Consider the following 57,671-nt stretch of genomic DNA (forward strand, 5'->3'; position numbering starts at 1 on the left):
CGGAAGTTAAGCCCTCCAGAGCCGATGGTACTCCGCGGGAAACCGCGTGGGAGAGTAGGTCGCTGCCGGATTCTTTTTGAAAGCCCCTGACGCCGAAAGGCGCCAGGGGCTTTGTCTTTGCGGGCTTGTGTCACGGGCCGCCGCACCTGGCTTGAGCGCTGATACGTGCTCGCCGGGGCTCCTGCTGCCTCCGCTCCTGGAGCGATTTCGCCCGGCGTGCGCGGAGTCCTGCGCTCGCGGTAGGCGATGCCGGGGCGACGCGGGAAGGCGGGTGGGTCAGTTTTGGGGTGAGAAGACGCCAAGCTCTCGGATTCGTTGGGGAATCGCGTCGTCGTGGATGTTTGACCGCCGTTCCCACTGGATCTAGAGTCACTGCTCCCCCCGGTTTGCGCACCGCCTGCCGCGGTCCGTACTCGCCGGCGCCGGGCAGCCCCGCGAGATGAAGAAGCCGACCTTCTTTGGGAAGTACCTGCTCCTCGAGCGCGTCAACGTCGGCGGTATGGCCGAGGTCTTCATCGCGAAGGCTTTTGGCGTCGAAGGCTTCGAGCGCATCCTGGCCATCAAGAAGATCCTTCCGACGATGGCGGAGGATGACGAGTTCATCACGATGTTCATCGACGAGGCGCGGATCAGCGTTCAGCTGAACCACGCCAACATCGTGCACATCCACGAGCTCGGGAAGCACGAGGACACGTACTTCATCGCCATGGAGTACGTGGCGGGCCGTGACGTCCGCACGCTCCTGGAACGCTATCGTCGCCGCAAGGAGATCATGCCCACCGCACAGGCGGTGTTCATCGTCTCCAAGATGTGTGAGGGCCTGGACTACGCGCACCGCAAGAAGGACGCGCGCGGCCAGGACCTGCACATCATCCACCGCGACGTGTCTCCGCAGAACATCCTCGTCTCGTACGAAGGCGAGGTGAAGATCATCGACTTTGGCATCGCCAAGGCCGCCAACCGTTCGCAGAAGACGCAGGCCGGCATCCTCAAGGGGAAGTTCGGCTACATGAGCCCGGAGCAGGTCCGGGGCATGCCCATCGACCGGCGCAGCGACATCTTCGCGGTCGGCGTGCTGCTCTACGAAATGCTCACGGGCGAGAAGCTCTTCGTGGGCGAGTCCGACTTCTCCACGCTGGAGAAGGTGCGCAACGCGGACATCCCGTTGCCGCGCGAGTTCAACCCGAACATCTCCGCGGGTCTGGAGAAGGTCGTCCTCAAGGCGCTCGCGCGCGAGCCCGAGGACCGCTACCAGTGGGCTTCGGACCTCCAGGAGGACCTGATGCGCTTCCTCCTCGCGGGGGACGCCATCTACTCGTCGAAGCACCTGTCCGGTTTCATGAAGGAGGCCTTCGCCGAGGACATGCTCCGCGAGGCGGAGAAGATGGAGCGCTACGCCTCCGTCGAGCGCCCGGATCAGATCGAGCACTCGGGTGTGACGCTACCTCCTCCGGTGGCAGCGCCCCCCCGTGCGACCGCGCAAAAGAGGTCGCCGGCGCCGTCGGCCACCGGTTCTCCCGTGGGCCGCGCCTCCACTGCGCCCGCACAGCCCGCGCCTGGCTACATCCCGCCGCCCAGCGCTGAAGAGCTGGCGGAGATGGACGGCGCCGCGGACAAGACGCAGATCGTCGACTCCACGCACACGTTCCGCGCCCCGGAGACGCGGATCGCGGACAGCAGCGTCGTTGTGGACGACAGCATCACCGGCCGCTCGGAGAATCCCATCGACCGGGCCGGGCACCACACGAGCGCCTCTCCCTACGCTCAGGACGAAGGAAGAGGCGGCAAGGGCAAGAGCGGCCCCAAGTCCCAGGTCATCATCGGGGACGAGGGCGGAGAGGCCTACGCGGGCGCGACCATGATTGGTCCGGCTCCGACGGCGCCGCCTTCGCGCTCCCGCGGTGGCTCGGCGGCCCCGGTGCTGGATCCCGAGGAAGAGGAGACCACGGGCAACATCACCCTCCCGGTGGGCTCCCGCCACAATGGCCTGCGCGCCCAGGCGGCCGAGGAGGACCCGGAAGGCGCCTACGACGACCAGGGCGACGAGTACGAGGGCGACGGTCAGGACGACTACGGCGACGAAGGGCAGGACGGCGAAGAGCCGCCCTACGACGACGAGGCCGACGGTCCGGCGACCATCCCCCAGAAGGCTTCCAAGATGGCGAAGCCGGCCCCGGCCGCCAAGGTCGAGAAGGCCAAGGCGCCCGCTGGACCGAAGAAGCCTCTGCCCAAGCCCGCCATCATCGGCATGGCCGCGGGCGCGGCCCTGCTCCTCCTGGTCGCGGTGATCTTCGTGGTCCGTGGTTCGTCCACGGGCTCCGTGAACTTCGTCGCGCCGGTGGGCGCCACCGTCCTCGTGGACGGTGAGCCCGTGAACGCCAACCAGGTCATCGAGCTGTCCGCGGGCATCCACAGCGTGACCGCCTCGGCGCCGGGCTATCAGCCCGTGACGCAGCAGATCGAGGTCACCGCGGGTCAGGCGGCGGCCCCCATCCTCCTCAGCCTGAGGTCGGATGCGCCGACTCCGAAGCCTCAGGAACCCAAGCCCCCGGAGCCTCCGCCCACGGCGCCGCCGGTGGTGGTGGACAACACGCCTCCGCCCACGACGCCGGAGACGCCCCCGGAGAAGCCCGTCGAGCCTCCCGCTCCGACGACGTTCACCGCCCTGTTCGAAGGACAGGAGGGCGCGGAGATCTCCGTCGACGGCAAGTCCCTGGGCAAGCTGCCCGGCGCGAAGCTCGGCGACCTGGAGATGGGCAAGAAGTACACGTTCACGGCGAAGCGCTCGGGCTTCAAGCCGTTCTCTGGCGACTTCACGTCTAGCGGGAACACCGAGGTTCGTGTCGCCGTGGACATGGTGGAGGAAGCACCGCCGCCCGAGCCGAAGCCGAAGCCCACGCCTCCAGAGCCGAAGCCCAAGCCCCCGCCCGTGGCCGTGGCACCGACCCCGAAGCCTCCTCCGGAGCCCAAGCCGAAGCCCGCTGCTGCCGCGATGGGCAAGTTCGCCTGCAGTACGTCGCCGGCGGGCGCTCAAATCTGGGTGGATGGGAAGAACACGGGTCGCGTGAGCCCCGTACCGCTGGGCAATCCGCTGCAGCTGCCGGTGGGCAAGCGGAAGGTCGTCTTCAAGCTCAATGGCAAGTCGACCAAGCCCCAGGTCGTGGTCATCGATACGGAGAACGTGGCCAAGCTCATCAACGTCCCGGTGAATTGAACGGACGCACTGCGCCATGGGGCATCTTGTGCCCCTGGCGATTGTTGAGCCGGGATGTCAGGGGGCAGGCTATGACGCCTCGCCCACGACGCTCCTTACGTTGAGGTGATGTGTTCATGAGCATGACGTCCACTCGAGGCAAGCCCGACGCTGGCCCCGCGCAGCAGCCTTTCACCTATCCCCTTCGCCAGGAGTTCGTGGAGCCCGACTGGCGGCGCATCCCGGGCTACAAGGACGTCACCGCGGCGGAGTGGGAGAGCTCGGTGTGGCAGCGCAAGCACACCGTGAAGAACCTGCGCGAGCTGCGGGCGACGCTCGGGGCGCTGCTGCCGGACGACCTGGCCGCGAGCATGGAGTTGGACCAGAAGGAGCGGGCGACGATGTCCATCCTCGTCCCGCCCCAGATGCTCAACACCATGAACCTGGAGGACCTGTGGAACGACCCGGTCCGCAAGTACATGTTGCCGGCGCTCGCCGACCGCCGCACGGACTGGCCGAACCACCCGCGCGCCAGCCGTGACAGCCTCCACGAGGCGGACATGTGGGTCGTCGAGGGTTTGACGCACCGCTATCCGACGAAGGTGCTGGCGGAGATGCTGCCCACGTGCCCGCAGTACTGCGGCCACTGCACGCGCATGGACCTGGTGGGCAACGACGTCCCGCAGGTGTCCAAGCACAAGTTCGCGACGGGGCAGAAGGAGCGCTACGAGCAGATGCTGGACTACCTGCGCCGCACGCCCACCGTGCGCGACGTGGTGGTGTCCGGCGGCGACATCGCGAACCTGCCCATCCAGGCGCTGGAGCCGTTCGTCAGCGCGCTGATGGACATCCCGAACATCCGCGACATCCGGCTGGCGTCCAAGGGCCTCATGGCGCTGCCGCAGCACTTCCTCCAGGACAGCGTCCTGGCCGGTCTGGACCGCCTGGCGAAGAAGGCCGTGGAGCGCGGCGTGGACCTGGCGCTGCACACGCACGTGAACCACGCGCAGCAGCTCACGCCGCTGGTGGGCAAGGCGGTGCGCAAGCTGCTCGACATGGGCTTCCGCGACGTGCGCAACCAGGGCGTGCTCTTGCGCGGCGTGAACGACAGCCCGAAGGCGCTGCTGGACCTGTGCTTCACGCTGCTCGACCACGCGAAGATCCTGCCGTACTACTTCTACATGTGCGACATGATCCCCAACAGCGAGCACTGGCGGCTGTCGGTGGCGCAGGCACAGAAGCTCCAGCACGATATCATGGGCTACATGCCGGGCTTCGCCACGCCGCGCATTGTCTGCGACGTGCCGTTCGTGGGGAAGCGGTGGATCCACCAGGTGGCGGAGTACGACCGCGAGCGCGGCATCTCCTACTGGACCAAGAACTACCGCACGAGCGTGGAAGCGAACGACGCCGACGCCCTTGATCGGAAGTACGAGTACTACGATCCCATCGACACGCTGCCGGAGTCCGGCCAGGCGTGGTGGCAGGATCAGCCCAAGGCGGCGTGATGGATTCCTCCGCGGGCGCCACGGCGCCCCTGTCGTCCCCCCGTCCCTCGCTCAGTGCCGAGGGGCGGGCCCGGTTGTTTCCCTCCGCGACCGACGCGGAGTGGACGGACTGGCGCTGGCAGCAGCGTCACTCGGTGCGGAACCTGGAGCAGCTGGAGCGCTACGTGCGCCTGACCCCGGAGGAGCGCGCTGGGGTGCAGGAGACGTCCTCGCTGTTCCGGATGGGCATCAGCCCCTACTACCTGTCTCTCATCGACCCGGAGCACGCGTTGTGTCCGGTGCGCATGCAGTCCATTCCGGTGCGCGCGGAGGCCCGGGTGCGGCCCGGCGAGCTGGAGGATCCGCTCGGCGAGGACAAGACGCGCCCCGAGGAGTGCATCGTCCACAAGTATCCGGACCGGGTGCTGTTCCTGGCCCTGGATACGTGCTCGGTCTACTGCCGCCACTGCACGCGGCGGCGCATCACCAAGGGCGGTGAGGCGGAGCTCACCAAGGACCAGATGCGCCGGGGCATCGACTACGTGCGCAACCACCCCGAGGTGCGCGACGTGCTCATCTCCGGCGGAGACCCGTTCCTGCTGAGCGAGGAGCGGCTGGAGTCGCTGCTCGCGCCGCTGAGCGAGATTCCGCACGTGGAGATGATCCGCATCGGGACGCGGGTGCCGGTGGTGCTGCCCATGCGCGTCACGGACTCGCTGGCGCGCCTGCTGCGCCGCTACGCGCCCGTCTACGTCATCACCCACTTCAACCACCCCAAGGAAGTGACGCCGGAAGCGCGTGAGGCGTGCGAGCGGCTGGTGGACCATGGCGTGCCGGTGGAGAACCAGGCGGTGCTGATGCGGCAGCTCAACTCGGATGCGCGCATCATCAAGGAGCTGTCGCACGTGCTTCTGCGCAGCCGCGTGCGCCCGTACTACCTGCACCAGATGGACGTCGCGGAGGGCTGCGAGCACCTGCGCACGCCCATCGCCAAGGGGCTGGAGATCCTCCAGCAGCTTCGCGGACACACCAGCGGGCTCGCGGTGCCGCACCTCGCGGTGGACCTGCCGGGTGGGGGAGGGAAGGTCACCCTCCAGCCCGACTACGTCATCGATCGCGGCGAGCGGGAGACCCTGTTCCGCAACTACAAGGGGCAGACGTACGCGTACCCGGAGCCGGAGGAGACCGACTGCTCCTGCCCGTACGACGACGTGTGGCAGGCGCGGTCGCGGGAGTGGGGCTTCCGAGGTCGCTGACGGCCCCGGAGGATGCCGGGCGCCGTGGGGCTACTTGCGGCGCTTGGAGGACTTCCGGCTCATGCCCTTCGTCGTGCCGGCGGTGTCGCCAATCTCCACGGTTGGCGCACCCGCTGAGCTGTCCAGGCTGCCGTCGACGTCGACGGAGGGCTCCGCGCCGTCCGCGGACTCCAGCTCCACGGGGTCCGAGTCGCTGAAGCCCTGCTGGATGTGGACCTCGCCGTCGCCCTTGCGCTTCTTCGCCTCGGCTTCCTTCTCTGCCTTGGCCTTGTCGTCGAGCCGCTTGGCCTCGTTGGCGACGCGCTGGTTGTCCTCGGGCGTCATCCGGGCCGTGAAGGTGGCGAACTCCTTCGCGGAGACGCCGTGCTTCTCCATGACCTTGGCGCCTTCCTTCTGCTGGGCGCGGATGGACTGGCCTCGCTCGGCGTTGCTCATCTCCGACGGCTTCCGGTTGCCGAACTCCTCGTTCACCTTCGCTTGAGCCGCGGCCTCATCGCGCTGGATGGCCGCCACCTTCTCCGGCGTCAGGCCTTCCTCCTCCGCGAGGGCAGGGGTCGCCAGCAGGAGCGACGAGGCAGCGAGCATCAACGAGAGACGGGTGGTCATGGGGAGGCTCCTCAATCCGACCCATCATAGGCACGGAGTCAGAGCCAGCGCATGGCCGCTTCTTCAGGGCGACTGACACCGCGTGCAGCCGTCGTTCGCGCCCGCGCACTGCTCGCGGGCCCTGGCGCATCGCGGCGGGAGGTCGTCCCGGTCCGCCTGCTGCTCCACGAGGCCGCAGAGCTGTTCCGCCGTGGCGCACGTCCGCGTGGAGACGTCGCACTGCTCGGCGCAGGTCAGGTCGTCACCCTGCTCGCGGGCGCGGAGCTCGTCGAGGCGGGCCTCGATGCCGTCGATGGCCGCGTCGTCGTCCCCGGCCACCCGCGTGTCCACGTGCTTCGCGCAGCCTGCCAGCGCGATTGCCGCGATGAGGAGGGCCAGCCATGACCGGGTCGCTCGCATGGTCCCACCCATACGCGCCCGCTCGTGGCCGCGTCCAGTCAGCGGCGTTCGGGGGAGCGCATGCGGCGCTCGGGGCGGGGCTCCGGTTCCGGGGGACGGCTCCAGTAGAGCCAGGCCGTCAGGGCCAGGAGCGCGGCCACGGCCAGTCTCCGCAGCCATTCCTCCCGCGCCCGTCTGGGTGAGTCCGCGTCGGCCTGGGCGGCCTTGTCCAGCGCGGCTTCCACTTCGGGCCCCAGTGCATGCATCCGCCGGCACAGCCAGGCCACGGGCGCGAGCGGCACCGGCACGGGCGCGGTGTCCTTCTCCACTGCCATGGCCAGCATCCGCTCCCAGGCGGTGGCTTCCTCCGGGCTCTCCGGGGACCTCGCGGGCTGGCCCAGTTGATGGGCCAGGGCCACCGCCGAACGGAGCAGCAGCACCGAGAAGGCGTCGCTCGAAATCCCGTACCAGGTCGCGCACTCTCCCTGGGGGCGGCGCTCCACGAGCCGGCGGACCAGCACGGCGGCCGTGCGGGGCTCCAGCGCGCGGAGGGCCTCGGAGAGGGCCTTGGGGGACAGGCGGGCGACGTCGGGGACGGAGGCAGTCACTGGACTCCATTCTGCGGCATCCGCCTGGGGTTTTCGCGGGCTCCTACCAGGGACAGGTCCTGGCTTCCGGCCGATTTCTTGAGGCGGATCGCTCCGCCCCTAGACTGTTGGACCATGTTGCAACGTGTGGCACTACTGCTGCTCCTGCTCGCGTCGTCGCGGGCGTTCGCCGTGGAGACGATGCGCATTGCCATGGACGACCCCGGCGACGAGGTCCGCGTGAGCGGCCGGGGCCTGGGCTTCGGCCCCGATGCCGAGGACGGCACCTTTGTCGCCATCACGGCGGGACAGGCCACCGTGCGCCGCCGCAACGGCAAGCTGGAGGTCAACGGGGCTCCGTTCATCGGGGACGCCATCCGCTTCCGTGGCGGACTGGAGGCCACCGACGCGGGCGGCCCCGGCAACGAACCCCTGAAGGCGGGCAGCGCGCAGGTTCGCGGCGACGTCGTCGTGCGCCTCTTCAAGAACAGCCTCCAGCTCATCAACGTCATCCCCCTGGAGGACTACCTCGCGGCGGTGCTCGGCAGCGAGATGCCCGTGTCCTTCCCCCTGGAGGCCCTCAAGGCCCAGGCCGTGGCCGCGCGGACGTACGCGCTGCAGAAGAAGCTGGACGCGTATGGCGCCGCCTTCCACATGGGCAGCAGCGTGCTCCACCAGGTGTACGGCGGCGTCAACCGCGAGGACGCCAAGACGCGCGCCGCCGTGGAGGCCACCCGGGGCGAGGTGCTCACATACGACCTGGCCCCCATCGAGGCGTACTTCCATGCCTCCTGCGGCGGGCGCACCGAGTCCGGTCAGGACGCACTCCAGCGGAACCTGCCGTACCTGCAGCCCGTTGACTGCCCCTGCGGCAAGCTGCCCGCCAGCCGCTGGACCGCGACCCTCTCCGAGGCGGAGCTGCGCGGCGCGCTGAAGGCCCCTCCGGGCGGCATGCGCGTCACCGGCCGCACGCCCACGCACCGGGTGACCCGCGTGACGCTGGCGGAGGGCACCGTGGTGGACGGCGTGCAGTTCCGCCGCAAGCTGGGCTACACGCGCCTCAAGAGCCTGGACTTCGACGTGGAAGCCTCCGGCAAGAACTACGTGTTCACCGGACGTGGCTTCGGCCACGGGGCGGGGCTGTGCCAGTGGGGCGCCAAGGCCCTCGCCGACCAGGGCAAGCCGTACCGGGAAATCCTTTCCCACTACTACCCGGGCGCCGAGTTCCAGCAGCTCTACTGACGCCCTCGCCGGTTCCGTGAGGGCGCGGGGGCTGCTACAAGCGCCAACCCCGTGTCGTCCCTCCTCTCCGACTACGATTTCGAGCTCCCCGAGGCGCAGATCGCCCAGGCCCCGCTGCCCAACAGGGACGCGTCGCGCCTGATGGTCGTCAGCCGCGCCACCGGCGCCTGGAGCCACCAGCACTTCACCGGCCTCGCGGACCTGCTGCGTGAAGGCGACCTGCTCGTCCTCAACGACGCGCGCGTCATCCCCGCGCGCCTGTTGGGCCAGAAGAGCGGCACAGGCGGCCGCGTGGAGCTGCTGGTCGTCCGCCCCGCCGCCACGGCCACGCTCACCTCCGCCGCGCTCGGGGGCGCGCCTGAATCGCTCGAGTGGGTCTGCCTGGGCCAGGCGTCCAAGGGGCTCAAGCCCGGCCAGTCCGTCACCTTCGCCGGGGGCCTGTCCGCCGAAGTCCTGGAGGCCCTGGGGGGAGGGGAGTACCGGGTGCGCTTCCACGCGGCGCCGGGCGCCTCGCTCGCCAGCCTCCTGGACGCGGCGGGCCGGCTGCCCCTGCCTCCGTACATCACCCGCGAGCCCGAGGCCGCGGACGCCGAGCGCTACCAGACCGTGTACGCCCGCGCGTCCGGCGCCGTGGCCGCGCCCACCGCCGGCCTGCACTTCACCGAGGACGTCTTCGCGAAGCTCGCGGCGAAGGGCGTGCAGCGCGCGGAGGTGACGCTCGACGTGGGGCCCGGCACCTTCCTCCCTGTGCGTGAGGAGGTGCTGGACAAGCACCACATGCACCCGGAGCGCTTCACCGTGCCGGAGGCCACCGCCGCCGCCGTGAACGCCGCGAAGGCGGAGGGGCGCCGCGTGGTCGCCGTGGGCACCACCGTGGTGCGCACGCTGGAGTCCGCCACCGACCCCGACACGGGCCGGCTGCGCAGTGGCCCGGGCGAGACGGCGATGTTCATCCGGCCCGGCTATGTCTTCCGCCAGGTGGACGTGCTCCTCACGAACTTCCACCTGCCGCGCTCCACGCTGGTGATGCTGGTGAGCGCGCTCCTGGGCCGCGAGCGCACGCTCGCCGCGTACCAGGAGGCCGTGCGCGCGGGCTACCGGTTCTTCAGTTACGGCGATGCCATGTTGGTGAAGGAGTGAGTGCCGTGGTCGACGAGCAGCGCAAGGAGAAGGGCGATACCCGCGTGCCCCCGGGGCTGGTGCGCTTCGAGCTGTTGCACGAGGACGCCAGCGGCACCAAGGCGCGCCGCGGCCGGCTGAACACGCCGCATGGCCCCATCGAGACGCCCATCTTCATGCCCGTGGGCACCGTGGGCAGCGTCAAGGGCGTGGGTCCGGACGACCTGAAGACCCTGGATGCGCAGATCATCCTGGGCAACACCTACCACCTGATGCTGCGCCCCACGGACGCGCTCGTCGGGGAGATGGGCGGCCTGCACCGCTTCATCTCCTGGGACCGGCCCATGCTCACCGACAGCGGCGGCTTCCAGGTGTTCAGCCTGTCGGAGAAGCGGAAGATCACCGAGGAGGGCGCCGCCTTCCAGTCGCACCTGGACGGCTCCCGGCACTTCCTGACGCCGGAGCGCTCCATCGAAATCCAGGAGACGCTGGGCGCGGACGTCATCATGGCGTTCGACGAGTGCCCTCCGTCCACCGAGGACCGCGCCTACCTGGAGAAGTCCCTGGCTCGCACCACGCGCTGGCTGCACCGATGCGTGAAGGCGTGGGGCCGCGAGCGCTCGTCGCTGTTCGGCATCGTACAGGGCGGCCTCCATGACGACCTGCGCAAGCGCCACGCGGAGGAGGTGTGCGCGGTGGACCTGCCCGGCTACGCGCTGGGCGGCTACTCCGTGGGCGAGGCGCCGGAAGCCATGCACGCGGGCGTGGCCTACTCGGCGCCGCTCTTGCCCCGGGACAAGCCGCGCTACCTGATGGGCGTGGGCACGCCGCTGGACCTGGTGACGTGCGTGGAGCACGGCGTGGACATGTTCGACTGCGTGCTGCCCACACGGTGCGCTCGCAACGGCCTGCTCTTCACCTCGGAGGGCAAGCTGGTCATCCGCAACGCGGCCTACGCCAAGGACCCCCGTCCGGTGGACCCGGCGTGCTCCTGCTACACCTGCCGCACGTTCAGCCGGTCCTACCTGCGGCACCTGTTCGCGGCGGGAGAAATCCTGGCGATGCGGCTCAACACGCTGCACAACCTCCACTACTTCCTGGACCTGATGGCCCAGGTGCGCCGGGCCATCGCGGAGGACCGCTTCGCCGCGTTCGCCCGGGACTTCCGGGCCAAGGCCGTGGCGCAGGAGGCCGAACGCAAAAGCGGTCGGTGAGCGGGCAACGGGTTTGCCGTGCTTCCGGCGTTCACTTGCTCACATGGGGCGCCCTTGCTAAGAGGCCACCCTTTCGGATGTTTTGACCCCACCCGTACGCCGGGTCGGGGCCGCGTTTCCGAGTCCTTCCTTCCAAACGACGAGGCAGTACGTGGCTGACAGTTTCCTGATTCTCGCGCAGGCCGGGGCCGGTGGTTCTCCCCTGGGGACCTTCGGCTTCCTCGCCGTTCTGGTGGCCATCATGTACTTCGTGATGATCCGTCCCCAGCAGAAGCAGCTCAAGGAGCACCGCAATCTGCTCGCGGGGCTGAAGAAGGGGGATGACGTCGTGACGTCCGGCGGCATCCTCGGACGCATCCACCAGGTGGACGACTCCACCGTGACGCTGGAGATCGCCAGCGGAGTGCGCGTGCGCGTGCTCAAGACGGCTGTCAGTGCGAAGGGAACCGTTCCGGTGGCGGGCGCCCCGGCGGCTGCCCCCGCTGAGAAGAAGGAGGAGAAGTAATGGACCGCGGCTGGTGGTGGAAGTTCGGAATGATCGTCGCGGTGACGCTGGGGACGATCTGGTTCCTCGTCCCGACGTACTACTCGCTGGTGGTCCTGGACCGCAACGAGCGCAACAACATCGCCGTGCTGGAGCAGCGGCTGCCCGCGTGGGCGCCCCCCGCCAAGTACCGCCTCAACCTGGGGCTGGACCTGCAGGGCGGCATCCACATGGTGATGCGGGTGGACACCAAGACGGCCCTGCAGAAGCGCACCGAGCGCCGCGGGACGCAGATCGCCACCTACGTCAACGACAAGAAGCTGGGTGAGGTGACGGCGGACACGGACCCGGAGCGGCTGCAGCTGGTGCTGACCGCGAAGGACCCGGCGACCATGGACGCCATCCAGAAGGAGGTCCTGGCCACCTTCACCGACTTCACCGTGGAGTCCCGCAACGGCGGCACGCTGGTGCTCAAGCCGGACGAGGGCCAGGTGAACCGCTTCCGCGACGAGGCCGTGGACCAGGCGATGCTCGTCATCCGCCGCCGCATCGACAAGTGGGGCGTGGCGGAAGTGGACGTGCGCAAGCTGGGCACGGACTCCATCCAGATCTCGCTGCCCGGCCGCAGCAACCCGGAGCAGGCCAAGGAGCTGGTGGGCACCACCGCGCAGCTGGAGTTCCGGATGGTGGACGACACCAACCCGCAGGTGTTCGCGCAGATGTACCAGCAGCACCCGCCCCCGGCGGAGAGCAACATCACCCTGGTGGAGGACGAGGGCTTCCCGCAGCTGTCCTCGCCCAACCGCGAGGCGCTGCTGGCGTACGCGAAGGACAAGACGCCGGAAGGCCGCGACGTCGTCACCGAGTGCGTGGCGAGCCCGGTGAAGAAGAACGACTGCATCGCGTACCGCAGCTACCTGCTGGACAAGAACGTTCCGCTCACGGGTGAGAGCCTGGCGGGCGCGGACGCGTCCGTCAGCCAGATGAACGAGCCGGAGGTGAACATCGCGTTCGACCCGGCCGGTTCGCGCGAGTTCGAGAAGCTGACCGAGGCCGCCGTGGGCCGCCGGATGGCCATCGTGCTGGACGACAACGTGCACACCGCGCCGCGCATCAACGAGAAGATCGGCGGCGGCCGCGCGCGCATCACCATGGGCCGCGCCAGCGGGCGCAGCTTCGAGGAGTGGCTGGGCGAGGCGCAGACGCTGGCGCTGGTGCTCAAGGCCGGCGCGCTGCCCGCGCCGGTGACGGTGGGCGAAATCCGTCAGGTGGGCGCGACGCTGGGTGACGAGCTCATCAAGAAGGGCAGCCTGGCCGCGCTGGTGGGCCTGGCGCTGGTCGTCGTCTTCATGGCGGTCTACTACCGCAAGTCCGGCCTCATCGCGGACGTGGCGCTCCTGCTCAACGGCCTGCTCATCCTGGCAGGGCTCGCGTTCTTCAACGCCACGCTGACCTTGCCGGGCATCGCGGGCTTCGTGCTCACGCTGGGCATCGCGGTGGACGCGAACGTGCTCATCAACGAGCGCATCCGTGAGGAGCTGTCCCACGGCAAGTCCGCGCGCGCGGCGGTGGACCAGGGCTACGACCGCGCCTTCTGGACCATCTTCGACGCGCACGTGACGACGCTCATCGCGGGCTTCATCCTGTTCTTCACGGGAACGGGTCCGGTCCGCGGCTTCGCCACCACGCTCATCGTGGGCCTGCTGGCGTCGCTGTTCACGTCCATCGTCGTGACGCGCGTCATCACGACCTACTTCGTCCACGGCCGCAACGCGCAGTCGGTGTCCGTCTAACGGGCCTCCAGCGCCTTCGGGAAATCCGCCATGCAGATTCTCAAGCACAAGACGAACATCGACTTCATCAGCAAGCGCAAGCCGGCGCTCTTCATCTCCACCCTCATCAACCTGGCCATCATCGTCGGCATCGCCGCGGTGGGGTTCAACTTCGGCGTGGACTTCGCCGGCGGCACGGTGGTGGAGCTGAAGTACAACACACCCACCACGGCCCAGCAGGTCCGTGAGAAGGCCCAGGCCGGCGGTCTGCACGACGTCAGCGTCCAGGGCGTGGGCGCGGCCGAGGAGAACTCCTTCCTCCTGCGCATGGGCGGCGTCACGCAGCTCACGGAGGAGAACGCCGAGCACGCGAAGACGGCCATCCAGGGCCTGGGCGAGACGCGCAGCGTCTACGCCGACATGGCCAACGGCATCGTGAACTTCCGCTCCGCGCAGCCCATGTCCGCGGACGCGGTGAAGAAGGCCGTCGAGGCGGCGGGCATCGGCGTGCAGGAGGTGCGTGACCTGGGCGCGAACCAGGGCGGCAACGGCTACGACTACCAGGTCGTCGCGAGCGGCATGGCGGACAAGGTGTTCGCCGCGCTGAGCGCGGGCTCCGACAAGCCCGACTTCGAGCAGCGCCGCGTGGACTACGTGGGGCCGCAGGTGGGCAAGCAGCTGCGCAACCGCGGCATCATGGCGCTGGTGTACTCGATGGTCGCCATCCTCATCTACGTGGCGTTCCGCTTCGACTTCAAGTTCGGCCCGGGCGCGCTGCTCGCCATGCTCCACGACGTCATCATGGTGGCGGGCTACTACCTGGTGAGCCAGCGCGAGTTCAACCTCACGTCCATCGCCGCGCTGCTCACCATCGTGGGCTACTCGGTGAACGACACCATCGTCATCTACGACCGCATCCGCGAGGACATGGTGAAGTACAAGGGCAAGCCGCTGCCGGAGATCATCAACATCGCCGTCAACGACACGCTGGGCCGCACCATCCTCACCTCCGGCGTGACGGCGCTGTCACTCATCGGTCTGCTCATCTTCGGCGTGGGCGAAATCTTCGACTTCGCCATGGCGATGCTGGTGGGCATCCTCGTGGGCACGTACTCGTCCGTGTACATCGCCAGCCCGCTGGTCATCTGGCTGGACGAGCGCGCGCACGCCCGCGAGGGTCACGGCGGCGGCGCCAAGCAGGAGCCGAAGACGGCCTGAGTTGTTGGCTGGCCTTGAAGTGACGAGGGCCCTCCTTCCCATGTGGAAGCGAGGGCCCTTCGCTTTTCTAGAAGCGCGCGCCCAGCGTCAGCGACGCGTCCATCAGGCCTCCGCCGTTGTCGTCCGTCGAGGTGACGTTCGCGAAGTCCTGGTCGATGAGCAGGCGGTAGGTGCCTCGCACGCCGGCGGTGAGGCCTCCGGTGTTGAACTCCAGGCCCACCGCGAGCGGCACCTCCTCCATCAAGTCGCTGTTGTAGAGCCCCGCGCCCGCGCCGCGCACGTCCACGTAGGACAGGCCCAGGCCCACGCCCGCGAAGGGGCGCACCGCGGTGAGGAAGGGCGGCGACACCTTCACCAGCGCGCTGCCGCCGTTGCGCACCAGCGAGGGCGCGTCGAAGAGGCGGCTGTCACTCACCTTGTTCTGCGAGCCCTCGTAGCCGACTTCAAAGCCGAGGAAGGTGGTGGGCTGGAGGTTGAGCGTCAGGCCCCACAGCGGGCCGGTGCTGGCCAGGTCGCCCAGGTCGCCCGTGTAGTCGCCAATGCCGCCGCGCAGGAAGACGTTCACGTCTCCCTGCTTCTTCTGCGCGAGCGCGGGCCCCGCGCACAACACGACGGCCATCAGGGCCCCGCCCTGGAGAAACCTGCGAAGCATGCGGACCTCCCTGTCCACGGGTGTGCACTCAAGCTGGGCACCGCGTACCCGCCGTGCAGGTTGAGAGCAGGAAGGCAGCCGAGCGCGTGTCTGAACAGGCGTGCAGGAGGGTGGTGTGAGTGGGCGGGTTGGACTGCCTTGGTCGGACGTCTGAGGTACTGTCCTTCACCATGCGGTGGTTGCTTCCAGATGTCGTCGAGCAGGAGGTGGGTTCGCTCGCGGGTGAGCTGTCGCTGCACCCGTTGGCGGCGAGGGTGTTGCTCCACCGTGGCTACCGCACGCCGGAGGCGGCGTCGGCCTTCCTGTCGGACCGGCTGGCGGACCTGCCGGACCCGTTCCGGATGAAGGGCATGGGCCCCGCGGTGGAGCGCGTGCTGCGCGCGGTGCGGCTCAAGGAGAAGGTGACGCTCTACGGGGACTACGACGTGGACGGCGTGTCCTCCACGTCGCTCATGTACCTGTTCCTCAAGGAGCTGGGCGCCACTCCCGCCACGTACATCCCGCACCGGCTGGACGAGGGCTACGGCCTCAACCTGGGCGCGGTGGAGCGCATCGCGCAGGACGGCACGCGCCTCTTGGTGACGCTGGACTGCGGCATCACCTCCGTGGCGGAGATTGCCCGCGCGAAGGAGCTGGGCCTGGAGGTCGTGGTGGTGGATCACCACACGGTGCCGCCCACGTTGCCGCCCGCCACCGCGGTGCTCAACCCGCACCAGCCCGGCTGCGAGTACCCCACCAAGGTGCTGTGCGCCGCGGGTGTGGCCTTCAACCTCTGCATGGGGCTGCGCAAGCGGCTGCGCGACGACGGCTTCTTCGCCACGCGCAAGGAGCCCAACCTCAAGGCGCTGATGGACCTGGTGGCGCTGGCCACCGTGGCGGACGTGGTGCCGCTCACGGGCGCCAACCGCATCCTCGTGGCGCATGGCCTCCAGGAGCTGTCCCAGGGCCGCCGCCCCGGCATCCGCGCGCTGAAGGAGGTGGCCGGCCTGGAGCCGGACGCCACCGTCACCGCGGGGCAGGTGGGCTTCCGCCTGGGGCCCCGCATCAACGCCGCGGGCCGCCTGCATGACGCGTCGCTGGGCCTGCAGCTGCTCTGCGCGGACTCCGTGGAGACGGCGCGCTCGCTGGCGCAGGTGTTGGATCGCGCGAACGCGGAGCGGCAGGGCATCGAGAGCGGCATCCTCACGCAGGCGCTGGCGCAGGCGGAGGAGCACAAGGACTCGCGCGGGCTGGTGCTCTACGACGAGGGCTGGCACCCGGGCGTCATCGGCATCGTCGCGTCGCGCGTGGTGGAGCGCTACCACCGGCCCACGGTGATGGTGGGCGTGAAGGACGGGGTGGGGAAGGGCTCGGCGCGCAGCATCGAGGCGTTCCACCTGTACGACGCGCTCACCGGGTGCTCGGACCTGCTCATGCGCTACGGCGGGCACAAGCACGCCGCGGGCCTCACCATCGACGCGAAGCAGCTGCCCGCCTTCCGCGAGGCCTTCGCGAGGATTGCCCTCCAGCGCCTGACTCCGGAGGACATGATTCCGCGCTGCCGCGTGGACGCGGTGGTGAACCCGGCCGACCTGGACGCGACGGCGGTGGAGTCGCTGCAGAAGCTGGGGCCCTTCGGTCAGGGCAACCCGGAGCCGGTGCTGGTGCTGCGCGGCCAGCAGGCCCGGCCTCGCGTGCTGCCCGCGAAGTCCGGGGCGCCCGGCGCGGGGCACCTGAAGCTGGCGCTCGTGGATGCCCCGGAGCTGGATGCCATTGGCTTCGGCATGGCGGACCGCGTGTCGCTGGTGGAGGGGCCGGTGGACCTGGCCTTCCAGGCCGGCTTCGATACCTTCCGCGGCCAGCGCAAGCTGTCCCTGCGCCTCAAGGACGTGCGTCAGGCCGCCTGACGCTGTCCCAAGGCTTGGGCCCGCGCTACGCGAGCCCCCAGCGCACCCGGCCCGGCGACATCAGCGCGCCGGCCCGCGCCAGCTCGTTGAGGCGGAAGCGCTCCGCCTGACGCTCGAAGGCGGTGCGGCAGCCCTCCGAGCAGAAGAAGTACCGGCGCTTCTTGTACTCCGACGAGGGATGGCCCTCCGGGGCCTCCAGGTGCCTGCCGCACACCGGATCCCAGTGCCTGCTGCTGCCCTGCCCGTGTTCTTGTTCGCCGTTCATCTTCCACCTCCAGCCCGACGCCCCCGACTCCCCGAACTGGCGCGAATGTAAGCAGGGGGCATGCCAGTGGTCCATCTCCTTGGAAGACCAAGCAAGGGGACGTGTCCGGGACGCGGAGGAGGGGAAAAAGTTCAGCCCCCGCCGCCGCTTCCCGGGTGGGAAGGGCGCGGGGGCCGAAGGGACGAACCGGAGCGGGGCTTCAGAAGCCGACGCCGGCGCTGCCACCCAGGAAGAAGTCGTTGGCGTAGCCGCGCCGCAGGCCCGTGGCCTCAATGCGGAACATGAATCGCGCACTGCGGCCAGGGCGGCCACGGATACCCAAGCCGTACTGGAGGACGGGCTTGAGGCCGTTCACCTTGGTCTCGTCCTCACCCACGGTGATGCTGGTGTTCTGGTAGGCGAGTCCGCCGCCAGCCTGAACGAAGAATCCGAAGTCCGACTCTCCGAAGCGGAACACCCAAGCAGGCGCGAGCGTGAAGTAGTGAAGCCGCGTGTCCCCCTTGATGAAATCGGTGCCGTCACTGAGGCTGCCGTATATCCAGCGCAGGTCGGCAATGAAGCCTTGCCTCCACGTCTCATTCTCTGTCTTGAGCGCGCGGCCGAACTCATACGTGGCGCGTACGCCCAGGGCTGGCCGGTTGTCGGAGAAGTCGCCTCGGGCGCTGTCCACCATCAACAGGCCCCCGACCAGTTCCACCGCGACGCCCAGGCTGGGGTCGTCCAGGCGGGCCATGCTCTCGAAGCCATCGTCGTTCTCGCGCTCGGAGGCCTCGCGGAACTCGTCCGTTTCGTCCACCAGCCTGCGGCGGCGATCGTAGGCGTCGTCGTCGTCCTTCTGGGCCTTCTCCTGGGCGCGTTCGGCTTCCTGCTCCGGATAGGCGTAGGGGTCGTCGTCATCCGCGCTCTGGGCGAACGCGACAGGGGTGAAGAGCAGGCTGCCGGCGAGGCAGGCCTTGAGCCAGGTGTTCAAGGGAGCGGGCCTCACTGGAAGATGTTGGGGCAGGTGGTGCCGCCCGCGGCGCTGGCCGGGCAGAGGCTGGGGCCGATGAGGAGCTCGCGCGGGATCTGCAGGTGGTCCATGAACTCGTTGCAGACGGCCTTGCGCAGCTCCAGGTCGGAGATGTGCGAGATGATGGCCATGGCGGGGACGGCCAGCGAGAACAGGGTCTGATCCCCGAGCACCTGCTGGGTGTACTGGTAGATGCCCGGCTTCGCGGGGTCCGTGTCGTAGTACGCGGAGACGATGTCGCGCTGCAGCTGGGCCTCCTGGCCGGTGGAGCGGCCCGCCTGGTAGAGCGCGGTCGCCAGCAGCGTGCCCACCTGGTACTCGGCGCCGTCGCTGGTGAAGCTGGCCACGTCCTGATCCCGCACGCGGAGGTACAAGGTCGCGCTCATGCAGCGGTCCCCGCGCGACAGGTCGCGCGCGTCCGTCACCCCGGCGAAGGGGCCGCCGTCGAAGGAGGTCGCCATGAAGCGGGGGTCACACCCGCTGACGCTGCGGCAGGTGGCGCCGTAGGCGTGGTAGTCCGCCAGGCCCTCGTCGAAGACCTTGAGCACGTTGGCGCCCTGGCTGGGCGCCTCCGAGGACCAGTGGGACAGCGCCACGGGCAGGGACTGGCCGGCGTACGCCAGGCGGTTGAACACCAGGTGCGAATATTCGTGCGCCATCACCGCCGCGTTGAGGGGCAGGGGCGCGCGCTGGATCTGATCGAACGGCAGCACCATGAAGGACTGGAGCACCGGGTAGAAGATGGCGTTGTCGCGCGCCGGCTCCTTGCTCGACTGCGCCTGGATGAACTCCGGGAAGTAGTAGAGCGTCGGCGCGGGCTCGAAGGACGCGACCTTCACGTTGGCGACGGTGCGGAAGTACTCGTTGGCGCGCTCGAGGTTGTAATACGAGGTCACCATGTTCCAGGAGTGGAAGTCCGCGGGCCAGAGGACGTCCTCGCCCGTCTTCTCGTCCTTCTGGGTGATGTAGCTGGCCTTCACGTCGTAGCCGGTATTCTTGAGCAGCACTTCCGCGACCGTGTCCGCCGTGGCGTTCTGGAGCGCGGGGTCGTCCACGTCGATGACGATGCGCGCGCCGCCCTGGAGGTCACCGACGGTGCCCTTCAGGCCGACGACGTCCTCGATGGTGGTGAGTTCGACCTGCGTGGGGACGTACTGGCCATTGCTGGAGCGGGACAGGACGGAGACCTTGACGGGGGCCTCGCTGTCCGGAGCGCAGCCCGCGGCCAGGGTCAGCCCGACGGCGGCGGTGATGACTGTTCGGAGCATGACGCCCGTTCTACTCCGGACCGCTCAGAACGTGTATTCCCCTCCGAGTGTGAGCAGTCCGGAGGTCTCCGGAGGCAGGTCCTCCGGCACGTCCCGCTGGAGGGCCACGGAGGCCCACAGCCGCACCGCGTCGCCCGGGCGCACCGTCCACCGGGTGGCCACCACGTGGGCCACGCCCTCACCCGGCACGTACCGGATGAAGGCGTAGGACAGCTGGCCCCGGAGGGCAGGGGTGATGCGCCAGGAGAGGGACGGCTTCACGTCCCAGCGGACCGGAGCGGAGGGGAAGCCGGTGGTGGCGTTGACCTCGCCCAGGCGCCGCGCCACGGCCGCGCCCAGGTCGCGCAGCTGGCGGCGGCGCAGACCCGCCAGGGCCCTGCGCGCGGCCACGCGGCCTTCCAACTGGGCCTCCAGCGTCTCCGTCTCCGCGTCGGTGAACTGGCCCGCGGTGAGCGGATCCTCGCTGTAGAAGGCGTAGCCCCCGCGCAGCCCCAGCTCCCACTGTCCCTTCCAGAGGAGCCGCGCGCCCAGCGTGGGCCGGGCCGACCAGAGGATGTCCTCCTGGGCGTAGCGCTCCGTGGCGGCGCCGTCGGAGACGGTGAGCAGCTGTCGGCGCAGTGGATTGCGGCTGACGCCCACGCCCGCGTCCAGGCCGTACTCCCAGGTGCCGAAGCCCGCCGAGTCCCAGGCCGCGCCCAGCTGCACCGCCTGGCTTCCTTGGCCCGTCCGGGCGGTGAGGCCGGGGACGTTGAGGCGGGGGCGCTCCTGGGTCAGCTCCGTGTCCGAGGCCTTGGACAGGCCCAGGCTGACTGCGCCGGACAGGAGCCAGTGCTCGCCCGCGAGGTGGTCCATGCCCACGGAGAGCTGATGGGGGGCCGCGGTGCCGGACTCCGGACGCACGCCGGTGTAGCCCAGCGTGAGGAAGGTCGCTTCCCCCACGCCCACGTCACCCAGCAGCCTCCACAAGGCATAGCCGTGGCCGCCGCTCGCCTCGAGCGTGACGGAGCTGTCCGCTGCTTCCGCCCTGGCCGTGCGCGCCCCCAACAGCGCCAGCAGCACCAGGCCGGCGCACGTGGACGCGCGCGTGGGCACGCCTCCGGGCCGGCGGCGGGTTTCCAGGTCCCCCTGCATGGAGGCTTCAACACCGGATCCGATTCCGGGTTGCGGGGACGTGCGCGCCTGCCTGCTCATGCGCCTGTCTTCCGAGGGAGATGGCGGTGAAAACACGAGGGCGCTCGGGCCATGGATTCCTTGACGCGTCGTTTCCACGATCCGCTATGGTGCCCGGCCTTCCTTCCCGAACCAAACGCAGGCGGTCTCCATGGCGGTCCCGTTCATTTCCGAGGTCAAGCGTACCCATACGTGCGGTCAGCTCACGGCCGCGAACGTTGGCGAAGAAGTGGTCCTCTTCGGCTGGGTGCACAACCGCCGCGACCACGGCGGCGCGGTGTTCATCGACCTGCGGGACCGCGAAGGGCTTACCCAGGTGGTGTTCGAGCCGGACAGCAAGGAGGCCCATGAGACGGCCGGCCACCTGCGCCTGGAGTACTGCGTCGGCATCAAGGGCAAGGTGCTGTCGCGCGGCAAGAACGTGAACCCGAAGATGAAGACGGGCGAGATCGAGGTGAAGGCCTCGGACCTGACCATCTTCAACCGCTCGGAGCCCACGCCGTTCCTCATCGAGGACAACGTGGAGACGTCCGAGGAGAAGCGCCTGGCGCACCGCTACCTGGACCTGCGCCGCGGGCCGCTCCAGAAGACGCTGATGACGCGCTCGAAGATGAACACGCTCGCGCGTTCGTACATGGCGGGCAACGGCTTCCTGGAGCTGGAGACGCCCTTCATGGGCAAGTACACGCCGGGCGGCGCTCGTAACTTCCTGGTCCCCAGCCGCCTGAACCCGGGCAAGTTCTACGCGCTGGCGGAGAGCCCGCAGCTGTACAAGCAGCTGTTCATGGTCGCGGGCTTCGACCGGTACTTCCAGATCGTGAAGTGCTTCCGCGACGAAGACCTGCGTGTGGACCGGCAGCCGGAGTTCACGCAGATCGACGTGGAGATGAGCTTCGTCACCCAGGACGACATCTTCACCATCATCGAGGGGCTGCTGAAGAAGCTGTGGGGCGAGGTGCTGGGCATCGACATCCCGACGCCCTTCATGCGCATGGACTTCTACGAGTCCATGGCGAAGTACGGCAACGACAAGCCGGACCTGCGCTTCGGGCTGGAGCACGTGGTGCTCACGGACCTCATCCGCGAGCACGGCGCCGCGGGCGGCGTGCCCATGATGTGGGACGCGGTGCAGGACAAGGGCATCGTCAAGGCGATGGTCGTCCCGGCGGAGAAGGCGCTGTCCCGCGCGGAGAGCGACAAGCTGGAGGACTTCGCGAAGCAGGCGGGCGCCAAGGGTCTGGCGCGCGCGAAGGTGGGCGAGGGCGGTGAGTGGACCCAGTCCCCGCTGTCCAAGACGATTACGCCGGCGCTGCGGCAGGCCATCAACCAGGCCGTGAACGCGAAGACGGGCGACCTCATCCTGTTCCAGTTCGGCCGCGAGTCGCTGGTGCACACGGTGATGGCGAACCTGCGCGTGCACGTGGCGAAGAAGCTGGGCCTCATCCCCGAGTACGGCAGCGGCGGCCAGTGGAAGTTCCTCTGGGTGGTGAACCCGCCCCTCTTCGAGTACGACGAGGAGACGAACACCTGGGCGGCGGCGCACCACGCCTTCACCCGTCCGCACGACGAGGACGTGCAGTACCTGGGGACCGACCCCGGCCGCGTGAAGTGCCACCGCTACGACGTGGTGCTCAACGGCTTCGAGATCGGCGGCGGCTCCATCCGCCTGCATGACCCGAAGGTGCAGAGCGAGGTGTTCAAGGCGCTGGGCATCCAGGAGGAGGAGGCGCGCGTGAAGTTCGGCTTCCTGCTGGACGCGCTCAAGTTCGGCGCGCCCCCGCACGGCGGCATCGCGCTGGGCATGGACCGCCTGGTGATGCTGCTCACCGGCGCGGAGTCGCTGCGCGACGTGATTCCGTTCCCCAAGACGAAGACGGGCACGGACACGATGACGGGCGCCCCCGGCGACGTGGACGAGAAGCAGCTGCGCGAGCTGCACGTGCGCTCGGTGCCGCTGCCGCAGAAGTAGTCAGTCACGTCCCGCCGGGAGGAGGACACTCCCGGCGCGCTGCTTTCGTTGCTCGCCGCACCTCGGGTCCTTCGAACGGCCTGGGGGAGTGGCTGGAAGCCGACGGACAGCCCCTCGGAACGGCTGGACATCCTGGTGGCCGTGGCCATTGGAGACCCGTGGCGTGCGAGGGAGCGGGCGCGATGCGGGGACGGGCGTTCGGGGCGTGGGTGCTGGCGTGGGCCCTGCTGTGCGCGGGGCCGGCCTTCGCTGCCGAGACGAAGATGCCCCCCGGCCTCACCGGTGGCTGGGGCGGGATGCGCGGGTTTCTCTACGAACTGGGCGTGGGGATCCAGATCCGTTACGTGACGGAGCTCGCCTTCAACGCGCGCGGCGGCAAGGGACACGCGCTGCGGCAGGCAGGCCAGCTCAACGTGGGGCTGGGCCTGGACCTGGAGAAGCTGGCCGGGCTCAAGGGCGGCACCTTCCAGTTCACGTTCACGCACCGCAACGGCAACAACCTGAACGCGGACATGGAGCTGGGGAACCTCCAGCTGGTGCAGGAGGTGTACGGGCGCGGCAACGTGGGGCGCCTCACGCAGCTCTGGTGGGATCAGCTCTTCTGGGGCGAGCGGGTGCACCTGAAGCTGGGGCGCATGACGGTGGGCGAGGACAGCGCGGACTTCCCCTGCGACTTCCAGAACCTGTCCTTCTGCGGCGCGCAGCCCGGCAACATCGTGGGCAACTACTGGTTCAACTGGCCGGTGAGCCAGTGGGCCACCCGGCTGCGCGTGGACCTGGCGAAGGTGGCGTACGTGCAGCTGGCCGCGTACGAGATGAACCCTCGCAACCTGGAGGAGGCCTTCTACCTGGGGCGCTTCAACGGGGCGACGGGCGTGATGCTGCCGCTGGAGCTGGGCTGGAACCCGAAGTTCCACGGTGACCGGCTGGAGGGGCTCTACAAGGTGGGCGTCTGGTACGACACGTCCAACGCGCCCGACGTGTTGCTGGACGGCGTGGAGCGCGAAGGGCGCTACGGCATCTACTTCGTCGCGCGCCAGCAGCTCACGCACGTGGCGGGCTCGGAGAACGAGGCGCAGGGCCTCAACGTCTTCGTCCGCCTGACGCACACGGACCTGGACACCTCCACGCTGGACGGCCAGTACACGCTGGGCCTGGGCTACACGGGCGTGTTCGGCCGGGCGGATGACGACGTGGGCTTCGCGCTGGGCGCCACGCACTCCAACGGGCGCTACGTCACCGCGCAGCGGCAAAAGCAGGCGCAGGACCCCGGCACGCCGATCCCTCGCACGGAGTACCTGGGCGAGCTGTACTACAGCCTCCATGCGACGCCGTGGCTCGTGCTGCGGCCCAACTTCCAATACATCCGCCCCGGCGGTGACGAGGACGCGCGCAACATCATCGTCCTGGGCCTCAAGGGCGCGCTCACCCTGTAGGGCATGTGGGGAGAGGGCCCCCGTTCCGTGCCGCTTCGCGGGTGGCCTAGAGTGGGGCCATGGCCCTGTCACCCTCGTGGGATGCGTGGCTGTCGGAGAACCTGCTGCGGGGCGTGCCTGAGGAGGCGCTGGCCCGGGCACTGGTCGCCGGAGGGGTGGCTCCGGAAGAGGCGCGCTCGGAGGTGGCTCGCGCGCGACGGCACCCGGCGGTGGAGGCCGGTGGCTCGCGCGGGACGCTGGGGGCGGAGGTGGTGTCGCTCCTGGACGTGCGCGCGTCGCTGCATGCGCAGTCCCGCCGGACGGTGGAGCGGCGGCGGGGCGTGTCCTCGGAGGAGTTCCAGGCCCGCTACTACCGCGCGCACCGGCCCGTCGTCCTGGAGGACTTCCTGGAGGGCTGGCCGCTGCTGGAGCGCTGGCGGCCGGAAGCCCTGGCGCGGGACTACGGTGACGTGGAGGTGGAGGTCATGACGGGCCGCGAAGCCCGCGCGGACCATGACATGTCACCGGATGCGTGCCGCACGGTGATGAAGCTTTCGGATTTCCTCCACCGGCTGGAGCACGGCGGGCCGTCCAACGACCTGTACCTCACCGCGCGCAACTTCGCGCTGGAGCGGCCGGAGCTGCGGGGGCTGCTGGAGGACCTGCGGCCGGCCCCGGGCTTCGTGTACCCGAAGCGGCAGCACGGGAGCCTCAAGCTGTGGGTAGGGCCCGCGGGCACGCACACGGCGCTGCACCATGACGTGGACTCGGTGCTGTTCTGCCAGGTCCACGGGCGCAAGCGCTTCTGGTTGGTTCCGTCGTTCGAGACGCCTCGCCTGTACAACCGCGAGCACGTGTGGAGCCCGGTGGACGCGGCGGCGCCGGACCTGGAGCGCTTCCCGGACTTCGCCACCGCGCATGTGCACGAGGTGGTGGTGGGCCCGGGGGAGATGCTCTTCATCCCCGTGGGCTGGTGGCACCAGGTGCTCGCGCTGGACGTGAGCGTGTCGCTGACGTTCCAGTCGCTGGAGGTGCCGGGCGGAAACGCGCGGTGGCACACCTTCGGTTGAGGTGTGCCCACCGCTTCAATGGCTTGCGTCAGCCGTTGAGGTTTTCGTCCTTCGGCGTTTCAGGAAGGGGCGGTGTGGACGGCGGCGGCGTGGGCGGCGGGGTTTCAGACGTCCGCTTCCGGCTGAGCTCCTCCTGCGCGGGGTCAGACGGGGGATTGGGGTTCGGGACGATTCTGTATGAGTTCTCGGGAGGCGTCATGGAGTCCGCTCGGGGTGGATGTGGACGACCCAAAAGGTTCAGCCCGATTCAAGGGGGCTGGCGATGACGTCTTCCCTCCCCCCTGTATGGAGAACGTGGCTCGCGGAGAACCTTGCGCGTGGGGTGCCTTCAGCGCGCCTCGCGGCCCGTCTGGAGGCGGTGGGAATCGCGCCAGAGGTTGTCTGGGAAACGATTCGGGCCGCGGAGACACACCCGGCGGTGATGCGGGCGCGTGAATTCACGACACGTCTGGGATTGCTCGAATCGCTGCTGGGGACGCGGTCGGTGTCGAGACGACAGGCATTGCCCTCGCCGCGCGTGGAGCGGCGGTCCCGGCTGGCTCCAGCGGAATTCTTCAATGAGTATTATCGGCGCAACCGGCCGGTTGTCATTGAAGGCTTGATGGAGGACTGGCCGGCGCGGACGCGGTGGACGCCCGCGTGGATGGCCGAGCGTTTCGGTGACGAGACGGTGGAGGTGATGGCGGGGCGCGACGCCCAGGAGATGCCGGACCTGCACGCGGACCGCCTGCGCCGGGACGTGCCGCTGCGGGAATTGCTGGCACGGTTCGACGGTGCGCCGGCGAACGACATGTATCTGGTGGCTCGAAACAGCCTGCTCTTGCGTGACGCGTTCCGGCCGCTCTTGGAGGACCTGCGTGCGCCAAAGGGCTACATCCATCCGGACCTGCACGGGCCCGACCGCGTGCATCTATGGTTGGGGCCGGCGGGGACGCTGTCCAACCTGCATCATGATCACCTCAACGTCCTGTTCTGCCAGGTATGGGGGCGCAAGCAGGTGTGGCTGGCGCCGTCGTGGGAGACGCCTTGGATGTCCAACGTGCGCGGCTTCTACAGCGCGGTGGACGTGCTGGCGCCGGACCTGGAGCGCTTCCCGGACTTCGCCCGGGTGGCGTTGCACACGGTGGAGGTGGGGCCGGGGGACACGCTCTTCATCCCGGTGGGGTGGTGGCACGCGCTGCGGGCCGTGGAGCCGAGCCTGTCGGTGACGTTCGTGAGCTTCGAAGAGACACCTGGGATGAACACCTGCTGGCGGGAGGGCTGGCTGGGCGCCACGCCTCCGGAGGAGCACCGATGAGAGCTTCGCGCGAAGTGGAGGCGGAGACCTCGCCGCTGACACCCGAGTGGCGGCGGTGGCTGGTGGAGAACCTGGTGCGTGGTGCGTCGCCGAAGGAGTTGGTGGCGTCGCTGGAGAAGGCCGGGGTGGCGGCGGAGCAGGCGCGGCGGGCAGTGGAGGTGGAGCAGCAGGAGCCCTTCGTCGCGGGCGCGCTGCGAGCGGTGGGCATGCAGCGGAAGCTGGAGGGGCTGCTGGACGTATACGCGGAGCTGTTCCAGCAGACGGAAGGACCGCCGCGCGTGGACCGGCATGACGCGCTGACGCCCGCCGCGTTCTTCGAGCGCTACTACTTCGACAACCTGCCCGTCGTGCTGCGCGCGGAATGGAGCGCGCCACTGGAGCCGGAGGCCTGGAGCCCCGCGAAGGTGGCCGCGCTGTTGGGTGAGCGCGAGGCGAGATACGCGTGCTGCGTGCCCCTGTTCGAGGACTCGCGGCTGGAGGTCCTGGCCCGGGGGCTGACGCCGCTTCGGGGCTTCACGGCGGAGGACGCTCGTGCGTGCGAGCCCCGCCTGTGGTGGGAGCCGGCCGGCGCGGAAGTTCCCCTGCGCGCGGCGCGGCGCAACGTGCTGCTGGCGCAGGTGCACGGGGAGCGGCGGCTCCAACTGGTCCCGGCGTTCGAGTTGCGGCGCGTGACGGGGTCTGGCGATGCACCCTTGCGCCTGGACGTGACGCTGTCTCCGGGAGAGTGGCTGCTGCTGCCGGTGGGCTGGTGGTACGGCTTCAGTGCGCCAGACGGCGGCGTCGCAATCTCGTTCGAGGCCTTCGCGCTGCCGGAACCAAATGTGACGTGGGACGCCGACGCGGAGCCCCAGCCTTCGCCGCTGCCTCCTCGCGACTGAGGGACGCGGGCGCTACTGATACAGCAGCACCTTGTCCACCCAGCGCATGTGGGGTTGCTTCTTGTGCCAGTCGAGGCGCTCGGCTCGCAGCGCCTGGGAGGGCTCCTCGCCGGACTGGATGCGCTCGCGCACCGCTCGGAAGAAGGCGCCCGCGTCGTTGGGGATCTCCGCCGTGGCGGCGAAGACGGCCCGCGCTCCGGAGGCGACGAACGCCTGCGGCAGCGATGACGTCTCATGCAGGATGGGCGGAAGGCGGGCCGCGCTGCATGCGCCCAGCACCACCAGGGGCGCGCCGTCCAGATGCCGGCGGCGCAGCTCCTCCGCGGTGAGCGCATAGCGGCCGTCCTGCTGCGGCGACAGCGCGATGACCGTGGCGTCCGACAGCGCGCGGTCCACCACGCCGTGCGCGTGGATGTCGATGTCCGTGGCCTGTTCCATCGCCTCCAGCACGCGCTCGGGCGTGGCCTGCGCGCCCTTGAGCCGCAAGAGCCGCTGCGCTCCCGCCAGGTCCACTTCCGCCGCCGAGGGCAGCCGCGCCAGCTTCAGCGTCAGGGGCGGCTCCACATCCGACACCACGACGTGCAGGGGCGGCTTCGCGGGGGACGTCGCGGGGACGCCCGTGCCGACCCGGTAGCTCCAGGCCAGGTCCGCTGGCAGGAGGCCCGCGCGGCTGTCCAGGGGCGGCGCGGCCAGCACCGCCACGCGGGGACAGTCGCGCAGCAACTCCACCAGCTCGCCGGGCACCAGCCCCGTCAGGTCATCGCGCAGGGGCACCGTGCGCGAGGCGTCATAGTGGCCCTGCACCTGTCCCCGTGGACCGCGCACCACCGTCACCGTGCGCTCCGCCTCCACCGCCGCCGCCAGCACGCAGTCCTCCGGCACGGGCACCTGGAGGCTTTCGGCCACCACGGCCATGGCCTCCTGGAAGGCCCCGGCGTGGCCCGCGCTCACCGCGAGCGTCTGGAAGGCCACTGCCCTGGCGTCGCGCGCATCCGCGTTCACCCGCAGGAGCGGCTCCGCCTCCGCGATGGTCTGCCGCAGCACCCGCTGGCCCTCGCGCCAGTCTCGGTCCACCGCGAAGCGTCCCCGGATGAGCGTGGCCAGCACGCGCCGCCCCGCGTTCTCCCGGAGTGGACTCACGCGTGCCAGCTCCGCCATCAGGAGCGCTTCGTCGGACGGACGGGGCGCCAGCCGCGCCAGGTCCGCGAGGATCCACGCGCCCTGGAGCCCGGGCGTCTGTCCGCACGCCAGCGACGCCTCCAGCTCCTGCCGAGCCTCCTGGGGACGGAAGCGCATCAGCGCCAGCGAGGCCAGGTTGCGGTGCGCCAGGGTGCGCGCCACGCAGTCGTCGGGCTGACGGGCCAGGGACTCGGTGAGATAGGCGCGCGAGAGCGCCACCCGCACCTGGAAGCGCGTCGCGTTGGCCAGCATCACCAGCGCCGCGCCCTCGCGTTCCCATTCGCCCAGCGCGGCGGCCTCCTGCCACGCGGCCCTCGCGGACTCCTCACCCTCCACCAGCCGGTTCGACGCGGTCGCGCGGCTGCTCAACCGGATGAGCAGGTCCACGCAGCGCAAGGGCAGCTTCTTCGCGCGGCACTCGCCCAGCGCCTCCCGCAGCCGGTCCCCGGCCTGCGTCCCCTGTCCCGACAGGTCGTCCAGCCGCGCGGCCTCCTGCTCCACGCGCGAGAGGATCCAGGGATCCGTCTCTCCCACCGTCAGGGCGCGAAGCTCCTCGTGCGTGCGCGCCACGCCCGGCGTGCGCAGCAGCGCGCCCAGCAGCAGGTCCTTCGCCGTGGGCTCCTGGCGCAGCCGCTCGATGAGGCTCGCGGGGTTGGGGTGCGTGTCTTGAACCAGCTTCGCGTACTCGCGCGCGAGCGGCGCCCGGCGCGCGAAGTCCAGCACCGCCCTCCGCCGCACGGTGTTCTCCAGCACGGCGCCTCCGCCGGCCGCGTGGTCCAGCACCCCCGCGAGCGGCAGCAGGGCCTCCACCTGTCCGGAGCTCTCCGAGGTCGCCAGCAGCTCGTAGAACGACTCGCGCGCCAGGCCCGGGAAGCGGGCCGCGGCCTCCACCGGCAGGGGCGCCTGGGGCGAGCGCAGCCGGGCGTGGAAGGCCTCGCGCGTGGCCTTCCATGCGTCCGCCCGGGCCTGGAACCGGGCGCGCAGCGTCCGCGCCTGCTCGCGCGCCTCGTCGCTCCAGCCGGGCTCACCTTTCGCGGCCACCGCTTCGAACGTCGTGGCGGAGAGGAGCGTCAGCCCCAGCTCGCGCGCCATCACGGCGCGGTTCCAGCGCGCCTGCGGGTGCTCGGGCATGGCCTCCAGCGTGGCGTCCAGCAGGGTCAGGGCTTCGTCGGAGTGGCCGCGCAGGATGGCGACGGCGGCCAGGTCACTGTCGCGGTCCAGCGAGGGCGACGCGCGCTTGAGGTACGCGAGCCCCTGCTCCGTGTCGCCATGCAAGAGGTAGCTGACGCCCACGCCGTGCGCGTCGCCGCGCTCCTCCAGGCGGGACAGCGCGCCCAGGGGCACCGGCGGGGCCAGCGCGTCCCGCCGGGGAGGCGCATGGGGGCGGTACACGTCCGAGGCGGGGAGGCTCAGCCGCACCTCCAGGGGACGGTGGGTCGCGTCCGCGAGCCACAGCGCGGGCGTCTCCGGCCCGGCGCCTCGCTGCTTCCAGACGCGCATGGCGACGAAGCCCAGGGCCATACAGAGGGCCAGGGCCACGAGTCCCCAGACGCGCGCTACGCCTGTGCGCCCCGGAAGGCGCGTGCCTCGGGGCGTTTGCCGCATGCCAGCCATCCGGGGCCTCCCGCGTGCCCCCCGCACCGTCTCCGCGGGTCCTGCGGGCTCCAGTCTAGGGCCAATGCCCCCGGGACTGACAAACCCGGGGGCGAGAAGGCGTCCGGCGGTGTACTGCCTACTCCACCTTCAGGGGGGGGCGCGTGGCCTCCACGACGCGGTGGATGGGGTACAGCTCGCCCACCGTGAGGCTGTCGTCCAGGAACTGCCAGCGGCAGAAGCCGTCGTCCGAGTGCGGCTCCAGCAGGTAGGTGATGAGCGTGCCCGTGCGCTGGTCGGTGGGGACCTTGAGGGTGCCGGCGGGGAACTCGCGCTCGGAGCGCTCGGGGGCCACGGTGAGGATGGTCTCGAAGCGCACTGGCTTGGGCTTCTGGCTCAAGGGGACTTCATCCTGGCCGGGCGGCGGCACGTTGGCGGCGACGTCCGGGCTGAAGGTCTGCTCGCGGCGGGCGATGCGGTAGCTGTCCACCTGGAAGCGCTGCGCCTTGGCCAGCTTCTCGAAGCGGATGCCGTGGCCTTCCAGCCGGGACGCGAGCGACGCGGGCACCAGGTACGCGGACGGCGTGCTCACCGACTGCGTGGGCACGAAGGTGCGGTAGTGCGGCGTCTTGTAGACCTTCTTGCGCTTGCCCGGGTAGCGGCGCGCCTGGATGCTGGCCTCGTCGAAGGAGTTGATGGCGGCGATGTCCTTGCCCAGCACGTAGGCCGGGTAGTCGAACACCAGCGCCCCTTCCGCGTCGCGCTGGGCGACGCCGAAGTTGATGCCCACCCATTCCTTCGCGTCAGGGGACTTGCCGCGCGCGATGATGGCGGCCTCCTCGAAGGAAGTGGCGGTGCGGTAGTCCTTCGCGTAGCGGGCGGCGTCGCGGATGAGCTCCAGCACCCACGCGCGGATGACGGCGCAGCGGCGGGGGAAGTCGATGTAGCTGTAGGTCTCCAGCAGCACGTCCAGCCGGCCCAGCAGGCCCCGGTAATGGCTGCCGAAGCGGGGCAGCGCGGGGTAGGTGTGCCAGCCGGAGGTCGGGTCGCCTTCCTTGAGGAAGTTGCCGTACCAGAAGCTGTCGAAGCCGTGCTTCTTCTTCACGGCGGCGGACACGCGCTCGGCCAGCTCGCGGTTGAAGTCCCGCGACATGTGCATGAGGTCCGCGTTGCCGTGCGGGATGTCGAAGGTGAGATCGAACCCGTGGATGCTGCCGTCGGTGGTGTGGCAGTCCACGAAGAGGTGCGGCCACCACGTCTGGTACAGCTTGGCCATGGCGCGCGTCTCCGGCGCCTCCTGCTTCATGTTGTCGCGGTTGAGGTTCCAGCCCTCGCCCGTGTAGCGCATGCCCACGCCACCGGGCGGGTTCACCTGGCCCTCCAGGTTCTTCAAATCCAACGCGCGGTTGCCCTTGCTGATGCGATCATTGCCGTCCGGGTTGAAGTTGGGGACGAACACGAGGCACAGCCGGTCCAACAGCTTCTTGCCCAGGGACGTGAGCGTGAGGTCGCGCGCGAGCGCCTGGAGGGTCTCCTTGCCCTCCACCTCACCGGCGTGGATGTTGGCCTCCACCATCACGACGATCTTCTTCTGCTTCTGCGCCAGCTCCGGCGTGAAGCAGTTGCGGTCGCTGAGGATGAGCGCCATGAGCGGCTGACCTTCACCGCTCTGGCCAAAGTCCACGCGCTTCGCGAGCTTCGTCTGGGCACAGAGGGCGTCGACGAAGGCAACCACGTCGGCGCTGCGGGACGTTTCCTGGTAGTCGGTGGCTTCCGCGCGGGTGAGCAGCTTGGGAGTGGGCATAGGTGCCGCGCATCCGAGCGCTCCGGCCCTGCCGCGTCAAGCACGCGCGAAGGGGGGCTGCCTTGCCGCGCCGTGGCGGTGTCCCATATGAAACCCCGACGGAAGAGTGCAGTGGAGGGGGCTTCATGACGCGCAGTGATCAGCGGCGAGGGCACGCGTGGGGCGTGCTGTTCCTGGGGCTCGCGGTGGCGTGGGCCACGGGGTGCAAGAAGGAACAGCCCGTTGAGAGCGCGCCGGTGGACGCGGGCGTGGTGGCGGTGGACGCGGGCCTTCCGGACGCGGGGAGTGTGGCGCAAGGAGCAAGGCCGCTGCGCTTCTCGAACGTGGGGCTCCAGCGCGTGGAAGACGGCGACGTGACCGTGACCTACACGCTCACCAACCCGGGCACGGCGCAGGGGCGCGAGAAGGTGTGCCTGATGCTGCTCGACGCGCATGACCTGGCCATCGAGGTCCGGTGGCTGGGGAGCATCACCGTGAAGGGCGGGTTGGAGGACACGTTCGAGGACCAGACGCACGTGGACGACCTGCAGTGGAACCAGGTCCGCTCCTTGAGGCTCTTCACGACGGCGTCCAACGACTACTGCTCCGACACTCCCCTCAAGCCGGCGAGTGAGCCCTTCCGGATGCTCCCGACGGGAGCCCCCGTGCCCGCGGACCTATCGCTGCCGGATCCACCCCCGGAGTCGGCGCCGGAGGACTTCGAGGTGTCCGGCCTCCAGCTGCGCCAGACCGGGACTCCGGCGGGCCCCTCGCTCACCTTCACGGTGAAGAACGTGAGTGACCACCGGGCCTCCGGGTCGGGGTGCCTGCGGGCCTACGCGCAAGAGGGCTCACGCGCTTTGGAAGAGGTCGATGCCGGGGAGTTCGACCTGGCCCCCAAGGCTTCGTCGACCCAGACGGTCGCCGTCACCTTTCATCGCGCCAGACACTGGGAGGAGGCGACGGTGCTGCGCTACTTCGTGGGCCCCCATGGCTGCGTGATGTCGGAAGGGGTAGGCGGTCCGGGTCATCCCGTCACCCTCCCGGTGAAGGCCGGCAGTGAAGAGGTTCAGCATGATGCGGAGTGACTGGCGGGTGCGGACCCTGTGCGCGTGGCTCGTGGGGAGCGCGGCGCTGTGTGGGGCGGGCTGCAAGAAGGAACAGCCGCAGGCGAGCGCGCCGGTGGACGCGGGCGTGGTGGCCATGGCCCAGGCGGGTGTCCTGGAAACGAAGCCGGTGGCGAAGGTGGCGAAGCCGCTGAAGTTCTCCGGGGTGACGCTCAAGCGGAACCCGTACTTCGTGAACGTCACGTACACGCTCACCAACCCCGGGACGGCGCAGGGACGTGGGGAGTCCTGCCTGGCGCTGCTCGACGAGATGGGCTTCGTCACCCATGAGCGGAACCTGGGAAGCATCACCGTGAAGGGCGGCACGGACGACGTCTTCAACGACAACATCTACCTGCCGGAGGAGCACTGGGATTCGGTCCTGACGGTGCTGCTGTACACGGTCAGGGGGAGGCGCTGCGAGGGGGCCGACTTCCAGGAGGCCAGCGAGCCGTTGCGACTGCGTGCCACGGGAGAGCCCGCCTCCGCGGACGCGCCGGCACCGCGACGGCCAGGAATGCTGGAGCCGGGAGAAATGGAGCTGTCCGGCGTCACGCTGTGGCAGGGCGGCGAAGGCGACGAGTACCAACTCCGATACACGCTGAAGAACGTGAGCAGGCGGCGCATCAATGCCCAGGTCTGCGTCCAGGGGTATGGAGAGGACGAGGACGTGAGCGAGGACAGGGCCTCCGTGTTGGCGAACAACCTGAGCATGCGCAGCCTGGCGGCCGGGGCGACGAAGACCTTCACCGAGAGGGTCGAACTCGTGGACAGCCAGCGATGGGACGAGGTGGTTGCGCTGGAGCTGTTCCTCGATGCGCGGGGATGCGAGTCGAAGCCGGAGAAGGCGCCAGTCCGTCTGCGGTTCGACAAGCCCGCGACCGTCCACGCCCCCCTCCTGGGAGGGCCACGGCTGGACGAGCGGGATGCCTTCGACCCTGAAGAAGAGCCGACGGACGAGGACGAGCGCAGCGCCGAACCCGCCGAGGATGAGACGGGGATGGATGAGAGCGACGCCTACGAGCCCGAAGAGGAGTTCCCTCAGGAGCCGACCCCTTCGGATGAAGAGACGGCGGACTGAGGCTGGACCCGGTGCGGGACACGAGCACGCGCTGGGAGGTGTCAGCCCGCATCGAGACCTTCCGCGCCCGGCATCCCGAGAACATAGGTGACGGCGCCCTTGCCCTTCTCACGCACCACGCCCACTTCCCACGTGTAGCCGGGGCGCTGAAGGCTCCGCGTCAGGGCCTTCAGCTCCTCCGGCCGGTGGGCCCGCAGCGTGGACACCAGCCCGTCCCACGCGAGTGCCAGCGGCGCCACCGGCACCGCGTAGGTAAGCAGCAGGCGCAGCGGCGTCAGCGGCCGGATGAGCGGCGTGAAGAGCAGCACCAGCAGTGGCACGAGCAGCGTGCCCAGCACTCCGCCCGGCGTGCGGTGCACGACCTCGAAGGCCGCGAAGGCTTCGCCTCGCCGCTGCGCGTCCTCCAGCACCTCGCGCACCTCCTCCGGCCGGAAGTGGTGCAGGGCGTTGAAGAGCGTGCGCATGCCGCGCAGGTCCTCTGGCACCTGTCGCGCATCCACGGGCCGGGGCAGGTACGTGGCGCCCTCCGCTCGTGCCCGTTCGGTGGCCTCCGCGTTGGGGTACAGGTCCGTGAGCACCGCCCGCGTCTTCAATCCGTGGCGGGCCTCCAGCAGCCGCTGCAGGCGGGGCACGGGCCCCTGGCCGCCGGAGCCCAGGTCCACCAGCGTGTCCGTACCGGACGCCTGGAGCCCCTTCGCGAGCACGTCCGTCGCCGCGTCGAACATGCCCATCCGCGTGGCCACCGTGTGCAGGTAGTCCGTGGACAGGTTGCGCACCGCGCGCGGATACCAGGGCTGATCAATCAGCTCGAACAGGTGCAGGCGGGGCAGCAGGGCGGGGGGCTCGGTGGCGGTGGAGTCCATGCGGGACAAGGTGCCGCCCACGTGGGTGGGATGCACTGACCGCCGGCGCCAGAACGGCTTGCCGCCCGCGCCAGGCGGTCGCTAGCGTCCCTGACCGTGGCGTCCTCCGCTCCTCCTTCGCTCTCCGCGCGCCTGGCACGGCAGGGGCTGCTCGCGGCGGCGAAGCGCGGCGTTCCCGCGGAACGGCTCTGCGAGGAGGTGGGGCTGCGGTGGGCGGACCTGGGCGACCCTGAAGCGCGCATCCCCTATGCCGTGCTGGACGACATCCTGGAGCGGGCCGTGTCGCTCACCGGGGATGACAACCTGGGGCTGCACATGGCGGGCATGGACGTGATGGACGCGGACGACCCCGCGTCGCTCGTCATCCTCACCAGCGCCAACCTCCGCGAGGCCATGGCTCGCGGTTGCCGCTACCAGCGTGTCTGGGGCGACGGCGAGCGCTTCGTCATGGAGGACACGCCGCGTGGTGTGCGAATGCGCTTCACACCCGTGGGCCCCTCGTGGCGGACCGCGCACCGGCACCTGGCGGAGGTGGCGCTGGTGCAGCTGGCCACGGGCGTGCGCGTCTTCACCGGCGCGGACGTGCGGCCCCTGCGCGCGCGCTTCGTCCATGCGGCGCCCTCGGACCTGCGTGAACACGAGGCCCTCTTCGGCTGTCTTCTGGAGTTCAACGCTCCCGCGAACGACCTGGAGTTCTCCGCCGGGGACGCGGACCGGCCCTTCGTCCACGCGGACGCGCTGCTCAACGCCGTGTTCGAACACCATGCGCGCCGCGCCCTGGATCGGCTGCCCGTCGCGGACACCCTGTCGGACCGCGTGCGGGAACAGGTGCGGAGGACGCTGGCGGGAGGCGACTTCTCCTTCGTCGCGGTGGCGAGGGCCCTGCGCGTTCCATCCCGCACGTTGCAGCGCCAGCTGGCGGCGGAGGGCCGCACCTACGCGGGCATCGTGGAGGCGCTGCGGCGCGAGCTCTCCCAGGTCTACCTCCAGCGGCGCATGTCCATCGCGGAGGTGTCCTTCCTGCTGGGGTACGCGGATCCGGCCGCCTTCCATCGCGCCTTCAAGCGCTGGTGGCGCACGTCCCCGGAGTCCTTCCGCAAGGCCCGGGCGGCCGGGGGCTGACAGGCAAGCGGCGCCCCGAGCCCTTCCGGGAGGGAAGCCAGGCCTTCGTTGGGGCGCAGGCGTGCCTACGTTTCACGCCAGAGGGCCGGGACCCTCGGGGAGACGACCATGTGGACACGCCGCTTCAACGGGCTCGTCGTGCTGGGTGTGATTGGAACCGTGAGCTTTACGGCCGGCTGCAATGAGCGCCAACAGCAGGCCGTCAACGAGAACGCCCGTCAGGTCGGCCAGGAGGTAGGCGAGGCCGCCAAGGACGTCCAGCACGGCGCCAGCCGGGCCGCGGAGAGCCTCAGCGAGTCCAGCCGCGAGGCCGCTGACGGATTCCGGGAAGGCGTGGGCGGCTCGGGTAACACGGCCTCCGAGGAGCAGAAGGCCGACGAGCGCAGCGGGGACGGGCCGGACATCGGCCGCAACCCGGGCGTCATCCACGACGGGGAAGGGCCGCTGGAAGAACGCTGAAAGACGCAACGCGCCGGACACGCCGCGGCCCGGCGGTGTGTTTGAATGTGGACCATGGTTGCGGCCCCAGCCCTCCGTGGTCCCTTTCAGTCCCTGCTCCGTGTGTCGTGCCTGTTGCCGTGCTTGCTGACGGTGGCGTGCGTGACGACGACCGAGATGACGCGCGTCCCCACCCTGGAGGAGAAGTGCGACGGCGGGAGCGCCTGGGCCTGCGAGACCTGGGCGAAGCAGCTCCAGGTGGACAACCGGACGGAGGAGGCGGACCGCGCCCTGGGGCTTGCGTGCGCGATGGGCTCCTCGTCCGCCTGCCTGTCACAGGGCAAGGACCGGCTGTCGAGGGGCGACCTGGACGGCGCGGAGCCGCCGCTGCGCAAGGCGTATGACGAGGATTCGGAGGAGGCCACGCTGGCGCTCGCGGACCTCCAGGACGCGCGCGGGGACATGGCGGGTGCGGCGCACTTCCGTTACGAGGCGCTCTCCATCGACAAGTCGACGACGGAGTTCGCGCTGGGTTGGCGCGTCCCGTTCGACGGCGGCATGGGCATGGCGCTGGACGTGAACGTGCAGCCCATGGGGCTCAAGGCGCGGCGGCTGACGCTGGGCGCCAACGTGGGCCTGGGCCCGAACCAGGTGTCGCTGAACGCCACCGTGGGCTACCAGCACTTCGTGACGAACTGGTTCGCGCCCTATGGCCGGGCGCTGGTGGGCCCGTACCTGGATGACTCGTCCTCGCGGCGCACCCCCATCAACCTGGGGGCCGAGCTGGGCATGAAGTTCTTCGCGGGGCCCCTGGGCCACCTGGGCACCGGGTTCGGCACCTCGCTGGACGGCTCCACCTACTACTTCCTCGAAGCCGGCCTGGACTGGGTGCTGACGCTGGCGGTGCTCGCGCACATGTGACGGCTCAGGCCACGCCCAGCTTGGGGCACACGTCGTTGAGCAGGCACTCCGAGCACTTGGGCTTCTTGGCCACGCAGGTGTAGCGGCCGTGCAGCACCACGGCGGGGCCGAAGAAGGTCCAGTCGTCCTTGGGCACCAGCTTCATCAGGTCCGTCTCGATGGCCTCTGGCTTCTCCTGCTTCGTCAGGCCCAGGCGCTGGCTGACGCGGGCCACGTGCGTGTCCACGATGACGCCGGAGGCCTGATTGAAGGCCGTGTTGAGCACGACGTTGGCCGTCTTGCGTGCCACGCCGGGCAGCTCCACCAGGTCCTCCATGCGCGGGGGCACCTCGCCCTGGTGGGCGTCCAGCAGCGCGCGGCTCACGGCCTGCACCGTCTTGGTCTTCTGCTTGAAGAAGCCAGTGGGCTTGAGGTCCTCCTCCAGCTCCGCGGTGTCCGCGTCCGCGAGCGCCTGGGGGCCGTCGTACTTCTTCCACAGCTCGGCGGTGACGCGGTTGACGCGCTCGTCGGTGCACTGCGCGGCCAGGATGGTGGCCACCAGCAGTTCGAAGGGCGTGTTCCAGTTCAGCTCGTACTTCGCGCCGGGGTACTTCTCGCGAAGGCGTTCGAGCACCACGGGGACGAGGGCGGCGGGTTTCATGGGTGGGTCCTCACATCGACCGTTCGGCGAGCGCCGTCAACTCCGCGTCCGTGAGCGGAAGCGGATTGCCCTTCATGCTGCTGGCGGCGCGGGCCTTGGTGACAAGTTCAGGGATGGCCGCGTCGGTGAGGCCCATGTCCCGCAGGCCCCGGATGCGCACGGCGTGGACCAGGTCCTTCACCCAGAGGATGCCGTCCTCTGCGCGGGCGTTGGACTGGCCGGTGAGCAGCACCGCGAGCTCGCGGAAGCGGGGCAGGGCGGGGTGGTCCGGAGCACGGGAGCGCAGCGCCTCCAGGTTCAGCTCCAGCGTGGCTCCGAGCAGCGCGGCGCACAGCGCGCCATGGGCCGCGCCGAGCATCCCGCCCAAAGGCGCCGCGAAGCCATGCACCGCGCCCAGGCCCGCGTTGGCGAGGCACAGGCCGCCAAAGAGGCTGGCGATGGCCAGGTCCTCGCGCTCCGCCGGGCCGGGACCGTGCAGCACCGCCTTGCGCAGGGAGCGCGCGGAACGCTGCATGCCTTCGCGCGCGAGCGCGTCCGTGAGCGGCTGGGCGCGGATGGACAGGAACGGTTCGATGAGCTGGGACAGCGCGTCCAGGCCGCCCGCCGCGAGCACGTCCGCGGGCGCATGCTCCAGCAGGTCCGGATCCACCAGGGCGACGCGGGGGAGCATCATCGGGCTGCGCAGGCTGGCCTTCACGCCGGCCTCCTTCGAGCCCAGCACCGCGTTGCGAGTCACCTCCGAGCCGGTGCCCGCCGTGGTCGGTACGGCCACGAACGGCAGTGACGGCTTCGTCAGGGCCTGTCCCCGGCCAATGACCTCCAGGTAGTCCAGCGGGTCGCCCCCGTTGGCGGCGAGCGCGGCGATGGCCTTGCCCGCGTCGAGCGCGCTGCCACCCCCGATGGCGACCACGGCGTCACAGCCGGAGTCCACGGCGGCGGCGGTGCCTTCGCGCGCGAGTTCGACGGTGGGCTCGCCCGGGACGCGGAAGGAGGCGGAAGGGATGCCCAGCCGTTCGAGCCCCGCGCGAACGGGTTCGGCGCGGGCAGGGTTGGTGCCGGTGACGAGCAGGACCTTCCGCCCGCCGAGTCCTCGCACGAGGTCGGGGACTTCCTGGACGCGGCCCGGGCCGAAGAGGACGCGGGTGGCGGTGGCGAACTCGAAGGGGGCGGTGGGCATGTCACCAGGCCGCGTCGTCGGGGAAGCGGTTGGTGTAGCGGTGGGGGATGCGGGGCTCGGCCATCATGGGGGTGACGGTGTCACGCCACGTGAGGTAGTGGGCGGTCTCCTTGTGCGCGGCGGGGGCGTCCGGGGAGCGGTAGGCCTCCACGAGGACGAAGCGGGTGGGGTCTTCGTTGTCCTGGCAGACATCGAAGCGGGCGATGCCGGGCTCCTTCACGCTCTCGCGGGCGTTGGCGAGGGTGGCCTGGAGGAAGGCGTCGACGTGCTGGGGAAGCACGTGCACGTGGACATGGACGACGAGCAGGCTCGTGGACATGGCGCGCACGGTAGCGCGGGCGTCCCCGAGCGGAAACCGCTAGGGTTCCGGGCCGTTCACTCCCTCAATTTCGGAGCAAGACTGCGCATGGTCTCGGACCTCTTTGACGCGTCCCGCTGGCAGCCGGTGGAAGGCCACAAGTTCAAGGACATCACGTTCCACCGCGCGGTGGATCAGGGCACGGTGCGCATCGCGTTCAACCGGCCGGAGGTGCGCAACGCGTTCCGTCCGAAGACGGTGGACGAGCTGGCCCGGGCGCTGGAGGCCACGCGGTTCATGACGGACGTGGGCGTGGTGCTGCTCACGGGCAACGGGCCGTCGCCGAAGGACGGAGGGTGGGCGTTCTGCTCGGGAGGCGACCAGCGCATCCGCGGCAAGGACGGCTACAAGTACGAGCCCGGCGAGGACGCGGCGGACCCCGCGCGGCTGGGGCGGCTGCACATCCTGGAGGTGCAGCGGCAGATCCGCTTCCTGCCGAAGGTGGTGATGGCGGTGGTGCCGGGCTGGACGGCGGGTGGCGGGCACAGCCTGCATGTCGTGTGCGACCTGACCATCGCGAGCAAGGAACACGGGATGTTCAAGCAGACGGACGCGGACGTGGCCAGCTACGACGCGGGCTACGGCAGCGCGCTGCTGGCGCGGCAGGTGGGGCAGAAGCGGGCGCGCGAAATCTTCTTCCTGGGCCAGGCCTACACGGCGGACGAGGCGTTCCAGATGAACGCCATCAACAAGTCCGTGCCGCACAAGGACCTGGAGAAGGTGGCTCTGGAGTGGGCGGCGGAGATCAACACCAAGAGCCCCACGGCCATCAAGATGCTGAAGTATGCCTTCAACCTCCCGGACGACGGGCTCGTGGGCCAGCAGCTCTTCGCGGGCGAGGCCACGCGTCTGGGATACGGCACGGAAGAGGCACAGGAAGGCCGCGACGCGTTTGTTCAAAAGCGCAAGCGCGACTTCAAGCGGTTCCCCTGGACGTACTGATGCCGCTCAGATGTTGATGCGGGAGCTGACCGTCCGGACATCCAGGCCCAGGGCCGCGAAGTCCGCGGCATGGGCCCGGAGCAGCTCCAGCAGCCGGGGATGCATGTCTTCCTCTTCGTTGGACAGGATGAAGCCGTAGTTCGTCTTGGACAACATCCATGAGATCCACAGCATCTCCGTCGCCGCGTCAGGCGGCGGCGCGACGTCCAGGTCTTCCTCGGTGGACAGCGCGCCGCCCTTGCCCCAGCGCAATCCCAGACACGAGTACAGGACCTCTCCCGCGTCCTCCCACTGGAGGTTGTTCGCCCAGGCGTGCCGGAACGTCGCGAAGAAGATGACGTAGCGGCAGAGGTGCTTCAGCGCCTCCACCTCACCGGGCTGGGGTGTCTCCGTCCGCGTCACCGCGCTCACGGCCTTGGATGCCGGCTCCGTGACCTTCGCGTCCAGGTCCATTCGCTCCGAGCGCACGAACCACGGCGCGTCCTTCCCCGGCACCTTCGCCCGCAGATAGCGGCACACGAACGCTGGCGCGGAGTGCGTGACGAGGTCGTCCGAGAACCTGCGCACCTCCTGCCATTGCGCCTCCACCGCCGCGCCGTGCTCCGCGAAGAACGCGTCGATGTGCTCCCCGAGCAGCTTCCAGAAAAGCTGGCCCGCGTGCGCGTAGCGGTGCCCCTCGCAGACTGGAGCCGCGGGCGCGAAGCCCTTCCAGTCATAGCTGCCCATCAGGTGCTCCAGCCGCTGGTGGATGCCTGCTTCCGTCAGCGCACTGGCCCGCGTGATGTATCCCGTGGGCCCCACCAGGAACCCATTGGCGGCGTGGTTGATCAACACCACTTCGCGCAGGTGCGGCATGAGCAGCCAGCGCAAGGGATTGCGCCGCAGGTTGCGGTGCGCGGCGATGGCGTACTGCTCCACGTTGAAGTGGCACTGCCCCAGGTGATTGCCGAGCTCCACGTCCAGCGTCGCGCTTACCCGCGCCATCCGCTTCGCAGCCTCCCAGTCCGCGCCATCCGCGGGCGTGTACGTCCGCCGCGTCACCGGTGAGCCGGGCGCCGTCGCTCCGGGCTCCCGCATCCCCAGGATGATCCGCTGGGGCATCAGCCTGCCGTCCACCAGCCGGAGGCGGAGATCCACGTCCGGCAGGCAATGCACGCCGTCCTGCTCATAGGCATTCCACGGCAGGTACAGCCGGAAGGCCTGGTCGTCCCCAGGCACCTCCGGGTCGCGGTCCAGGAGGGTGGAGAACATCCCGTTGAGCAGCCGCTCCCCGAACCACGCATCGCTCCTCGAGGAGCCCGGGGACTCGCGCTCCATCCGGACCGTCATCGTCTCCGGGTAGTCCGCCTGGATTCTCGCGAGGCTCGGCGCCTGTCCCAGCCGGATCTGCAGCTGGTGCTGCCGCTTCACCAGTTCGATGGGCGCGACGGCCTTGAGCATCGCCAGGGCTCTGCCGGGCGCATACGCCGTTGGCGGGGTGCCTTCCTCCACCACCAGCAACCGCGCCAGCGGCGTAGACGGGTCGTATTCCCAGTAGGGCAGTCGCAGCGTCCCGAAGTCGTGCTCCCGTCCAACGTGATCGTCCGGTCCGCGCTCCGAACCAATGCGCCTCCAGGTCTCCACCACACGGCCGTCCTGGCGGAACGTGTGCTGCGGCTCGAAGAAGCGCAGCTCCAGGTCCGGCGTGTCTCCTTCACCCGCGTCCGCCGGGTCGTAGCGGATGGTGAATGAACCATCCGCGGCCGTGAAGCCCTCGCCCAGGAAGTCGTCCGGCGTGCCGAAGTCCCGGTCCCACAGCTCGAGCTTGATGTGATGCAGGGGAATGGGACCCTGGGGCCCGTCCTGTTCGAACATCAACCTGCCGGTGACGACGGCGGGGAGGGCCGACGAAGCCCGGCGCGCTCGCGGCGCACGCACCTGCTTGACCAGGTTGCGGCTGACCGCCAGCCGCTCCTTCAGCCCCAGCCCCGCGTACCACCGGGCCAGCTCCTCCGCCTCCAGGAGTGGCGGTTCCACGGCCTTGGATGAGAACCCCAGGGAGGTCAGCAGGCGGCGCCACGCACCAGGCATCAGCTCCGCGCCTCAATGCCTGCCGTGGTCGGAGCCGACCCTCGAACGGTACCGCGGGAACCCCCCTCAGCCGGGGGACAACGGGAAGCGGGCTTCATCTCGCGGGAAGGTAGCATGCCTGCGGCAATCCCATACTCGCGCCCTCGCCCCCGAGGGCAGGCGGCTATTGGATCCGCGGCAGCCAGCTGCCGTCACATGCTCCGCATGAGCGGTGACGCCTCCGCACATTGTCCGCCCCGCTTCCACCGGCGTACCTTGCGCGCCACGTGCTAGTGGAGAATCCATGGGTACCGATTACACGCTAACGATTCGCACGAGCTCGAAGCTCGGCGCGGGAACCAACTCGGCCATCTCCGTGGTCCTGGTGGGCACGAAGGGCGAGAGCCGGCCGTACCTCCTGGACAAGCGCTTCCACAACGACTTCGAGGCCGGCGCGGTGGATGCCTACACCGTCAAGGCCGAGGACCTGGGCGACCTGCTCGTGCTCCGGTTCTCCAACGCTGGCGGTGGCGTCGGGGGCGACTGGCTCCTGGACTCGGTGACCGTCACCACGACGGGGAGGCACTGGTTCTTCCCGTACTACCGCTGGGTCCTGGGCAAGACCACCGCCGACGTCCTCGAGGGCACCGCGCGGCTGCCCCAGCAGGTCCAGCACGAGCGGGAGAAGATGGCCCGGAACGACCTGCTCCTGGCCCGCCAGCGCATGTACCCCTGGCGCCCCGCGGAGGCGACCGCCGGGCTGCCCGGCGCGCTCGACATCACGGAGGCGCGTCCGCTGCCGAAGGACGAGCTCTACCGGGGGCTCGTGGATGGCAGCTACGAGGTCGTCATCGCGAAGACGCTCGCGGCCATCAAGCTGCACATGCCCGTGCTGAGCAAGGCGTGGAACGGGCTCGTGGACATCTTCGACTTCTTCAAGGGCCTTGAGCTGCCCACGCTCGCCCGGCGCTGGCAGGACGACGCCGAGTTCGCCCGGCAGGCCGTGCAGGGCATCAGCCCCGTCCACATCCAGTCCATCACCGCGCTGCCGGAGGGCATGCCCGTGACGGATGACGCGCTGAAGGGGCAGCTGTCGCCGGGCACGACGCTGGAGCAGGCGCTGGCCGGCAAGCGCGTCTTCCTGCTCGACTTCGAGATCCTGGGCGACGTGCCCATGTTCAAGAAGACCAACAAGGAGGGCGTCGAGGAGCGCCGGTGGGCGCCCGCGTCCCGGTGTCTGCTGTACCTGGATGACACGCGGCAGCTGCGGCCCATCGCCATCCAGCTCGGCCGTGACCCGGAGCAGGATCCGGTGTTCACGCCCAATGACAGTGCGCACGACTGGCTGGCCGCGAAGATCTACCTGCGGTGCAGTGAGGGCAACACGCACCAGATGGTGGGCCACGCGCTGCGCACCCACTTCGTGGCGGAGCCGTTCGTCATGGCGACGATGCGCAACCTCCCGGACCCGCACCCGGTCTACAAGCTTCTGCGCCGCCACTTCCGCTACACGCTCGCCATCAACGAGGGCGCGCGAAAGGGCCTGCTCGCGGAAGGCGGCGTGTTCGATGACCTCATCGCCACCGGCGGCCCCGACCAGGGCCATGTGTTCCTGGGCAAGAAGGGGTACCGGACCTGGACGCTCACGGACAACCAGCCGCGCCAGGACATCGAGCGGCGCGGCGTGCTCGACCCCGCGGTGCTCCCGAACTACCCATACCGGGATGACGCGCTGCTGCTGTGGGACGCCCTGGAGGAGTATGTGGGCGGCGTGCTGGGGCACTTCTACAGGTCCGACGAGGACCTGGTGCACGACACCGACATGCAGCGATGGTGGAAGGACCTCACCGAGCACGGCCTGCCCGTGGAGAAGCTCCCGTGCGCGGAGCTGAAGCGCGTGTCCGACCTCACGGACATCCTCACCACGGTGCTCTTCACGGTCAGCGTCCAGCACGCGGCGGTGAACTACCTCCAGTACGAGCACTACGCCTTCGTGCCCAACGCACCGCTGTGCATGCGCCAGCCTCCGCCGCGCCAGAAGGGCGTCCTGGGGGAGAAGGACATCGAAGCGATGATTCCCTCCAAGACGCAGATGCTCTGGCAGGTGGCCGTGGGCCGCGCGCTGTCCAGCTTCGGTGACGACGAGGAGTACCTGCTCCACGAGGACGGCTGGCGCGAGGAGTACTTCCAGGAGCAGGAGCTCCTCGCCATCCGCGACCGTTTCCACTCCCGGCTGCGCGCGCAGAGCGAGGCCGTGAAGGCGCGCAACGCGAAGCTCGCGGTGCCCTACACCGTCCTGCAGGCCGACCGCATCCCCTGCGGCATCACCGTCTAGCGCCGTCAGGAGACACCGCCCGTGCCCAACGCCCTCTCTCGCGGCATCTTCAACCTGTTCTTCGGCGCGAAGCGAAAGCCGTTCGCGTCGCTGCCCGGTCCCCCGCCGGGGATCCTCGGCACGGCTGGGGACTTCCTGGGGGCTTCGCCCTGGGACGTCTGCGCCCGCTATGGCCGCGAGTACGGCGGCGTCACGCTCATCTGGATGGGACCCAATCCCGGACTGGTGCTCAACGATCCGGCGCTCATCGCGGAGGTCTACGAGTCCCCGCGCCGGATGGAGTTCGAGAAGGGGAACATCAGCGAGCAGATCCGCCCCTCCACGACGGACGACACGGCCTTCACTGCGGAGCTGCGTGGCGACTGGGTCCAGAAGCGCGCCCTGGAGCCCGGCGCGCAGCCCTGGGCCACGGAGTGGCTGGCGGACCAGGTGGGCCCCATGCAGGTGGCCATCTCCGAGTCCGTGGACGCGCTGCTCAAGCAGGGGACCATCGATTTCACGCCCGCGCTGCGCAGGCTGACGTTCGACGCGTTCTCGGTGGCTCAGGTGGGGGAGAAGCTGCCGGATCAGGTGTTCGAGGACTTCATGCTGCTCGCGAGGGCGGCGGACGCGCGCATCCAGTCGAAGCTGCCACTGAAGTTCGTGAAGCCGCCGAAGGACTTCGAGGCGGTGAAGGCGCGCTTCTACGGGCACTTCGTGGACCGCATCCGCGAGGCTCGCAAGCGGCAGGACCCGGGTGCCATGGACGTCATGTCCCGCTACCTGCGGGAGACACCGGGCATTGATGACCAGGTGCTGGCCCACATGCTTGGGGGCACCTACTTCGGCGGGGCGTTCTCCTCCAGCGTCACGCTGGTGGGGGCGTTCCACCAACTCAACAAGTATCCCGATGCGGACGCGCGTTTGGCCGCCGAGGCGGCTTCGCTGGTGGCGGATGGGCCGCTGACGTTCCAGAAGGCGGAGTCTGCGAAGTGGGCGGAGGCCGTGGCGTATGAGGCGCTGCGCATCCTGCCGGCGGTCCGGGTGATGACGCGCACGCCGTCGAAGGATGCGCAGCTGGCCGGCGTCACGTTGCCGGCGGGTTCGATGATCATGATCTCGAACCAGCACCTGCACCGCGACCCGGCGCACTGGCCGGACCCGGAAACGTTCAAGCCGGAGCGCTGGCTGGACGGAGGCACGACGCGAGACCCGCTGGGGAGCGGCCACTTCTTCCCCTTCGGGCGGGGGCCGCGCGCGTGCGTAGGCGCGGACTTCGCGATGGTGTTCCTGAAGACGGCACTGACGACGATTGCCTCCCGCGTGAAGGTCCAACTCGATTCGACGGATCCCTTTGAGGAGGGCTTCTTCTTCGGCGTGGTGCTGCCGAAGGGTGTCACCGGGAAGCTCGTCGCTCGGGCGGCTCAGGCGTCACTCAAGGCAAAGGTTGGATGACCTGTACCTGCCCTGGTAGGTTGGTACTCCATGCGCGTCCTCCCTCTTCTCAGGTATGGCCTCTTGCTTGTCCTGATTGCTTCGCCGTCCCTGGCGAGGGAGGTGACAGACAAGCTCACAATTCGGACGCTCAAGGTCCCAGCCCATCCAGCCCAGGAGGCGTCGTCCATCTATGTCTCCTGGCAGGTGGTGACAGCGCTTCGCTTCGAGGCGGAAGTTGATCCCGCCAGGACGAAGTTCCTGGGGTGGGAAGGACGTTTCGAAGCGCCGCTGATCGGCGGCAAGAAGATCATCCTCGAACCGCTGCGTGAACTCGATAGCGGCGAAGCGTTACCCCTGCTGGTGAGACTCGTTGATGGAACAGAGTTCACGTTCCTCGTGAGGGCCAAGAGCCGAGAGGATTGGGGCTGGGTCGACTACCAGGTCAACGTGTTCAAGGACCCCGACAGCTACGATGCGGTCCTCTCCTCGCTTTATGACTCGCTCGGCCGCGAGCGCAAGCTGAGTGAGGAGAATGAGCGCTTCAAGAAGGAAGAGAACTCGGTTGACCACGCCTATGCGACGCTTCTCGCGAATGGACAGGTCAAGAAGACGCCGTTTCGGCGTGCGAAGTTCTGGCGCTCGACGAACGAAGACATGGACGTCGTCGTTGAAGTCTTCTCGGGTCCGGAAAAGGCAGCAGCCGTGATTCACCTGACGAACACCTACCATGGCCAGTCCTGGAGGTTCGACGGGGCCTATCTCACTCGCGACTTCTCCAGGGACACCGCTCGCCCGTTCGCGCTTCGCATGAATCGCTCCGTCCTCGTTTCGGGACAGTCGGGAAGGATCGCCGTCGTTGTCGACAAGAGCGCCTTCGAGGACAAGGACGGGCAGTTGGCCGATCTGGCCCTCCAGATATTCCGGGACGATGGACTCCTCCAGGTGTTCGTCGCGATGGATCACACCCTGCTTCGGCAGTAGAAGTGGCGCTCATGCGCATGCCCAAGGCTCTGTTGCTCGGCTCCGTTCTCCTGCTTGGCGCCCCTTCCGGCTGCACTACGGCTGGCGGTGTAGCGCTGCGTCCGGATGGCACTCCAGGACCGCAGGAGTGCCCGGCGAAGGCGCTCGAAGTCATGCGGTACCTGAGGCTGCGCGTCGGGGATGCCGCGCTGGCGGATCTCGATGCCAACCAGATCGACGCAAGGCGCATCTCCCTCTACGACGGACCCATTGAGAGCATCCTCAAGGACGACATGGGCACCCTTGAGGCGACGACACGCTTGTATGGGCAAGTCTGGACGAGCGGGCCCCAGGTCGTCATTCGCTGGTACGAGGCCCACCCGCCAGATGGCGACAAGGTTCCCATCTGCGCCGTGGCTCGGCTCAGCCGGGATCAAATGCGGAAGCTGCCTGAATCAAAGCCTGGAATGGCGATCCTCGACGGCTCCGTTGCTGCTGCCTACATCGTCGATTCATTTCGCTGACATCTGACCATGGGGCCGCTGGAGCTTTGATCCTGGTTCTGTAGGAGGACCCATGGCCTACAACTCCAATTTCGACGTCGATGCAGTGATGGGCGTCCTTGGAACGATCGGTGAGCGCTTCGAGGCTGGGACTCCCGAGGACGAGGCTCTGAGAATCGCAGCGGTCGCGCTGCTCTACGTCCGCGAGAAAGGGAAGCTGTAGGACTGCCGGGAGTACTTCCGGCAGTTCTTCATCCCCGCCACGGAGTCCATTGTCGTGGTCCAGTCGTGAGGGGTCGAGCAGAGACGCCTCGACCCCCCGTCGGCCAGTTGAGCCGATACGACTCTCGGTGCCTACCGGCTGCTACTGGCCCACGAGCTCGTACGGTTTGAGAGACACCACCGCGTTGCCGCGTGCTCCACTGTAGTTGGTGTAGGTGTGGTTCTTCTCCAGGGTGTAGAACGAATCGACGTAGTCGTCGTCGTTGGTGAACCACTCACCCGGCATGCGATCCACCAGCCCGCTGCCCAGGGCAACCAGGGCGCCGATCTCCGGCTGGCCGATGGCGGTCAGGATCTGGCTCGCGACATTGAACAGGTAGCTCACCAGCGCCTGGTAGCTGGTGTTGTCGTCGTGCTCCATGAGGATGACGTTCGCCGCCGCCCAACGGTAACGCTCCCAGAAGATCAGGACCTGGTTCGGGGAGTAGGTCCTCCCATCCGTGTCCAGATAGGGCATGTCGACGATGTCCAACTGCGGCGCGTCACGGCTGGGGTCGACACCATTGACGATGGCATAGACCTCCGCGTTACCGGAGATCCAGGGCTCCTCGTCGTCGTTCAGGTAGATGCGATCGAGGATCGTCACCGGCGTGTTGGTCGCCGCGGCGGCCGTGTCCAGGACGGGCAGGGGACGTTGCCCGAGGGCCACGAGGTGCTCGCGCATCAGCTTGATGCCGGCGGCCAGGTCCCTGCGCGCGTCGATGTCCACCACCAACACCGGTTGTTCGGGCATGCGGTGCACGTCGAGGCGGTGCACGCGGCCAAGGCCATCGAAGGCCTCGATGAATTGCCACTGGGAGTCATTGCCATCCGGTTCGTAGGCGTAGAGAGGTTCAACGCCTTGCTGCAATGCCGCCAGCATGGACGCGCTGGCCAGACGAAGCTGCAGCAGGCTGTCGAGCTCACGATCGATGCCCTTGAGCCGACGGATGCTCAGGTCCGCTCGCTCCGCCACGCCCGTGACGGAGGACGGGGCCGACACGGTGCTCAGCCACTGCTTCAGATCCACCGCGAGCTGCTCGCCGCTCAATCGGGAAGCGAGAGCCTTTCGCATCACCGTGTCCTGCTTCGCCAGGGTCAGCGCCACCTCGCGCTTGTCGGCGGCCAGCGACACGCTGATGCGCTCGCGCAGCGCCGCTGGCTTCATGGCGGCGGCTCGAGCTTGGGGGACTACGTTCACGCAAATGAACAGCGCGATGACCATCCCTATCCGCTTCATTGGATTCTCCGGTGGGTGAGAGAGGGTGCTGGGCCAGCAGCCGCAGGTGCACGGCAACGCTGACCTGCCATTATTCATCATGGCCTGTATTCATGGATATAGAAGAAAAAGCAGGATTGCGTGAGTCGCTCCCGGTGAGGCCGCCTCTCGTTGCAGGGACCCGGGCCGGATGCGCCCGGTCCCTGCGGCTGGCTCACTTCATCAACGCGACATCGAAGCGAAGCCGTCCACGAACCCGATCGTCGGGGTGTACTGCTCCAGGTGCTCGCGGACCGGGCCGGGCAGGTCGGAATCCAGGGCGCTGGCCGAGTCCTGGACCGTCAACGGCTGACTCGCGACGACCGTCAAGGTGAAAGCACCCTGGTTGTTGTTCTCGTTGGTCTCCGCGACGTCATCGTCCACCCGTGCAGAAGCATCCGCCCGAGCGACTTGTAGGCTATCCTGTCTGATTTCCTTGAAGACAGCCCTCCAAGTCGCTCATACGCTCCCATGATCGTCGTGCCGGCGCGTTCCCTTCATATCCATCCCCTCGCGTGCCGCTTGCGCACAGCGGACTTGCGAGAACTTCAAGCGACAACTGCCGAGGCTCCGACGGCAGTTCTGGAACGCCTCCTGCGTCAATCTGCGCCCTGCCTCACGCTTCTTGGACAGGCGGGGGACGTGGTTGGGATGTTTGGCGCTGTCCCAAGCCACTCTCACTCTGGCGAAACGTGGCTCCTCGGGACGAACGAGTTCATGACGAACCCGGCGTCAATCGTGCGACTCACCTTTGAGTGGGTCCCAAAGCTCCACCAGAAATACCATTGCCTCTGGTGCAACGTGGACAGCAGAAACGTTGCGCATATCCGTTGGTTGCGCTGGGCAGGCTTTGCTCAAACGGCGACGCTTGAGTCTCATGGCGTCGAAGGACGGCGCTTCTATTGTTTTGCACGGTTTGCGTACACAGCCATTGGCCGGCGGTGAGGGGGCCGTCAGGGATGGCCATCCGCTGCCGCACAGCCATCGTCTGGCGGATGAGCGAGTTTTTCTTCAATCACCTGCAGGGGCGGCGCAGCGCCCTGGCGAATTCCGGCGAACTCTGCCCGGAGCCTGACACTCGCCCCCTCAGCAGCCCAGCCATCAACATCGCCGGGAGCGAAGACAAAGAATTCAAACGCCGTGGGTGACACCCAGTGGCCATGACCATGGTGGTGAGGCTTGGGCAATTCCCCCGAGTAACGCAGCGTTGCGAAGGGGGGGCGGCGGCCTGCCAGGTAGTCTTGCAGGGCCCCCAATTCGACAATGTGATAGCCCACCGAGCGCCCCAGAAAAAGCGCGACATGGCGACAGTCCGGAGAGAAAATGTTGCAGCTCCAGTCGGACGGGAACAACAGTTCTTCAGGCTTGAACTCCAGTTCCTCACCGCTCGGGAACTGAAAGCGCAGCGTGTGAAACCCGAATACAGGCGAAAACTCCTTTGGGACCGGCTCACCGAACCAGCGGGCAACGACACCCGTCGAACTCCCCGCCAATGAACAACGCAGCGTCGTAAGCGGGATGTCTGCTGGCGCTTCAACGGCCGCAGGGCTGGCATCGGTGGGCACGCCAACCCTGCTTCGTGCAACGTCGCCAGTGGGTACTTGCTCTCGGGTGCAACCCCCTTTGGACCCGCAGGCCACAAGGAAAACCAAGGTGAGCAGCACACATGTGCGCATGGGGTTCAAATCCTCCAGGCCCTTTCGACATCGGCCCGTGGCGCGACGATAGCGCCGCTTCCCCATCGACCCAAGCCGCCCCAGGATTCGAGACGCGTGCCTTCCATGACCCGCTCACTGGTGCTCGGTTGGTCCCAATGGACCTCGTACACGATCCCCGAAATGATGAGGCACATGTGATAGCCGCCATGTGCGGAGAACACGCCAAAGGCGACTTTCTTCAGCCGATTCAAGTCTTTGGTGTCCTTGGGGGTGGCACTGCCGCTCTCGGGGGCGTAATTCACAGCCAGTCTGCCAATGCTGATTCCTGGGTATTTCTGGGCGTTTCCAGTTGCCTTGTAGTATGACTTTGCTTCCCTTGCCTTCAGGTAGGCGAATGACTGCTCATTGGAAGGGACGCTCTTCCATTCGTATTTCGGGTACTTGGGATCTGGAGCCCAGAATATCCCCTCCCACGCCAGCTTTTGCTGGAGTGCTGCCTGAAGGTCGAGCCCGGAGGGATTCGTGGCGCCTCTGGTCTTCATGTTCGCCCGCATCTGGGTCTTGATCTGGACCCAGGCATCCATCTGCTTTTGCTGCTTGAATGTGTCCGAGAGCACCTCGATGACGTACTCGGTGCAGTCGGTCGCAATGACCGAGGCCGTTGGATCTCTGGACCGGTTTCCCTTGTACAACCCAGTCCCTTTCTCCAGGACCGACAATCGGTGGGCAACGTCCTTCATCGCGGTGAAGGCCGCGGCAACCTCACCCAAGCTCCTTCCGGAGTCATTCGCTGTGATGGCCTCCAGCCGAATCTTCTCCGCCTTGAGTGATGCAATCATGGTGTGCTTGGAGTCTGTGCATCCGGCAATACACATGGGCCGCCTCCTTCTACTTCCAACCCCGGTCACGAAGCTCTTGCTGGAGATGGTTCTGGAGCCCGAGGAAGAGTTTCTCGGGGCTCTCCCTCACTTCTCGGAGCTGCGGAAAGCGAGGATCCTGGAACGCTCCTCGGCCCATGGCGAAGCTCACCGCAACTTGAACCGCCAGGCTCTTTCCGGTGGTTGGCTTGGTGGAATACCCCTGGAGGAATGCCGTGGTCTGCTCCAGCGCGTCGGTCGCGGCGCTCTCCATGCGCTGAGGATAGAGGTCGAGAAGCAAGCGGCGCATCCGCTCAACAAAGCCGACTCCGCCGGAGGGGAGTGAGTCGAGGCGAAGCTGAGTGGCCCTGAACAGGGCATTTCGCAGATGCTCTGAATCCGTCCCCAACACTCGTTGGAAAAAATCCGCGGAGGCCCCATACAGCGAACGAACCCGTTGGTGCTCGGCGATGGGATACGCGGCTGATGGTGTGCCCTTGAGAGCGTCATGGGCCCAGGGATGGAATGGGTCCTCATCGAAGTAGACGCCCAGTTGCATCATCAGCCCGGTGTATAGCTGTAGGCCGTGATCCTCAGCGAGCCCGTAGCTCTGGGCGCGATGAATGCCGAGCTGAGCGAGCTGACGGACGCATCGCGGCCCCATGCGAGCGGCGGGGCCAGCCGCGAACTCTGGGAGATAAGTGAGCAGGGCTCGTTCCGACAATCCAAACTCCGGTGCCGGCTCGACGCTGCTCATGGAGACAAGTCCGACGGCAGCAGGATTCTCAATGGCTTCGACATGATACGTCCCACCTTTGGATGAACTCGCAGCCGAAACCAGACGCAGCAGGGCTCCCGCAGAGAGGGTCCGCTGGCGAGAGTGCGCGGGTCCGCCTTCTACTGCCAGGGTGATTTTCCGTCGCGCGACCACCAGGTCTCCCGCATGGAGGTCTCTGCGCTTGTCTCTCGGTGCCATCGTGGGCGCCAATCAACCATGGCACACTCAAAAATGGCAAGACGCAGGGTACCAAGCTCAACCGTTCGACAATGCAGTGGCTGCAAGCGACTGCGGGAGGGTGAAGAGAGTCGAGGGACACTCGCCTCAATGAGTAGGCTGATGGTGATGCCGCAGATGAATCCAACCGATCGCTCGCGCCCGGTCGGTATGGCATGGTAATGAATGGATGCGTCCATGGCGCGCACAACTCGTGATTCATGGTGGTGATTTCCGATCGGAGCGGTCGGCAAACGCTGTGCTCCGAGCTGGGTTACGCATTCACTCCCGTGCGCGAGCTGGCTCAGGAGTATGTCCTGCCGAAATAGGCGCTCAGGCGGCGTCATGGAAAATGATGCCCGTGGTGTGCCTCATGCCGGAGCGCACGCGGCTGACGCCGTGCCGCAGGTTGACGCGGTAGGTGCCCCGTGTGCCCTGGACCGGGCGATGATGCACCGCGAAGACGACCGCGTCTCCCTGACGCAGGGGAACGACCTCCGCCCGTGACTGCATGCGCGGCCGCTGCTCCGTCAGCACGAACTCTCCGCCCGTGAAGTCCCTTCCGGGTTCGGAGAGGAGAATGGCCACCTGGAGCGGGAAGACGTGCTCTCCATACAGGTCCTGGTGCAGGCAGTTGTAGTCGTCCTCGCCGTAGCGCAGGACCAGGGGAGTGGGCCGCACCTGACCTGCTTCATGGCAACGCGCGAGGAAGTCCGCGTGCACGTCTGGATACCGCACGTCGATTCCCATGGCCGTGTTCCAGCGGTTCGCGATGGGCGCCAGGCACGGGTACAGCGCCGTGCGCAGCTCCGTCACGACCTCCGGCAATGGATGGTCGAAGTATTTGTATTCGCCCCGGCCAAACCCGTGCCGCGCCATCACCACTCGACTGCGAAAGGCATCGTCCACGTCGTAGAGCAGCGCCAAGGCTTCGCACTCGTCAGGCGTGAGCAGTTGCTCCAGCACCGCGCACCCACGGGCATCCAGCTCCCGGCCCGCTCCCTCCCAATCCACCGCGCGAACCCGCCCCCTCACCGCTGCGCCTCTCGCTCCAGCAGCGCGCGCTTGCGCTCCACGCCCCACCGGTATCCCGACAGCGCGCCGTCATTCCGCACCACCCGGTGACACGGAATCACCACGGCCAGCGCGTTCGCGCCACAGGCCTGCGCCACCGCCCGCACGGACTTCGGTGAGCCAATCCGCTCCGCGATGTCCGTGTAGCTCGCCGTCTCCCCGGCCGGAATCTCCCGCAGCGCCTGCCACACACGCTGCTGGAACGCCGTGCCCCGCACGTCCAGGGGCAGGTCCAGCCCCACGCGAGGCGCTTCCACGAAGCCCACGACCTTCGCCACCAGTTGCTCGAACTTCGCGTCCCCGCCCACCAGCGTCGCCTGGGGGAAGCGGTCCTGGAGGTCCTTCGCCAGTGCATCCGGATCATCTCCCATCAGGATGGCGCACACGCCCCGGTCGCTCGTGGCCACCAGGATGGGGCCCAGCGTGCACTCCGCGATGGCGAAGTGGATCTCCGTGTTCGCGCCCCCGGCGCGGAAGTTCGTCGGTGTCATGCCCAGGACCTGGCTGGAGGTTTCGTAGAAGCGACCGCTCGAATTGAACCCGGCGTCGTAGATGGCCTCGGTGACGGAGCCGCGCTTCGTCAGCCCCGTGCGGATCCGCTCCGCCCGCTGCGCCGCCGCGTAGCCCTTCGGCGTCAGCCCCGTGACGGCCTTGAAGACCCGGTGCAGGTGATACGGCGACAGCCGCGCGCGCTCCGCGAGCTCCTCCAGGCTCGGCATCTCCTCGGAGGCCTGGATGAAGCGGCACAGCTCGGCCACCCGGTCCGCGTGCTTCACGGCGAGCGACGGCTCCCCCGGCTTGCACCGCTTGCACGCCCGGTACCCCGCCTGCTCCGCCGCCGCCTCCGTCGCGTGGAAGCCCACGTTCTCCGGCCGCGGCGTCCTCGCGCCACACGACGGACGGCAGTACACACCCGTTGTCCTCACGGAATAGAAGAAGCGCCCATCCGCCGCCGCATCCCGAGCGACGACCGCCGCCCACCGCGGGTCGCCCACCGTCGCCGCCGCGAGGGCCTCCGTCTTCGTCGCCATGCTCCGCCTCCTTTCGATGACCACGAGGCGAAACCTAACTCCCGGCTCCCAGGCCAGCACTCCGCGCCTTGCGGTCGAATTCGGACCGTCATGGAACGGGGCGTCATGGCGTGACGCTGTCCAATCGCGCCAGGAGTGAACCGTCAGCCGCGTCCACGCAATGCGTACCAGCACGCCCGCGTACGACGTGACAGGATGCCGCACCCTTTCCTCCTTCCCATGAGCAAGCCATGTCCCACCTGCGTCTGATGTGGAAACGCTCCCGTCTGCTCTGGCCCACGCTGGCCGCATGCGCCTCGGCCTCCGCCTGGGCGGCCCCTGCGTCCATCGCGGTCCCCAACGCCGGCTTCGAAACCGCCGCTACCTCCGGCCTTCCCCAGGGCTGGACGGCGTCGGGCCAGGGCAAGGTGTCCGCCCGCACCGACGCGAAGTCGGAGGGCAGCCGCAGCCTCGTCATCGAAAGCCCCCAGGGCGGCGCGGAGACCACCGTCGCCTCCGAGCCCGTGAAGCTCCAGGTGGGCCGCCTCTACCGGCTCTCCGCCTGGGTGCGCACCCAGGGCGTGCAGGCGGACGCGCAGGCCCGCTACCCCACGGCGCTGGGCGCGTGTCTGTCCATGCAGAGCTTCCCCTTCACCAACTGCTCTCCTCCGCAGGGCGCGGACCAGAGCGGCCGGGTGCAGGTGCTGTTCTTCGCCACCACGTCCAATGACCGCGTGCGCGCGCACCTGGGCCACAACGGCAAGGCCACCGGCACCGCGTGGTTCGACGACGTGAAGCTGGAGCCGGTGGACGACATCACCCAGTACATCCCCATGGAGAGCGTGCGGTGGGCCGGCAAGGGCTTCCGCTACGACGACGGCGGCTGGGTGTACGTGCACATCGAGGGCGAGCCCTACGAGCGCGGCCGGCAGTACGGCGAGCTCGTGTCGCAGGAGATCGTCCGCTACATCGAGAAGCTGGGCATCCAGAAGGACAAGGCGGACGCCGCGAAGGGCTGGGCGCAGGTGCGCCTGCTCGCGGACTCGCTGTTCCTGCGCCGCTTCGACCCCGAGTACCTGGAGGAGATGAAGGGCATCGCCGACGGCGCCAACGTGGGCGGCGCGAAGTTCAAGGGTCCGGATGGCAAGGAGCGCGACCTGGACGTGCTGGACGTCGTCGCCATCAACTCCGCCGTGGACCTGGGCCAGCTGGAGGACGCCAACCGCGTCACCGCGTCTCCGCTCTCCGGCCGCACCTTCCTCAAGGGCGAGGACGAGAACGGCCGGGCAGGGGAGGGCGACCACTGCTCGTCCTTCGTGGCCACCAAGTCCGCGACGAAGGACGGCCGCGTCGTCATGGGCCAGATCTTCATGTGGAACGGCTACACCGGCGTCCACTGGGACGTGATGCTGGACGTGCAGCCCACCAAGGGCCACCGCTTCGTGATGCAGACCTTCCCGGGCGGCATCCACAGTGGCTCCGACTGGATGCTCAACGACGCGGGCATCGTCATCGGTGAGACGACGGTGGGCCAGACTCCCTTCAACATCGACGGCACCCCCCAGAGCAACCGCATCCGCAAGGCCGTGCAGTACGCGAACTCAATCGACGACGTGGAGCGCATCCTCAAGGACCGCAACAACGGCCTCTACACCAACGACTGGACGCTCGCGGACACCAAGACGGATGAGGGCGCGTGCCTCCTGCTGGGCACCGCGAAGACGCGCCTGTGGCGCACCGGCAGCAAGGGCAAGGCCTCTGACACGCCCGGAAACCTCAAGGACTTCATCTGGGCCAACAACAACAACCGCGACCCGGAGGTCCGCAAGGAGTCCGTGCCCAACGCGAGCAACGCCCCGGTGGACCTGGCCTTCAACACCTGGAACCGCGACATCGCCTTCCAGGAGGCCTACGCGAAGTACGGCAAGGGCGGCTTCGACGTGGACAGCGCCACGCGCATGATGGCGTCCAGCCCCATCAACCGTCCGCACGCGTGTGACGGGAAGATCACCACCTCGGAGATGACCGAGAAGCTGATGTTCCTGGCCCACTACGGCAAGACGACGCTGCGCGAGAAGATGGTCGGCAGCCGCTGGATTCCCGACCTGCCCGGCGCCACGCCGCACCTGTCCCTGGGCTACACCGCCTTCAGCCCCATCTACGTCGCGGACCAGCTGAAGGCCGCCAAGGCCAAGCAGAAGCCGGAGCCCAAGGCGGACAAGCCCAAGCGCGACTTCGCTCGCGTGAAGGACGCGCTGTCCTTCGACGAGAAGAAGCTCTGGGCCAACACGGTGTTCCCCGCGACGGATGCGGACAACTGGTTCGGCAGCGGCTCCGCTGCGTACTGGACCCAGCTGCGGGACCTGCCGGAGGGGGATGACCTCTCCAAGGCCTTCGACGCCCAGCGCGACGCGCTCGCGGACCTCAACGCCCGCTACCTGTACGTCACGGCCCGCGAGGGCGACGTGGTGCCTACCGCCGCTCGCACGGACTATGGCCGTTATGGCCAGTACGCGGTGCCTCGCATCAAGGGCACGTACCTGCTGCACCAGCTGCGGCTGACCCTGGGCAACGCGAAGTTCGCCAAGGTGATGGGCGCGGTGCACTCGAAGTTCGCGAACAAGAAGCTCACCACCCAGGACTTCATCCGCACCGCGT

Annotated in this window: 49 protein-coding genes and 1 rRNA gene (1 of these 50 running past the window's edge); 28 read left to right on the forward strand and 22 right to left on the reverse strand. The window is 68.6% G+C overall.

The annotated features are described in order from the left end of the window. The 4 genes from rrf to D7X30_RS18140 all read left to right on the forward strand — a co-directional run. A 5S ribosomal RNA gene (rrf, locus tag D7X30_RS18125) occupies positions 1–71 on the forward strand; the annotation flags it as partial. Positions 72–439: 368 nt separating this feature from the next. Continuing rightward, positions 440–3,214, forward strand: coding sequence for a serine/threonine-protein kinase (locus D7X30_RS18130; protein WP_120564205.1), 2,775 nt, complete (start codon positions 440–442; stop codon positions 3,212–3,214). A gap of 116 nt (positions 3,215–3,330) precedes the next feature. Beyond that, the gene (locus D7X30_RS18135; RefSeq protein ID WP_120564486.1) at positions 3,331–4,701 is read left to right on the forward strand and encodes a KamA family radical SAM protein; all 1,371 of its coding nucleotides are present in this window, start codon (positions 3,331–3,333) and stop codon (positions 4,699–4,701) included. After that, the gene (locus tag D7X30_RS18140) at positions 4,701–5,936 is read left to right on the forward strand and encodes a KamA family radical SAM protein (protein ID WP_120564206.1); all 1,236 of its coding nucleotides are present in this window, start codon (positions 4,701–4,703) and stop codon (positions 5,934–5,936) included. Before D7X30_RS18135 ends, D7X30_RS18140 begins: the two co-directional genes overlap by 1 nt. 30 nt (positions 5,937–5,966) lie before the next feature. Here the strand turns inward: D7X30_RS18140 and D7X30_RS18145 are convergent, their stop codons facing one another. From D7X30_RS18145 to D7X30_RS18155, 3 genes are all read right to left on the reverse strand, one after another. Further along, positions 5,967–6,542, reverse strand: coding sequence for a hypothetical protein (locus D7X30_RS18145; protein WP_120564207.1), 576 nt, complete (start codon positions 6,540–6,542; stop codon positions 5,967–5,969). A 63-nt stretch (positions 6,543–6,605) separates the two neighbouring features. Then, positions 6,606–6,941 carry a hypothetical protein gene (locus tag D7X30_RS18150; protein ID WP_233591636.1) on the reverse strand — a complete coding sequence of 112 codons (336 nt, stop codon included), beginning with the start codon at positions 6,939–6,941 and terminating at the stop codon, positions 6,606–6,608. Positions 6,942–6,979: 38 nt separating this feature from the next. Further along, positions 6,980–7,528, reverse strand: a complete 549-nt coding sequence (locus tag D7X30_RS18155) for a hypothetical protein (RefSeq protein ID WP_120564209.1) — start codon at positions 7,526–7,528, stop codon at positions 6,980–6,982. A 114-nt stretch (positions 7,529–7,642) separates the two neighbouring features. Here D7X30_RS18155 and D7X30_RS18160 point away from each other — a divergent pair, with 114 nt between their 5' ends. From D7X30_RS18160 to secF, 6 genes are all read left to right on the forward strand, one after another. Beyond that, on the forward strand, positions 7,643–8,749 hold the full coding sequence (locus D7X30_RS18160) for a SpoIID/LytB domain-containing protein (protein ID WP_120564210.1): 1,107 nt from the start codon (positions 7,643–7,645) through the stop codon (positions 8,747–8,749). A gap of 51 nt (positions 8,750–8,800) precedes the next feature. After that, positions 8,801–9,889 carry a tRNA preQ1(34) S-adenosylmethionine ribosyltransferase-isomerase QueA gene (gene queA / locus D7X30_RS18165; protein WP_120564211.1) on the forward strand — a complete coding sequence of 363 codons (1,089 nt, stop codon included), beginning with the start codon at positions 8,801–8,803 and terminating at the stop codon, positions 9,887–9,889. A 56-nt stretch (positions 9,890–9,945) separates the two neighbouring features. Then, on the forward strand, positions 9,946–11,082 hold the full coding sequence (gene tgt / locus D7X30_RS18170; protein WP_370039252.1) for a tRNA guanosine(34) transglycosylase Tgt: 1,137 nt from the start codon (positions 9,946–9,948) through the stop codon (positions 11,080–11,082). Between the two features lie 151 nt (positions 11,083–11,233). Continuing rightward, positions 11,234–11,587, forward strand: coding sequence for a preprotein translocase subunit YajC (yajC, locus tag D7X30_RS18175; RefSeq protein ID WP_014395525.1), 354 nt, complete (start codon positions 11,234–11,236; stop codon positions 11,585–11,587). Then, a complete protein-coding gene (gene secD, locus D7X30_RS18180; protein WP_120564213.1) occupies positions 11,587–13,359 on the forward strand; it encodes a protein translocase subunit SecD in 1,773 nt (590 codons plus the stop codon). The genes yajC and secD overlap by 1 nt, the downstream gene beginning before the upstream one ends. Positions 13,360–13,389: 30 nt before the next feature. Next, entirely contained in the window at positions 13,390–14,556 is a 1,167-nt protein-coding gene (secF, locus tag D7X30_RS18185; protein WP_120564214.1) for a protein translocase subunit SecF, read from the forward strand. A gap of 67 nt (positions 14,557–14,623) precedes the next feature. On the opposite strand, the gene D7X30_RS18190 is transcribed toward secF, so the two are convergent. Then, a complete protein-coding gene (locus D7X30_RS18190) occupies positions 14,624–15,208 on the reverse strand; it encodes an outer membrane beta-barrel protein (protein ID WP_120564215.1) in 585 nt (194 codons plus the stop codon). Between the two features lie 170 nt (positions 15,209–15,378). Between D7X30_RS18190 and recJ the strand changes: the two genes are divergently transcribed. Further along, a complete protein-coding gene (recJ, locus tag D7X30_RS18195; RefSeq protein WP_120564216.1) occupies positions 15,379–17,094 on the forward strand; it encodes a single-stranded-DNA-specific exonuclease RecJ in 1,716 nt (571 codons plus the stop codon). Positions 17,095–17,119: 25 nt separating this feature from the next. Here the strand turns inward: recJ and D7X30_RS18200 are convergent, their stop codons facing one another. The 4 genes from D7X30_RS18200 to D7X30_RS18215 form a co-directional block, all read right to left on the reverse strand. Then, a complete protein-coding gene (locus D7X30_RS18200; RefSeq protein ID WP_120564217.1) occupies positions 17,120–17,359 on the reverse strand; it encodes a YHS domain-containing protein in 240 nt (79 codons plus the stop codon). Between the two features lie 199 nt (positions 17,360–17,558). Then, on the reverse strand, positions 17,559–18,329 hold the full coding sequence (locus tag D7X30_RS18205) for a hypothetical protein (RefSeq protein ID WP_120564218.1): 771 nt from the start codon (positions 18,327–18,329) through the stop codon (positions 17,559–17,561). An 11-nt stretch (positions 18,330–18,340) separates the two neighbouring features. Continuing rightward, a complete protein-coding gene (locus D7X30_RS18210) occupies positions 18,341–19,636 on the reverse strand; it encodes a hypothetical protein (protein ID WP_120564219.1) in 1,296 nt (431 codons plus the stop codon). 24 nt (positions 19,637–19,660) lie between these two features. Next, positions 19,661–20,767 carry a hypothetical protein gene (locus D7X30_RS18215; RefSeq protein ID WP_120564220.1) on the reverse strand — a complete coding sequence of 369 codons (1,107 nt, stop codon included), beginning with the start codon at positions 20,765–20,767 and terminating at the stop codon, positions 19,661–19,663. A 190-nt stretch (positions 20,768–20,957) separates the two neighbouring features. On the opposite strand from D7X30_RS18215, the gene aspS reads away from it, so the two are divergent. The 5 genes from aspS to D7X30_RS18240 all read left to right on the forward strand — a co-directional run bounded on the left by aspS (position 20,958) and on the right by D7X30_RS18240 (position 27,435). After that, positions 20,958–22,775 carry an aspartate--tRNA ligase gene (gene aspS, locus D7X30_RS18220; RefSeq protein ID WP_120564221.1) on the forward strand — a complete coding sequence of 606 codons (1,818 nt, stop codon included), beginning with the start codon at positions 20,958–20,960 and terminating at the stop codon, positions 22,773–22,775. Between the two features lie 158 nt (positions 22,776–22,933). Further along, the gene (locus D7X30_RS18225) at positions 22,934–24,211 is read left to right on the forward strand and encodes a carbohydrate porin (protein WP_147443230.1); all 1,278 of its coding nucleotides are present in this window, start codon (positions 22,934–22,936) and stop codon (positions 24,209–24,211) included. A gap of 59 nt (positions 24,212–24,270) precedes the next feature. Continuing rightward, positions 24,271–25,260 carry a cupin-like domain-containing protein gene (locus tag D7X30_RS18230; protein WP_120564223.1) on the forward strand — a complete coding sequence of 330 codons (990 nt, stop codon included), beginning with the start codon at positions 24,271–24,273 and terminating at the stop codon, positions 25,258–25,260. 517 nt (positions 25,261–25,777) lie between these two features. Further along, complete coding sequence (locus D7X30_RS18235) at positions 25,778–26,557, forward strand: cupin-like domain-containing protein (RefSeq protein WP_233591667.1); 780 nt, start codon at positions 25,778–25,780, stop codon at positions 26,555–26,557. Then, complete coding sequence (locus D7X30_RS18240) at positions 26,554–27,435, forward strand: hypothetical protein (RefSeq protein ID WP_147443231.1); 882 nt, start codon at positions 26,554–26,556, stop codon at positions 27,433–27,435. Before D7X30_RS18235 ends, D7X30_RS18240 begins: the two co-directional genes overlap by 4 nt. 12 nt (positions 27,436–27,447) lie before the next feature. On the opposite strand, the gene D7X30_RS18245 is transcribed toward D7X30_RS18240, so the two are convergent. Together D7X30_RS18245 and D7X30_RS18250 are read right to left on the reverse strand one after the other, a co-directional pair. Further along, positions 27,448–30,153 carry a CHAT domain-containing protein gene (locus tag D7X30_RS18245; protein WP_147443232.1) on the reverse strand — a complete coding sequence of 902 codons (2,706 nt, stop codon included), beginning with the start codon at positions 30,151–30,153 and terminating at the stop codon, positions 27,448–27,450. 193 nt (positions 30,154–30,346) lie between these two features. Further along, positions 30,347–32,011 (reverse strand): M14 family metallopeptidase, encoded by a 1,665-nt coding sequence (locus D7X30_RS18250; protein ID WP_120564226.1) that lies wholly within the window; start codon positions 32,009–32,011, stop codon positions 30,347–30,349. A gap of 125 nt (positions 32,012–32,136) precedes the next feature. Here D7X30_RS18250 and D7X30_RS18255 point away from each other — a divergent pair, with 125 nt between their 5' ends. After that, a complete protein-coding gene (locus tag D7X30_RS18255; RefSeq protein ID WP_120564227.1) occupies positions 32,137–33,078 on the forward strand; it encodes a hypothetical protein in 942 nt (313 codons plus the stop codon). Continuing rightward, positions 33,065–34,177 (forward strand): hypothetical protein, encoded by a 1,113-nt coding sequence (locus D7X30_RS18260; RefSeq protein WP_120564228.1) that lies wholly within the window; start codon positions 33,065–33,067, stop codon positions 34,175–34,177. Before D7X30_RS18255 ends, D7X30_RS18260 begins: the two co-directional genes overlap by 14 nt. Before the next feature lie 41 nt (positions 34,178–34,218). On the opposite strand, the gene D7X30_RS18265 is transcribed toward D7X30_RS18260, so the two are convergent. Then, a complete protein-coding gene (locus tag D7X30_RS18265; protein ID WP_233591637.1) occupies positions 34,219–35,076 on the reverse strand; it encodes a hypothetical protein in 858 nt (285 codons plus the stop codon). Positions 35,077–35,136: 60 nt separating this feature from the next. Here D7X30_RS18265 and D7X30_RS18270 point away from each other — a divergent pair, with 60 nt between their 5' ends. From D7X30_RS18270 to D7X30_RS18280, 3 genes are all read left to right on the forward strand, one after another. Next, positions 35,137–36,162 carry an AraC family transcriptional regulator gene (locus D7X30_RS18270; protein ID WP_120564229.1) on the forward strand — a complete coding sequence of 342 codons (1,026 nt, stop codon included), beginning with the start codon at positions 35,137–35,139 and terminating at the stop codon, positions 36,160–36,162. Between the two features lie 108 nt (positions 36,163–36,270). Then, the gene (locus tag D7X30_RS18275; RefSeq protein ID WP_199724401.1) at positions 36,271–36,621 is read left to right on the forward strand and encodes a hypothetical protein; all 351 of its coding nucleotides are present in this window, start codon (positions 36,271–36,273) and stop codon (positions 36,619–36,621) included. A gap of 141 nt (positions 36,622–36,762) precedes the next feature. Then, positions 36,763–37,521: a hypothetical protein gene (locus D7X30_RS18280; RefSeq protein ID WP_147443233.1), complete on the forward strand. Its 759-nt coding sequence runs from the start codon at positions 36,763–36,765 to the stop codon at positions 37,519–37,521. Positions 37,522–37,525: 4 nt separating this feature from the next. Here D7X30_RS18280 and nth read toward each other — a convergent pair whose 3' ends face one another. From nth to D7X30_RS18295, 3 genes are read right to left on the reverse strand one after another with little or no spacing between them, the layout of a single operon-like run. Beyond that, positions 37,526–38,161 carry an endonuclease III gene (gene nth / locus D7X30_RS18285; protein WP_120564231.1) on the reverse strand — a complete coding sequence of 212 codons (636 nt, stop codon included), beginning with the start codon at positions 38,159–38,161 and terminating at the stop codon, positions 37,526–37,528. A gap of 10 nt (positions 38,162–38,171) precedes the next feature. After that, the gene (locus D7X30_RS18290; protein WP_120564232.1) at positions 38,172–39,338 is read right to left on the reverse strand and encodes an iron-containing alcohol dehydrogenase; all 1,167 of its coding nucleotides are present in this window, start codon (positions 39,336–39,338) and stop codon (positions 38,172–38,174) included. Position 39,339: 1 nt separating this feature from the next. Beyond that, positions 39,340–39,657, reverse strand: coding sequence for a putative quinol monooxygenase (locus D7X30_RS18295; RefSeq protein WP_120564233.1), 318 nt, complete (start codon positions 39,655–39,657; stop codon positions 39,340–39,342). An 87-nt stretch (positions 39,658–39,744) separates the two neighbouring features. Between D7X30_RS18295 and D7X30_RS18300 the strand changes: the two genes are divergently transcribed. Continuing rightward, positions 39,745–40,638 (forward strand): 1,4-dihydroxy-2-naphthoyl-CoA synthase, encoded by an 894-nt coding sequence (locus D7X30_RS18300; RefSeq protein WP_120564234.1) that lies wholly within the window; start codon positions 39,745–39,747, stop codon positions 40,636–40,638. 6 nt (positions 40,639–40,644) lie between these two features. Here D7X30_RS18300 and D7X30_RS18305 read toward each other — a convergent pair whose 3' ends face one another. Further along, complete coding sequence (locus D7X30_RS18305; RefSeq protein WP_233591638.1) at positions 40,645–42,654, reverse strand: lipoxygenase family protein; 2,010 nt, start codon at positions 42,652–42,654, stop codon at positions 40,645–40,647. Positions 42,655–42,991: 337 nt separating this feature from the next. Here D7X30_RS18305 and D7X30_RS18310 point away from each other — a divergent pair, with 337 nt between their 5' ends. Genes D7X30_RS18310 through D7X30_RS42330 form a run of 5 tightly spaced genes read left to right on the forward strand, consistent with a single transcriptional unit; the run spans position 42,992 to position 48,124 of the window. Further along, entirely contained in the window at positions 42,992–45,022 is a 2,031-nt protein-coding gene (locus tag D7X30_RS18310) for a lipoxygenase family protein (RefSeq protein WP_120564236.1), read from the forward strand. Positions 45,023–45,043: 21 nt separating this feature from the next. Beyond that, a complete protein-coding gene (locus D7X30_RS18315; RefSeq protein WP_120564237.1) occupies positions 45,044–46,456 on the forward strand; it encodes a cytochrome P450 in 1,413 nt (470 codons plus the stop codon). Positions 46,457–46,486: 30 nt separating this feature from the next. Beyond that, positions 46,487–47,419, forward strand: a complete 933-nt coding sequence (locus tag D7X30_RS18320) for a DUF2381 family protein (protein ID WP_120564238.1) — start codon at positions 46,487–46,489, stop codon at positions 47,417–47,419. 11 nt (positions 47,420–47,430) lie between these two features. Beyond that, a complete protein-coding gene (locus tag D7X30_RS18325) occupies positions 47,431–47,922 on the forward strand; it encodes a serine/threonine protein kinase (RefSeq protein WP_120564239.1) in 492 nt (163 codons plus the stop codon). Positions 47,923–47,974: 52 nt separating this feature from the next. Then, positions 47,975–48,124, forward strand: coding sequence for a hypothetical protein (locus D7X30_RS42330; RefSeq protein WP_199724403.1), 150 nt, complete (start codon positions 47,975–47,977; stop codon positions 48,122–48,124). A 141-nt stretch (positions 48,125–48,265) separates the two neighbouring features. Here the strand turns inward: D7X30_RS42330 and D7X30_RS18335 are convergent, their stop codons facing one another. The 7 genes from D7X30_RS18335 to ada form a co-directional block, all read right to left on the reverse strand. Further along, positions 48,266–49,387, reverse strand: coding sequence for a DUF3103 domain-containing protein (locus D7X30_RS18335; protein WP_233591639.1), 1,122 nt, complete (start codon positions 49,385–49,387; stop codon positions 48,266–48,268). 216 nt (positions 49,388–49,603) lie between these two features. After that, on the reverse strand, positions 49,604–49,804 hold the full coding sequence (locus D7X30_RS18340) for a hypothetical protein (protein WP_120564241.1): 201 nt from the start codon (positions 49,802–49,804) through the stop codon (positions 49,604–49,606). 569 nt (positions 49,805–50,373) lie between these two features. Beyond that, positions 50,374–50,985, reverse strand: coding sequence for a hypothetical protein (locus tag D7X30_RS41675; RefSeq protein WP_147443234.1), 612 nt, complete (start codon positions 50,983–50,985; stop codon positions 50,374–50,376). A gap of 116 nt (positions 50,986–51,101) precedes the next feature. Further along, positions 51,102–51,917: a hypothetical protein gene (locus D7X30_RS18345; RefSeq protein ID WP_147443235.1), complete on the reverse strand. Its 816-nt coding sequence runs from the start codon at positions 51,915–51,917 to the stop codon at positions 51,102–51,104. 49 nt (positions 51,918–51,966) lie between these two features. Continuing rightward, complete coding sequence (locus D7X30_RS18350) at positions 51,967–52,692, reverse strand: hypothetical protein (protein ID WP_120564243.1); 726 nt, start codon at positions 52,690–52,692, stop codon at positions 51,967–51,969. A 570-nt stretch (positions 52,693–53,262) separates the two neighbouring features. After that, positions 53,263–53,943 (reverse strand): 2OG-Fe(II) oxygenase, encoded by a 681-nt coding sequence (locus tag D7X30_RS18355; RefSeq protein ID WP_233591640.1) that lies wholly within the window; start codon positions 53,941–53,943, stop codon positions 53,263–53,265. A 17-nt stretch (positions 53,944–53,960) separates the two neighbouring features. Then, entirely contained in the window at positions 53,961–55,034 is a 1,074-nt protein-coding gene (gene ada / locus D7X30_RS18360; RefSeq protein WP_120564245.1) for a bifunctional DNA-binding transcriptional regulator/O6-methylguanine-DNA methyltransferase Ada, read from the reverse strand. Between the two features lie 230 nt (positions 55,035–55,264). On the opposite strand from ada, the gene D7X30_RS18365 reads away from it, so the two are divergent. Continuing rightward, positions 55,265–57,671: the 5' portion of a C45 family autoproteolytic acyltransferase/hydolase gene (locus tag D7X30_RS18365; protein ID WP_120564246.1), read on the forward strand. 866 nt of this gene lie beyond the right edge of the window; the window shows 2,407 of its 3,273 coding nt (coding positions 1–2,407); the start codon lies at positions 55,265–55,267; its stop codon lies off the right edge, out of view.

Source organism: Corallococcus sp. AB011P (assembly GCF_003611605.1).
GTDB lineage: Bacteria > Myxococcota > Myxococcia > Myxococcales > Myxococcaceae > Corallococcus > Corallococcus coralloides.

Bases quoted from the DNA above. Each gene is read 5' to 3' on its own strand.
- D7X30_RS18130 (WP_120564205.1), top strand. From the start codon at position 440: ATGAAGAAGCCGACCTTCTTTGGGAAGTACCTGCTCCTCGAGCGCGTC.
- D7X30_RS18135 (WP_120564486.1), top strand. From the start codon at position 3,331: ATGAGCATGACGTCCACTCGAGGCAAGCCCGACGCTGGCCCCGCGCAG.
- D7X30_RS18140 (WP_120564206.1), top strand. From the start codon at position 4,701: ATGGATTCCTCCGCGGGCGCCACGGCGCCCCTGTCGTCCCCCCGTCCC.
- D7X30_RS18145 (WP_120564207.1), bottom strand. From the start codon at position 6,542: ATGACCACCCGTCTCTCGTTGATGCTCGCTGCCTCGTCGCTCCTGCTG.
- D7X30_RS18150 (WP_233591636.1), bottom strand. From the start codon at position 6,941: ATGCGAGCGACCCGGTCATGGCTGGCCCTCCTCATCGCGGCAATCGCG.
- D7X30_RS18160 (WP_120564210.1), top strand. From the start codon at position 7,643: ATGTTGCAACGTGTGGCACTACTGCTGCTCCTGCTCGCGTCGTCGCGG.
- secD (WP_120564213.1), top strand. From the start codon at position 11,587: ATGGACCGCGGCTGGTGGTGGAAGTTCGGAATGATCGTCGCGGTGACG.
- secF (WP_120564214.1), top strand. From the start codon at position 13,390: ATGCAGATTCTCAAGCACAAGACGAACATCGACTTCATCAGCAAGCGC.
- D7X30_RS18190 (WP_120564215.1), bottom strand. From the start codon at position 15,208: ATGCTTCGCAGGTTTCTCCAGGGCGGGGCCCTGATGGCCGTCGTGTTG.
- recJ (WP_120564216.1), top strand. From the start codon at position 15,379: ATGCGGTGGTTGCTTCCAGATGTCGTCGAGCAGGAGGTGGGTTCGCTC.
- D7X30_RS18200 (WP_120564217.1), bottom strand. From the start codon at position 17,359: ATGAACGGCGAACAAGAACACGGGCAGGGCAGCAGCAGGCACTGGGAT.
- D7X30_RS18210 (WP_120564219.1), bottom strand. From the start codon at position 19,636: ATGCTCCGAACAGTCATCACCGCCGCCGTCGGGCTGACCCTGGCCGCG.
- D7X30_RS18215 (WP_120564220.1), bottom strand. From the start codon at position 20,767: ATGCAGGGGGACCTGGAAACCCGCCGCCGGCCCGGAGGCGTGCCCACG.
- aspS (WP_120564221.1), top strand. From the start codon at position 20,958: ATGGCGGTCCCGTTCATTTCCGAGGTCAAGCGTACCCATACGTGCGGT.
- D7X30_RS18230 (WP_120564223.1), top strand. From the start codon at position 24,271: ATGGCCCTGTCACCCTCGTGGGATGCGTGGCTGTCGGAGAACCTGCTG.
- D7X30_RS18240 (WP_147443231.1), top strand. From the start codon at position 26,554: ATGAGAGCTTCGCGCGAAGTGGAGGCGGAGACCTCGCCGCTGACACCC.
- D7X30_RS18250 (WP_120564226.1), bottom strand. From the start codon at position 32,011: ATGCCCACTCCCAAGCTGCTCACCCGCGCGGAAGCCACCGACTACCAG.
- D7X30_RS18255 (WP_120564227.1), top strand. From the start codon at position 32,137: ATGACGCGCAGTGATCAGCGGCGAGGGCACGCGTGGGGCGTGCTGTTC.
- D7X30_RS18260 (WP_120564228.1), top strand. From the start codon at position 33,065: ATGATGCGGAGTGACTGGCGGGTGCGGACCCTGTGCGCGTGGCTCGTG.
- D7X30_RS18275 (WP_199724401.1), top strand. From the start codon at position 36,271: ATGTGGACACGCCGCTTCAACGGGCTCGTCGTGCTGGGTGTGATTGGA.
- nth (WP_120564231.1), bottom strand. From the start codon at position 38,161: ATGAAACCCGCCGCCCTCGTCCCCGTGGTGCTCGAACGCCTTCGCGAG.
- D7X30_RS18290 (WP_120564232.1), bottom strand. From the start codon at position 39,338: ATGCCCACCGCCCCCTTCGAGTTCGCCACCGCCACCCGCGTCCTCTTC.
- D7X30_RS18295 (WP_120564233.1), bottom strand. From the start codon at position 39,657: ATGTCCACGAGCCTGCTCGTCGTCCATGTCCACGTGCACGTGCTTCCC.
- D7X30_RS18300 (WP_120564234.1), top strand. From the start codon at position 39,745: ATGGTCTCGGACCTCTTTGACGCGTCCCGCTGGCAGCCGGTGGAAGGC.
- D7X30_RS18310 (WP_120564236.1), top strand. From the start codon at position 42,992: ATGGGTACCGATTACACGCTAACGATTCGCACGAGCTCGAAGCTCGGC.
- D7X30_RS18320 (WP_120564238.1), top strand. From the start codon at position 46,487: ATGCGCGTCCTCCCTCTTCTCAGGTATGGCCTCTTGCTTGTCCTGATT.
- D7X30_RS18325 (WP_120564239.1), top strand. From the start codon at position 47,431: ATGCGCATGCCCAAGGCTCTGTTGCTCGGCTCCGTTCTCCTGCTTGGC.
- D7X30_RS42330 (WP_199724403.1), top strand. From the start codon at position 47,975: ATGGCCTACAACTCCAATTTCGACGTCGATGCAGTGATGGGCGTCCTT.
- D7X30_RS18335 (WP_233591639.1), bottom strand. From the start codon at position 49,387: ATGGTCATCGCGCTGTTCATTTGCGTGAACGTAGTCCCCCAAGCTCGA.
- D7X30_RS18345 (WP_147443235.1), bottom strand. From the start codon at position 51,917: ATGATTGCATCACTCAAGGCGGAGAAGATTCGGCTGGAGGCCATCACA.
- D7X30_RS18350 (WP_120564243.1), bottom strand. From the start codon at position 52,692: ATGAGCAGCGTCGAGCCGGCACCGGAGTTTGGATTGTCGGAACGAGCC.
- ada (WP_120564245.1), bottom strand. From the start codon at position 55,034: ATGGCGACGAAGACGGAGGCCCTCGCGGCGGCGACGGTGGGCGACCCG.